Source organism: Ectothiorhodospira marina, assembly GCF_900109495.1.
Classification (GTDB): domain Bacteria; phylum Pseudomonadota; class Gammaproteobacteria; order Ectothiorhodospirales; family Ectothiorhodospiraceae; genus Ectothiorhodospira; species Ectothiorhodospira marina.
In genome coordinates this window covers 1-57,164 of the sequence record NZ_FOAA01000018.1, presented here as the reverse complement: position 1 = coordinate 57,164, position 57,164 = coordinate 1, and the positions used below count along the sequence as shown (strand labels likewise).

Here is a 57,164-nt window from a genome sequence, read left to right as displayed (position 1 = left end):
GTCCAGTTCCCGGATGCAGGTGGGACTGGTGACATTGATCTCGGTGAGGTAATCGCCGATCACGTCCAGTCCCACAAAGGTCAGTCCCTTCTCCCTGAGCCTGGAGCCCACCTGCTGGCAGATCCACTCGTCCCGGTCGTTGAGTGCCAGTCCTTCGCCCCGTCCTCCCACGGCCAGGTTGGCGCGGTTCTCGCCCTTCGCCGGAATGCGGGCCAGGGCGTAGGGTACGGGCTTGCCATCAATGAGCAGGATACGCTTGTCGCCCTGGCGGTATTCGGGCAGGAAACGTTGTGCCATCACCGTGCGGGTGCCCCGTTGGGTGATGGTCTCCAGGATGACCCCCGTATTGCTGTCGCCCGGGGTGAGCCGGAACACGGAAACGCCCCCCATGCCATCCAGGGGTTTGACCACGATATCCCCTTGCCGCGCCATGAATTCACGGATGCGGCCCGGGTCGCGGCTGACCAGGGTGGGGGGGCAGCACTGGGGAAACCATGCGGTGAACAGCTTTTCATTGGCATCCCGCAGGCTGGCGGGGTGATTCACCACATGGCAGCCTTCGGCCATGGCCAGCTCCAGCAGATAGGTGGTGTAGATGTACTCCATGTCGAAGGGCGGATCCTTGCGCATGAGGATCACGTCCAGGTCGGCCAGCGGGTGGGGGCTGGCCTCACCCAGCTCGTACCAGCGTGCCGGGTCGTCCTGCACTGCGAGCGGGCGGGAGCGGGTCAGCACGCGGCCGTCCTCCAGCCACAGGTCGCCCTGTTCCATGTAATGGAGGTGCCAGCCCCGTGACTGGGCTGCCAGTAGCATGGCCAGGGTGGAGTCTTTTTTCACCTGGATGCCCTGAATGGGATCCATGACTACGCCCAATCGGATGTCTGTGCCGTTCATCGGCCCACCCCACACGCTTGAAAGGATAATGGGTGCATCATACAAGACAGCAAAGGCAAAGCCATTGGCCGCTGCCGGGAGTTTTGTTTGATACGGCCCTGGCCATGGAGTAGATTCAGGGGCCTGTCTGGATACAACGGCATGCACGGGGGCGTCGTGAGCGAACACACCGAGGAAGGCGGTAACGAGGGTCAGGAGGATCTCTCAGGACTCAAGGTGATGGTCATCGACGACAGCAAGACGATTCGCCGCACGGCGGAGACGCTGCTGAAAAAGCACGGCTGCGAGGTCGTGACCGCCACCGACGGCTTTGAGGCCCTGGCCAAGATTGCCGAGCATAAACCGGACATCATCTTCGTGGACATCATGATGCCGCGGCTGGACGGCTACCAGACCTGCGCACTCATCAAGCACAACCGACTGTTCAAGCAGACGCCGGTGATCATGCTGTCCAGCAAGGACAGCATCTTCGACAAGGCCCGGGGGCGTATCGTTGGCTCGGAACAGTACCTGACCAAACCCTTCACCCGCGACGATCTGCTGGGTGCCATCAGGTCGCATGTCAGGAAACAATAGGCCAGGCCCTGGGTGGGGCCGCCCATATCCGGCCCGTGGTGCCACCCCGGCGCATGAGGCCCAGAGCATCCATAGGGAGACCATGTCATGACCCGCATCCTGGTGGTCGATGATTCACCCACCGAACTGCATGTGATCAAAACCATGCTGGGCAAGCATGGCTATGAGGTGAGCACTGCTTCCAGTGGTGAGGATGGCATGGCCAAGGCGCGGGAAACCCTGCCGGACCTCATCCTCATGGATGTGGTCATGCCGGGCCTCAACGGTTTTCAGGCCACCCGGCAACTGAGTCAGGACGCCGCAACTGCCAAGATCCCCGTCATCGTGGTCACCACCAAGGACCAGGAAACCGATCGGGTCTGGGCCATGCGTCAGGGTGCGCGGGATTACATCGTCAAACCCGTGAAGGAGAAGGATCTGCTGGAACGGCTGAAGGATATCCTGCCTTGATGGCGTCCCACCAGACCCACATGGCGGCCTCGGACCCCTTTGCCTACCTGGTATCCATTGAGCGCAAGGGCCGTTCGCTGGGTGGGCAGTTGCCCATCCAGGATGAGCTGCGCGGGGCCTGGAAGGGCGTCTTGTTCCGCCTTCATGGTGAGTCGCTGCTGGCCCCCATGGAGCAGGTGGCCGAGATTGTCACGCCGCCTTCGTTTACGCGCATCCCCGGGGTCAGGCCCTGGGCCCTGGGCATGGCCAATATGCGCGGCAATCTGCTGCCCATGATGGATCTGCATGGGTTTGTGTTTGGCGAAAACCTGGAATTCGATCCGCGGCGGCAACGCCTGCTGGTGATGAATCATCAGGGCGTGTATGCCGGGTTGCTGGTGGAGACCGTACTGGGCATGAAGCACTACTGGCGGGAAGAGCGACTGGATCAGATTCCCGAAGTGGATTCGCGCCTGCAACCCTACCTGGCCGGGGCCTGCCGCCGAGGCGATGAACACCTGGCGGTTTTCAGTCCATGGAAACTGGTGGATGACGAACGATTCATGAACATCTCGGCGTAAGCCGGAATCACACACAGGGTGCCATGGCAGCAGACGCCCATGGCGGGTCGAGGGAGACACGATGAAATCGCCTTCAAGTGACGGGGCCGCGAAGATGGGTATCAGCCGGGGCATGGCCGTGCTCACCGGCATTGTGGTGCTGTTGATGCTGCTGACCGTGTCCGCCTTCGTGTACTACACCATGCAGGTGGGCAACAGCCGCGACTACGCAGCCGTGGCGGCAGACCAGCGATTGTGGGTTCAGCGTCTGGAATCCCGGATCCCGATGGCCGCGGCGGGAGAGGATGCCGCCTTCGTCGAATTGCGACGTCACCGGGATCGTCTGGATGCCTCGCTGACCCGTTTGCGGGATGGTGATGCCGACATCACGCCGGTCTCCGGAGCCTTGAGTGGGCCGCTGGGTGATCTGCGCGATGCCTGGGACACTTTCCGCCCACCGCTGAATGAACTGCTGGATGCGCGCGCCACCCGGGCCGACGCCAGCGAGCGCGCCCGGCGTGCTGCCCCGGTGCTGGCCCAGTTGCGTGATTCAGCGCAGACCCTGGCCGGCGATCTGACCGAGGCCGGGGCGCAACCCGAGCGGGTCTACCTGGCTGCCCGTATCGCCATGGGCAGTCGTGACCTGGAGCGGGATTTGCTTCTTGTCGAGATGGGTGAAGGCTTCCCTGGCAGTGCCCAGCGTCTGGAGCAGGGGTTGCAGCGCGTGGAGGCAGACGTCAATCGCCTGCAGGCCTTCGCGTTGCCTGAAGACGAGCCCCTACCGGCCATGGGCGCCCAGGTAAGCCAGGTCCAGGCTCATCTGGACAGCCTGCGCCCGGATCTTCAGGCCCTGGCGGGACTGTCTTCCAGCCTGGCCCGCGTGTCCACGTCTGCCGACCAGGCGAGTGCTGCCGCCAGCGAACTGCTGGCCGCGGTGGGTGGTTTCCAGGAGGCCGTGGAGCGGCAGGCGGCGGGCCTGGGGAAATGGGTGATCGCCGGTTACCTGTTGGCGGCCCTGACGGTGATGACCATCGGCCTGCTGGCCTATCTCTTCTACCAGGACGCGCAGCGCCGACTGGCGGTGACCACCGAGCAGAATCGTCGCAACCAGCGAGCCATCCTGCGCCTGCTGGACGAGATGACCAACCTGGCCGAGGGTGACCTGACCGTGCATGCCACGGTGACCGAGGACATCACCGGCGCCATCGCCGACTCGGTGAACTACGCCATCGATGCCCTGCGCAGCCTGGTGACCACCATCAACCAGACAGCCATGCAGGTCTCCACCGCCGCGGTGAAGACTCAGGCCACCGCCCTGCGCCTGGCCGACGCCTCCAATCACCAGGCCCGGGAGATCGCCTCTGCCTCCTCCGGCGTGACCGATATGGCCGACTCCATCGAACAGGTGTCCCGCTCCGCCGAGTCCTCCGCCGAAGTGGCGCAAAAGTCCGTGCAGATCGCCTCCAAGGGCGCGCTCACCGTGCGCAAGACCATCGACGGCATGGACACCATCCGCGAGCAGATCCAGGAGACCTCCAAGCGCATCAAGCGCCTGGGTGAATCCTCCCAGGAGATCGGCGATATCGTCAGCCTCATCACCGATATTGCCGACCAGACCAACATCCTCGCCCTGAATGCCGCCATCCAGGCTTCGTCTGCCGGTGAGGCCGGACGCGGATTCGCGGTGGTGGCCGACGAGGTGCAGCGCCTGGCCGAGCGCTCGTCCAACGCCAGTAAGCAGATCGAGGCCCTGGTCAAGACCATCCAGGCGGACACCAAGGAGGCGGTCATCTCCATGGAGCAGTCCACCTCCAACGTGGTGGGTGGCGCCAAGCTGGCCTTCGACGCCGGCGATGCCCTGGCCGAGATCGAGGGCGTGTCCCACCAGCTGGCGGACCTGATCGCCAACATCTCCAAGGCGGCGCGTCAGCAATCCGAGGTGGCGCAGAACATCTCCAACACCATGAACGTCATTCAGGAGATCACCATGCAGACCTCCGATGGCACCAACGAGACGGCCGTCTCCATCGGCAATCTGGCCAACCTGGCTTCCGAACTGCGCAAGTCGGTCTCCGGCTTCAAGCTGCCTGAATCCGAGCAGTTGGAGACGGTGATCATCGACCCCGCCGGGGAGCGCCAGGGAGACAAGCCCGGCCAATCCGGTGAGGGTCAGCCCTGATGACGCTTGAGTCTTCAGCGCAATGACCTGCGGGGCACGACGATCGCCGGTTCGCTAACACCATCGGGAACAGGCTGGGTGGGCCATGAGAGAAGACAGCCGAGAATATAGCGCCCTGCACTGGGTGAAGAAGGAGCTGGATGCGCTGCTGGTGGAGGCCCGCGTCGCCCTGGAAGCCTATCTGGAGGACAGCACTCAGACCGATCGGGTGCAGGAAACCCGCACCTGTCTGCGGCAGGTGGAAGGTACCCTGCAGATGGTGGAACTGTATGGCGCCGCCATGCTGGCTCGCGAGATGGAGGCCCTGACCACCGCCCTGGAGGAGGATACGGTTACCAGCCGTGATGAGGCCTTCGAGGTGCTCATGCGGGCCATCCTGCAATTGCCCGACTACCTGGAGCACATCCAGACCGGCCACCGTGACATCCCCATTGTCCTGTTGCCGCTGCTTAACGACCTGCGCACCATCCGCAAGGCCGGTCTGCTCAGCGAGAACGTGCTGTTCTTCCCCCACCTGGTGGAAGGTGATGCCCCGCCGGGGCAATCGGCTGCCGAGCCCCAGGAGGACGTCCGCGAATGGGCACGCACCCACCGTCACCATTATCAGCGGGGTCTGCTGGCGGTGTTGCGGGGCCAGAACGTCAAGGCTGGCCTGCATCGCATGGATCGGGTCATCAGTGGGCTGCGCCGCAATGCCCGCGAGGCGTCAGTGCGCCGGTTGTTTGCCATCGCCGCTGCCGTCACCGAGGCCCTGACCGATGAGGGGCTGGAGCCTGGCGCGGCCGTCAAGCAGTTGCTCGGTACCCTGGATCGTCAGATCCGTTCCCTGGTCGACCAGGGTGAGCAGGCCATGGCGGATCGGATTCCCGAGGAGCTGGTTCGCAACCTGCTTTACTACGTGGCCCGGGCCCGCTCTGAAGGTGAGCAGGTACGGACAATCCAGCAGGCCTACCGACTCAGTGAGTTGGTGCCCGACGAAGCGGATCTGGAAGCCGCCCTGGAGGGGCTGCGCGCGCCCAATCAGGAACTGATGAGTGCGGTTGCCAAGGTGATTCGAGAGGATCTGGCCGACGTCAAGGATAGCCTGGATGTCTTCATGCACAGCGGGGGCCGCCGTGGCGCGGACCTGGACCCTCTGGTGGACAAGCTGCATGGCATCGCCGACACCCTGGCCATGCTGGGCATGACCGAGCCCCGGGAGATTGCCCTGCGCGAAGCGGAGATTCTGGCTGCCATCGCCCGCGGCGAAACCGAGGCGGACGAGCAGGTGCTCATGCAGGCGGCTGCCGAGATGCTCAATGTGGAAGCCGCCATCGGTTCTGCGGTGGCGGGTGACACCGGGTCCGCACCGGAGCCGACGGCCGGACGTCTGCCGCCGAAGCTGGGGGGGCTGTCGCCGACGGATTCCCGTCCGGTGCTGGGGGCCCTCATCCGAGAGACCCTGGCCGACATGAATCGAGCCAAGGAGGCCATCATCATCTTTTCCCAGGACCCCAGCCACGTGCGGGCCCTGGACGAGGTCCCCGGGTATCTGGATGCCATTGCCGGGGCCCTGTCCATTCTCAGCCTGGATGATGGTGTGGCCTTGCTGGCGGGCATCCGGGATTACCTGCGCGATACATGGATGCAGGATGGCCAGGTGGTGGCTACGGAGGAGACCTTGTCCACCCTGGCTGATGCCATCACTGCAGTGGAATGTTATCTGGAGGACCTGGACTCGGGTCTGGGCGATCCCGACGCCATGATCGAGCTGGGGCGTTCCGCCCTGGCTCGTCTGGGGGGCGAGGGCATGACGGATCCGGAAACCCGCCCGAGCGATGCGGGGGATGAAGATCGTACCCTGGTCACGCCGGGTCGTCTCCCCGAGGAGCAGGAAGAAGGCTGGCCACCGTCATTCCTTGCCGAGCCCGATGCAACCCCGGAGGAGGCGCCGCCGACGGAAACGCCGCCCGAGCCTGAAGCAACGCCCGACACCACTGGCGAGGAAGTTTACGGCACCGAATCCCTGGCGGTGTTTTCCGGTGAGCCCGACGATGACATCCTGGAGATCTTCCTGGAGGAGGCGGACGAGGAACTGGAACGCATCCAGACCTGGCTGCCCCGCTGGCACGCCAATCCGCGGGACGAAGAGGCCCTGGCCACACTGAGACGCTCTTACCACACCCTCAAGGGCAGTGGTCGCCTGGTGGGCGCGGAGTTGCTGGGCGAATTCGCCTGGGCCAACGAACATCTGCTCAACCGCATCATTGACCAGGCCATTCCCGTGGACGAGGCGGTGCTGAACCTCACCGAGGCCTCGCTGGAGGCCCTGCCCCAGTTGGTGGGGCAGATCCGCGGCGAGGGGGATCCGGACATCAACGTTCACGCCCTGATGGACCGGGCGCGGCAATTGACATTGGCTCAGGAGGGGGCGCCAACGCCCCTGCCTGCCGCTGAGTCCACGCATCCGGCCCAGGCGGAGCCCACCCTGCCCTCAGACGCCGATACCGATACCCATGCCGATACCGGGGCGGAGAGGGAACCTCGTCTGGATCCCGTGTTATTCGATATCTACCGTACCGAGACCGAGCAGCATCTCCATGCCCTGGAAGAACTGATCGCCCAGGGGCGCCGGGACGCGGAGGGACTGGAGGTGACGGAATCCCTGCAGCGCACCGTGCATACCCTCAATGGCAGCGCCCGCGCGGCGGATGTGCCCGAGGTCTCCAGCGTCTGCAGTGCCTGCGAGCGCTATCTCCGTGCCGTGGGGGAGGGCGAGCACCCACGCCTGCCAGCGGCGTCGCTGGATGAACTGGAACAGATGCTGACCCATGTCCGTGTCGTGCTGGAGGCCCTGCTCCAGCCGGCGGGGGCGTGGGTGCCCGACGGCGCGGCACTGGAGACCCGTTTCCAGGCGTTGCATGACGAGGAACTGGCACGGCAGGAGAAGACTCGCCAGGCCCGCAGTCGGGAGGAAGACGCCACCGACATCGAAAGCCCGGAAGCGAAAAGCGCCGAGGAGCCCGACGATGAGCTCATGGACATCTTCCTGGAGGAGGCCAGCGATATCCTCAATGAGGTGGATAGCACCCTGGAGCGCTGGAGCGAGGACCTGAATGATCAGGCACTGATCAACGCATTCCAGCGCCAGCTCCACACCCTCAAGGGCGGCGCGCGCATGGCGGGAATCACTGCCATCGCCGACCTGAGCCACGCCCTGGAAAGCCTGATGATTGCCATCTCCGAGGGGGAACGCGAGGCACAGTCATCCATGCTGGAGACCGTCCACCAGGGCGTCGATCGCCTCACCAGCATGGTGGAGCGGGCCCAACGGGGTGAACCTGTTCCGGTGGCACCCGAGCTGGTGGCGCAGTTGCACGACATGCGTGCGGGGGAGGTCACTCCCCCCGTGGAATCGATGCCGGACCCGATGCCGGAAGCACCCGTCACGCCCCCGCCTGCACCGGACACCTCGGAGCCTGTCCTGCCGCCTCAGCCGTTCACGCCGGAGCCGGAGCCCGCGCCGGCCGCGCGTGCCGCCGGTGCGGGACAGGAACAGGTGCGGGTGCGCGCCGATGTGTTGGATAACCTGGTCAACTTTGCGGGCGAGGTGAGCATCTACCATGCCCGTATGGAGCAGCAGATCACCGCCTTCGGGTTCAACCTGGGGGAGTTGTCCCAGACCATCGCCCGGTTGCGCGAGCAGCTGCGCAAGCTGGAAATGGAGACCGAGGCCCAGATCCTGTTCCGACACGAACAGGAGCAGGGTGAGGAGGCCAAATGGCAGGAGGACTTTGACCCCCTGGAACTGGATCGTTATTCCAATATCCAGCAGCTTTCCCGAGCCCTGGCCGAGAGTGTCAACGACCTGGTGAGCATCCAGGACCTGCTCTCCGATCAGATACGCGATTCGGAAACCCTGCTGCAACAGCAATCCCGCGTCTCCACGGAGTTGCAGGAAGGGCTGATGCATACCCGTATGGTGCAGTTCGATACCATGGCCCCGCGGCTGCGCCGCATTGTGCGGCAGACGGCCACGGAACTGGGCAAGCGGGTGGAGCTCGATATCGAAGGGGAAGCCAGTGAACTGGATCGCTCGGTACTCGAACGCATGGTCGCGCCCCTGGAACACATGTTACGCAATGCCATCGCCCATGGCGTCGAACCCCCGGAAAAACGCCTCAGCCAGGGGAAGGAGCCCGTGGGGCGCATCCTGCTGCGGGTCAGTCGAGAGGGTTCCGAAGTCGTCCTGCAGGTGAAGGACGATGGCGCCGGCATCCCCCTGGAGATGGTGCGGGAGAAGGTGCAACGCCTGGGACTGGTGCGGGACCTGGCGTCCCTGTCCGATCATGACCTGATGCAGTTCATCCTGGAATCGGGCTTCTCCACTGCCGACCAGGTGAGCCAGATCTCCGGGCGCGGGGTGGGCATGGATGTGGTCAACAGCGAGATCAAGCAATTGGGCGGCGTGCTGGCCATCGACAGCACCCAGGGGGAGGGCACCACCTTCACCGTGCGTCTGCCCTTCACCCTGGCCATCACTCAGTCATTGCTGGTGCAGACCGGTGAGGATGTCTATGCCGTGCCCTTGTCCAGTATCGAGGGTATCGTACGCATGCGTGCCCGGGACCTGGATGCTCTGTATGCGGAGCAGGATCCCCAGTACGAATATGCCGGCAATCAGTATGAGGTGAAGCATCTGGGGGCTCTGCTGGATGTTTCCCAGCCGCAGTTGCACAATCCCGAGGTCATGTTCCCGGTGCTGCTGGTCCGCTCCGGTGATGTGCGCATCGCCCTGCAGGTGGATAATCTGCAGGGTAGCCGGGAGGTGGTGATCAAGTCCGTGGGGCCGCAGGTAGCCAAGGTCAAGGGCATCTCCGGTGCCACCATCCTGGGGGATGGCCGGGTGGTGATGATCCTGGATATCCCCGCCCTGGTACGTGCTGGCGCCGGTGTGCAACTCATTTATCACGGCGATGGCCACGCTGGAGCGGAGGAATCCCGAGCCACGATCATGGTGGTGGACGATTCCATCACCATCCGCAAGGTCACGGCTCGGGCCCTGGAGCGCCACCATTATCAGGTGCTGACCGCCAAGGACGGCCTGGACGCCCTCGCCCTGCTGCAGGACACGGTACCCGACCTGATCCTGCTGGACATCGAGATGCCGCGCATGGATGGTTTTGAACTGGCCACTCATGTGCGCAACGACCTGCGCCTGAGCCATATCCCCATCATCATGATCACCTCCCGCACCGGCGACAAACACCGGCAGCGGGCCCTGGAAATCGGCGTCAATCACTACCTGGGCAAGCCCTATCAGGAGGCCGACCTGCTGAGCCATATCCAGGAACTGATGGAGGCCCAAGGCTCCCGATGAGCGATCAACCGGACAGCGTCAACTGTTTCATCATCTCCCTGCAGGAGCAGAATCTGCTGCTGCCCCAGTCGGTGGCAGTGGAAGTGGTGACCCAGCAGGTGGTGCGCGCCGTGCCCGGTGCCCCTGAGTGGCTGCGCGGGGTGTTTGATTGGCGCCAGGCCCAGGTTCCCATCGTTTCCCTGGACACCCTGCTGCAGGTACCCGAGGAGCGTCAGACCCGCATCAACCGTTTTGTGGTGCTGCACGGGGTGGAGCGCCACGTGGGTCTGGACTATTACGGGCTTCAGGTACGGGGGATTCCCCATCCGGTGAAGCTCAGTCCCACGGATATCGAACTGGAGGCCCGCCGAGAGGAAGACCCTCCGGTGATCGCCGCTCGCGTCCGGGCCAGTGGGGTGCTGTGCATCATCCCTGCCTTCGAGATGATGGAGGACATGCTCCAGGCGGGGCTGCAGGGGCTTTGATCAGCCCATGTCCCCCCACAGGGACTGAATAATGGCCAGGGCTGCCACACCGGCGGTCTCGGTGCGCAGCACCCTGGGGCCCAGTCGCACCGGTGTCAGGCCACAGTGACGGGCCTGGGAGATCTCCCGTTCATCCAGGCCGCCCTCCGGTCCGATCAGTAGCGTGACCGCCTGGGGCCGCGCCTTCGAGGCGGCCAGATCCCCGAGGCTCGACGTGGCCTCCGGGTCAAGGACCAGCGACCATGAGGCGGTGTCCTCATCCGTGCGTCCCGGATGTTGCGTGTCCAGCCAGTGGCTCAGGGGCAGGGGCGGCAGTAACTCGGGAATATCCGTGCGACCGCTTTGCTCACAGGCGCTGACGATCACCCCGCGCCAGTGTTCCTGACGCTTGTTCATGCGTTTGGGGTCTTCATGGGTCACGCTGCGCTTGGCCACCAGCGGCTGGATGCGGCTCACCCCCAGTTCCGTGGCCTTTTGCAGGCTGTAGTCCATCCGGTCTCCCTTGGCGATGCCCTGCAGCAGGGTCACGCCGAGGGCCGGGCGGGTGTCCCTGGAGCGGTGTTCATCGATGCGCACCCGCGAGGCCCTGCGTTCGGCCAGGGTGAGGGTGGCGGCATATTCTCCGCCCTCACCATTGAAAAGCACCAGCGGCGCGCCGACCCGCAGCCGCAGCACCTGCACCACATGACGGTGGGCGCGCTCGTCCAGGGCGATCTCATCACCCGTTTGCAGGGGTTGATCGAGGAAGCAGCGGGGGATGCGCATGGGCAGGGTCCGGTCGCTATCGAGGGAAGGCGGCTCACCTTACCCGTTCTGTGCATCCCGCTCCAGCCCCGGATTATCCGCCCGTGTCCTGCCGCCACCGGTCCATGGCCCGGTAGCTCAGGGCTTCCATCAAATGCGCCTGTTGGATGGTTTCCTGCTCGTCCATGTCCGCCAGGGTACGGGCCACCCGCAGGATGCGGTGATAGCTGCGGGCCGATAGCCGGAACCGATCCATGGCCTGCTCCAGCAGACGCCGGTTGGCCGGGCTCAGTTCGGTCAGTCGCTCCAGTTCGCGCCCACAGAGGGCGGCATTCAGGCAGCCTTGTCGTTGTAGCTGGCCGTCGCGGCAGCGGAGCACCCGGGCCCGCACGGTGGCGCTGGATTCCGGGGCAGGGCTGCTCTCCATGAGCAGGTCCCGGGGCAGGCGCGGCACCTCGATGCACACATCAATGCGATCCAGTAGCGGCGCCGAGATGCGTCCGCGCTGACGCCTGCGTTGCTCCGGTGTGCAGCGACATTGGGGCCCCAGGTCGCAGTCGTATCCCTGGGGGCAGGGATTCATGGCCGCCACCAGTTGAAACCGCGCGGGGAACTCCGCCTGGTGTGCCGCCCGGGAGATGGTGATCTGTCCGGTCTCCAGGGGTTCGCGCAGCACATCCAGCACCCGACGATCGAACTCGGCCATCTCGTCCAGGAACAGGATGCCGTTGTGGGCCAGGGAGATCTCCCCGGGGCGAGGGCGTGAGCCACCGCCCACCAGGGCCACGCCGGAGGCGGTGTGGTGGGGGGCTCTGAAGGGTCGTGTGCGCCACTGACGGGTATCGATCCCATGCTGACTGATGGCGTGCAGGGCCGCGGTTTCCAGGGCCTCGGTCTCGCTCATGGGGGGCAGCAGGCCTGGCAGCCGACTGGCCAGCATGGTCTTGCCGGTGCCCGGTGGGCCAATCATCAGGAGGTGATGGGCGCCGGAAGCCGCCGCCTCCAGGGCACGTCGGGACTGGGGCTGGCCGCGCACGTCCGCCAGGTCGGGCATTCCAGCGGCGTGAGTCTCATCGGTGCCCTCGGGGCGGCGCGGGTGGCTGCCCAGGGGCGCCTCGCCACACAGATGCCCACACACCTCCAGCAAGTGCCCCGCGGCGATCACATCCACGTCCTCCACGAGTACCGCCTCGTCCGCATCCCCGCGGGGCAGAACCAGCGTGCGCCCCGCCTGGTGGGCGGCCATGGCCGCCGGCAGCACGCCGCGGACCGGGCGCAACTCGCCGGTGAGGCCCAGCTCGCCCAGGAATTCGCTGTTCTGGATGGAGGCCATGGGGATCTGCCCCGAGGCGGCCAGGATGCCCAGGGCAATGCCCAGATCAAAGCGACCGCCGTCCTTGGGCAGGTCAGCGGGGGCCAGGTTCACGGTGATGCGCCGGGCGGGGAAGTCGAAGCCGCTGGTCTGCAGCGCGGCCCGCACCCGGTCGCGGCTCTCTTTGACCGCCGCCTCGGGCAGGCCCACCATGGCAAAACTGGGCAGGCCGTTGGCCAGGTGCACCTCGATGTGGACCGGCGGTGCCTGAATGCCCAATTGTGCTCGGCTGGCGATAACAGCAAGATTCATGGATCCTTCCATTGGGTCTCGTCCGTGGAGGCCTCCGACTATAGCCAGCCCTCATGCCTGGAACAACTCCCCGAGGACCTTGCAGTCCCCCTATGTGGATAACGCGCCTATCTCATGCACCCTGTAAAGCTTGTGATTTCTTTCGCTATTTTCGGCACCTTCCTGGTCTTTGTGGAACTGGCCCATGGCTGGTCGCGGGTATTGTCTCCCTGGGTGGAACTCTCCTGGGGGCTGGTCATCGTCGCGATCCTGCTCACCGGGCTGACCTATGGGCTGCGCACCCTGCGTCTGTACGACTATTATCGGCCGGTGATGAGGGGCCGCTTCGGCGCCTGTCTGCGCCTGACCCTCATCCATAATCTGCTCAATAATCTGTTGCCCATGCGCACCGGGGAGTTGAGTTTTCCGCTGCTCATGGCGCGTGATTTCCAGGTGCCACCACTGAACTCGGTGCCAGTGCTGCTGTGGTTTCGGTTGATGGATCTGCACACCCTGGGGTTTTTTGCCCTGTTGGCCCTGGGCAGTCATGTCCTGGGCCCGGTGCCAGCCCTGATGCTGTCCCTGATGTGGCTGGCCACCTTGCCGCTCATCCGCCGGGTGGCACCTTTTCTGATGACTCGAATCGAACCCTGGGAGGATCATTATCTGGCATCCCGGGTGCTCAGGGCACTGGAGGCGCTTCCCGAGTCTCCCAGGGCCTTCTGGCGGGCCTGGGGCTGGACGATGGGCAACTGGGTCGTCAAACTCGCCGTCTTTGTCTGGGTCCTGTCCCTGTTCCTGGAGGCCTCCGCCCCGGCCCTGTGGCTGGCGGTGATCGCGGGTGACCTCACCAGTGTGCTGCCAGTGCACGGCGTGGGCGGGGCCGGCACCTACGAGGCTGGCGTCATGGCAGCACTGCTGCCCTTCGATGTGTCTGCCCAGGATGCCCTGGCGGCCGCCGTCAATCTGCATCTGTTCCTGCTGGGATCAACCCTTGTCGCTGGTGCCCTGGTGCCCTGGCTCCCGGCGACTCGAGGAGAAACTTGATGTCCAATCCGTTTCCTGTCGACCCCTTGGCCGACGCAGCCAGTTCGAGTGAAGGCCTGGGCTATGCGATGTATGTCACCGAAGCGGGGCTGTCACTGTCCCTGGTGGTGCCCATGTACAACGAGGAGGACAATGTGGCCCCCCTCGTGGAGCGCATCCATGAGGCCCTGGCGGGACAGCCCATCCCCTGGGAGGTGGTTCTGGTGGATGATGGCAGCGCCGACGCCACCCCCGACCGCATGCTGACACAGCGCAAGCACCACGGGCCACATGTGCGGGTGGTCTGCCTGCAGCGCAATTTTGGTCAGACTGCCGCCATGCAGGCAGGCATCGATCATGCCCGGGGCAGCATCATCGCCACCCTGGACGGAGACCTTCAGAATGACCCCGGCGACATTCCCGCCATGGTGCGACGCCTGCTGGAAGAGGATCTGGACATGGTGGCGGGCTGGCGCAAGGATCGCCATGACGATTTGTGGAAACGCAAGATCCCCTCACGCATTGCCAACAAGCTGATTCGTTGGACCACCAAGGTGAACCTGCACGACTACGGCTGCAGTCTGAAGGTGTTCCGCGCCGACGTCCTCAAGGGGGTGCGGCTTTACGGGGAAATGCATCGTTTCATTCCCGCCTGGTTCGCCACCCAGACATCACCCCGGCGCATTCGCGAACACGTGGTCACCCACCATGCCCGGGCCCATGGAGACTCCAAGTACGGGATCTCCCGTACCTTTCGGGTGATCCTGGATCTGTTGTCGGTCTATTTCTTCATGCGCTATAGGGCGAGGCCCGGGCACTTCTTCGGTTCCATCGGCCTGGTGTTCGGGGGGCTGGGGTCGGTGATCCTGGGCTATCTCTTCCTGGTAAAGGTGCTGTTGCATGAGAGCATCGGTACACGTCCGTTGTTGTTCGTGGGGATCACGTGTGTGCTGGTGTCGGTACAGTTGCTGACCACAGGCGTGCTCAGTGAGCTCATGGCGCGCACCTATTTCGAGTCCGGCCGCATCCGCTCCTATGTGGTTCGCGCCGGTGGCTATGAGCGGGCCGAGCAGGCCGATTGGTATCGCGCGGGCTGAGAAGGATTGCCGTTGATCTGGGTCATGAACTTCGGGCTCTGCCATGGCGCGCCCGGCTGTGGTAGTTTATTAGTAGATGCTAATTGATAGACCCATCAGCGGTCTCGATGGGCCCCGGCGCGGAACGCGCATTCCGCTGCCCCCGGAGCCTCCCCTTGCGACACCTCCCGAGGAGTCATTCGTGTCAAGACCCCTTGTCCGTGCTTTCCTGGTCGGAACCCTCCTGGCCTTGCTGATGCCGCCCGCGTTGACTCAAACGCTGGACCGGTCGGCAACCACATCCACATCCAGTGCTCCCACGATGTTGCTGGAGAGCACTGCGAATCACCATGAGTTTGAAGAACTCAGCGGCCCGTTCGAGTCCGGCCCGGAGGTCACTCAGGCCTGCCTGGAATGCCACACCGAGGCCGCCCTTCAGGTTCATCGCAGCATCCACTGGACCTGGGAGTACGATCAGCCGGAGACCGGTCAGAAGCTGGGCAAGCGCTTTGCCATGAATAACCTGTGCCTGGGGATTGCGGGCAGCGAGGAGCGCTGCAGCTCCTGCCACACGGGTTACGATTTCGACGGCCCTGACTTTGACTTTACCGCTGAGGAAAAGGTGGACTGCCTGGTTTGTCACGACACCACGGGCACCTATGTGAAGTTTCCTACCGGCGGGGGCCACCCGCCTGCCGAGGATACCGTGTTCCGTGGCACCCTGTTCAAGGCTCCGGATCTGGCTGAAGTGGCCCGGAATGTGGGCAAGACCAGCCGCGAGACCTGCGGCTCCTGTCATTTTGAGGGCGGTGGCGGTGATGCCGTGAAACATGGCGACCTGGACAGCACACTGCTGTCCCCGGCACGTACCGTGGATGTGCATATGTCCCCGGATGGCCTGGATTTCAGTTGTTCCACCTGCCATGAGTTCAGCGGACATATCCAGGAGGGGAGTCGTTACCATATGACCGCCAAGGCTGAGGCGGGTATCGCCGTGCCCGGGCGGGAAAACGAGCGGCCCGCCTGCGAGTCCTGTCATGGCACCGAACCTCACGAAGCGGGCGTCCATGACAAGCTCAACCAGCATGTGGAGAATATTGCCTGTCAGACCTGTCATGTGCCGGAACTGGCCCGGGGTGGCCTGCCGACCAAGACCTCCTGGGACTGGTCCACCGCCGGTGAATTGGATGAAAATGGCCGACCCATCGTGCGCGAGGATGAACAGGGGCGGGTCATCTACGATGGCATGAAGGGGAGTTTCCTCTGGGACGAGAACCATGTTCCCGAGTACCGCTGGTTTGATGGCAACATGCGCTACACCCTGTTGGGCGAGCGAATCGACCCCAGTCAACCGGTGGAGGTGAACTTCCCCGAGGGCACCCCCGATGATCCGCGTGCTCGCATCTGGCCCTTCAAGGTGATGCAGGGTCGCCAGCCCTACGACACGCAGTACGAGATCCTGCTGCTGGCCCAGCTGTTTGGTCGGGACGACAACGCCTTCTGGCGAGGTTATGACTGGGACAAGGCCATCATCTCGGGCATGGCCGAGGCCCGCCGTGCCGGCCAGACTGACGCGACCTACAGTGGCAGTTTTGATTTTGTCGACACCCGCATGTACTGGCCGGTGAATCACATGGTGGCGCCCAAGGAAGACTCCCTGAGTTGTGAGTCATGCCACAGTACGGACGGGCGCCTGGCAGATTTGCCCGGGCCTTATATTCCGGGGCGGGATCGCCATCCCTGGATCGAACCCATCGGCTGGGCAGCCGTGATCCTCACCCTGCTGGGCGTGCTGGCCCACGGGGGAATCCGTTACCTGCTCCATCGCCGCCGCTATCAATGACGAGTGCCTCCCATGAGTTCATTTCGAATCTTCACACTGTATGAACGCTTCTGGCATTGGTCCCAGGCGCTACTGATCTTCGGCCTGGTACTGACCGGCCTTGAGATTCATGGCACCCACGGACTGCTGGGGTATGACGCGGCGTTTTCCACCCACATTGTGCTGGCCTGGGCGCTGATCGTGCTCTGGGCCTTTACCATCTTCTGGCACGTGGTGACCGGCGAGTGGCGTCAGTACGTGCCCAGTCACCGAGGCATGCTCGCCGTGATGATGTATTACGCCTACGGAATCTTCTCGGGGGAGGCCAAGCCCTACACCCAGACCCCTTCATCCAAGCATAACCCCCTCCAGCGCATGGCCTATTTCAGTTTCAAGGCCGCCATCGCCCCGGCGTTGTGGATCTCGGGATTGCTGCTGCTTTTCTATGCCGCCTGGCGGGGCACGGCCCTGGAAGGTGTGATCTCCTTTGCCACCGTGGCCTACGTGCACGTGGCAGCCACCTTCGCGTTGCTGGTTTTTGTTATCGGCCACGTCTATATGGCCGGCACCACGGGTGATCCCTGGTACGCCTATGTGAAGTCCATGTTCACTGGAATAAAAGAGGATCGGTCGGGTCACCACTGACGCCAGGGTCGGGGGGCTGAAACAAAAGAACCCCGCCAAGGCGGGGTTCGCATCACTCAAATCTGTCGTCAGGCTCGTTGGGTACAGCAGACTGCCGCCCCACCGCCGGATCAGACGGCCTTGACGTTCGCCGCAGCCATGCCCTTGGGCGTGGTCTGGGTCTCAAAGGAGACCTTCTGGCCTTCGGCCAGTGTGCGGAAACCACCGCCATCGATGGACGAGAAATGTACAAAGACATCCTTGCCGCCATCATCGGGGGTGATGAATCCAAAGCCCTTGCTTTCGTTAAACCACTTCACGGTACCAGTCAGCACTTCAGTATTACCTCGATCAAAAGAACAATAGAGCAGAGCGAGTGAAGTCCATACCATCAAGCGATTCAGGCCCGTCCAGTCAGGGCTTTCACAATGTCTGCTGCCAGGATCATACGCCTGCCCCTGGTTGGATGCTATAACTGTTTCACATTTTTGCGTTCCTGTGATCTCAGTCTTCCCCACAAGCAGCATGCAGCTTCGGCCCTGACGGCAAAACCATGTTCTCATCCCAGGTTGACCGGCATGACCCGGCGCATCGACTCCCGATTTCCTGCGCCCAGGTTCTGGCCACACCGGCCAATTCCCCGGAACACCGTCGCCTTGTCTGGCTGGCCGGCCCCGCCGGGCCCATGCAAACGCTGGCCCGGGACTGGACCAGGGGGGTGTGCGAAACCACGCGAATCGCCTGGGTGGGGCCCGCACCGGCCTCTTCGGCCTCGTGCCCACTTCTGCCTGCGGCCCAGGCCGATACCCTGCTGGGCCGGACGCTGGATGCCCTGATCCTGGACGCCACCGCTGGCTTGCACCCCGATGCCCTGGGGGCTGCGACGGGGGCGGTGCGCGGGGGCGGTGTGGTTCTGTTGATCCTGCCCCGGGAGCAGGCGCAGGCTTCCCGTTTCGGGCAGCGGTGCCTGCGCGTTCTGGAGGCCTGGGGACTGGTCCCATTGAACCCCTCACACGGGTGCGTGACGACGCCGGATCTGCCGTTGCCCTTGCCTGTATCAGTCGGCATGCCCCGGATACCGGATGAGGACGGTTGCCTCACAACCGATCAGCGGCAGGCGGTGCAGGCCCTGGAACATCTAGCGAGGGGGCGGGCCAGGCGTCCACTGGTGCTCACCGCTGACCGGGGCCGGGGCAAGTCCGCTGCCCTGGGCATGGCCGCCGCCGCGCTCCTGGTGAGCCGTCGTCACCTGGCGGTGCCCGATGCCCCCTATCGCATCCTGGTCACGGCCCCACGTCTTGCTTCGGTGGCGCCGGTGTTCGTTCATGCCCGGGCGGGTCTGGAGAACCGGGGCCTGGCAGTGAGGCAGGAGGGAGGGCACCGGCTGGAGGTGCCGGGTGCCATGATGGAATATGGCCCCCCGGACGAGGCCTGTGACACGTCGGCAGATCTGCTGCTGGTGGATGAGGCGGCCGGGCTCCCCGTGCACTGGCTTATCCGACTGCTGGAAGGGCATCAACGGGTCGCCTTTGCCACCACCCTTCATGGCTATGAGGGGGCCGGGCAGGGATTTGCAACACGCTTCCAGGGGATCCTGCGGCGCCGTGTCCCGCAGACCCGTTTCCTGCACCTGACTCAGCCCATTCGGTGGGCGGTGGATGACCCTGTGGAGGCTCTCATGGATCGCCTGTTGATGCTCAGCCCACGGCCGGTCAACCTGGAGGATGACACCTGTCCGGATCCTGAGGAGGGCGTGGCCGAGGTGTTGTCACCGTCTCTGTGGCTGGAGAATGAGTCACTTCTGGAGCAGGTCTTCGGTCTGCTGGTGCTGGCCCATTACCGCACCCGTCCCTCGGATCTGCAGCGTCTGCTGGATGACCCCCACCTTCAGGTGCTGGCCTGGCGCCATCAGGGGCAGGTGCTGGCGGTGGCCCTGCTGGCCCGGGAAGGGGGGCTGAATGATGACGTGAACCGGGCCGTGGCTCAGGGCCGGCGCCGACCCCAGGGGCACTTCTTGCCGGTGGGAATGATCCTCTATGGCGGGGCCCCGCCGGCTGCGGGCCGCCTTGGCTATGAACGGGTGGTGCGGATCGCCGTGCATCCCCGACTGCAACGACAAGGACTGGGTACTGCCTTGTTGAAGCAGGTGGTGGATCATGCCCGCCAGGATGGTGCGGATCTGGTGGGGGCCGGCTTTGGTGCCACCCAGGGGCTCCTGGATTTCTGGCGTGGTGAGGGGTTTGAGATCACCCGCATCGGCGTCAAACCTGAGGTGAGCAGTGGTGGCTGGGGGGCTACGGTATTGCGCCCGCTCACGCCGGAGGGGCGACAGGCCATGGAACCCGCGCGGAGCCACTTCGTTCGCGGCCTGCCGCGGTTGCTGGCCGGTCCCTTGTGCTGGATGGAGCCGGACCTGGTGGTGGCTCTCGGCGCCGGTTCGGATACTCCGCCCCCCGAGCCCCGGGATATCCCGGCCCTGGAGGCCTTTGCCCGTTGGCAGCGGCCCTTCGAGGCCTGTCTGCCCGAACTGGATGCCCTGATCCGTTGGGGACTGTCCGATCCGGCCCGCCTGACCGGGTTGCCCAGGGAGCAGCGTCATGCCCTGGTGATGTGTCTGCTGCAGCAGCGCTCCTGGGAGGCCACGGCCCGTGCGCTGGGGGTGTCGGGGCGCAAATCGGTGATCCGATGCCTGCGCCAGGGGGTGGAAGGGCTTGCCAAGCAGTTTTGGGGCGCTTAATATGAAAAACCAAGCAAACAACGTAACGATCGAGTTCGTCATTTAATGTTCAACCACATCGTCAGCGTACGGGTACTGGTAGTCGTGGAACCTCCACGGCCCGGGGGCCTGTTGCGCTGACGATCTGACCACACCGATCCGATACCTTCAAAAACCCCCGGGCACCCCCCGGGGGTTTTTGCGTTTTGGCCGCCCCAAAAACAGGATTCAGCAGGAGAGTGACACCATGCCGCCCAGCCAAGCCGCCAATGCCGATGGGGCTCAAGCCCCGGATCATCCCGGCACACCGCCCGCTGCCCAGGACGATGCCGCCAATGGCGCCGATACCGTGATCCAGATCCTGCGGCGCCAGGGAGTGGAGACGGTGTTCGGTTATCCCGGCGGCGCCATCATGCCCCTGTATGATGCCCTGGCCCGGCAACCCGGTGCCCTGAAGCATGTTCTGACCCGTCACGAACAGGCCGCTGGTTTTGCCGCCAATGGCTTTGCCCGATCCTCGGGACAGCTGGGGGTGTGCATCGCCACTTCCGGCCCCGGCGCCACCAACCTCATCACTGCGATTGCGGATGCCTATATGGACTCGGTGCCCCTGCTGGTGATCACCGGCCAGGTGCCCACCGGACTCATGGGCACCGACGCCTTTCAGGAGACCGACGTCCTGGGACTGACGCTCCCCATCACCAAGCACAGCTATCTGGTGCGCCGGGTGGAGGATCTGCCCGCCATCCTGGAGGAGGCCATTCATCTGGCCCAGGAGGGGCGTCCCGGCCCGGTCTGGGTGGATATTCCCAAGGACGTGCAACTGGCCCCTCTGCCCGCGGCGAAGCCCATGGCGCCCGGGGAGGCGGCCATTGCCGATGACGTTCCAGGGCTCGATGACATGGGGTTGGCTCAGGCCCGGGCGCTGCTGGCCGAGGCGGCCCAGCCCATCATCTATGCCGGTGGTGGCGTGGTGCTGGCCGAGGCGGTGGAGGCATTTCGTGGGTTTGTTGAAACCACCGGGGCGCCGGTGGTCACCACCCTCAAGGGTTTGGGCCTGCTGGCCGCGGATCACCCCCTGAACATGGGGATGCTGGGGATGCATGGGGCGCCCTGCGCCAATCGGGCCGTGCAGGCCTGTGATCTGTTGGTGGTGGTGGGGGCGCGCTTCGATGATCGAGCGACCGGGCGGCTGGCAGATTTTGCCCCCCATGCCCGAGTGGTCCACCTGGATGTGGATGCGGCCGAGGTCTCCAAGCTGCGCCCGCCTCAGGTGTCGCTGCTGGGGGATCTGAACCGCCTGTTGCCGGCACTGGCCACGCCCTTGTCCACCGAGGCCTGGCGGGCGCACTGCGCCGAGCTGCGCCGAATGGGGGATTTTCGGCTGCCGCCGGAAAAGGGCGATGCCTTTCCGGCCCTGCGTTTTCTCAGGCGCCTCTCTGAGCAGGCCGATGCCCACACCCATATCGCCTGTGACGTGGGCCAGCATCAGATGTGGGTGGCCCAGTTCTACGGTTTTCCGCATCCGCGTCGGCACCTGACCAGCGGCGGGCTGGGGGCCATGGGTTTCGGTCTGCCGGTGGCCATCGGCGCCCAGATGGCCCACCCCGGCGCGCAGGTGATCAATATCAGTGGCGATGGTTCGTTCATGATGAATGTGCAGGAACTGGCCACGCTGCGTCGTTACAACCTGCCCGTGAAGATGGTGATTTTCGACAATCAGTATCTGGGTATGGTGCGCCAGCAGCAGGAGCTCTTCTATGAGGGTCGCCTGGCGGAGGTGGATCTGTCCGATAACCCGGACTTTGTGCAGGTGGCCCAGGCCTTTGGTATCCCGGCACTGCGCATTGAGGGCGTGGATGCGGTGGATGCCGCCATCGAGGCGTGCCTCGAGACCCAGGGTCCCTTGCTCCTGCATATCCCGGTGGCCCGGGAACAGAATGTCTGGCCCATTGTCGGGCCAGGCATGTCCAATGACCAGATGATCGAGGAGGATGTGGCATGAACCCGCAATTTCAGTTACTGGCCCGACCGGCCGATGGCAGTCTTGAGCGAATTCTGCGCACGGTGCGCTCCCGGGGTTTCGAGGTGCGGGACATGCATGTGCGCCTGGATGACGACGGCCATCGCTATCACGTGCGTCTCAAGGTGGCTGGCAGTCGTGACCCTTCCATGCTGGCCCGGCAGTTGGAGAAGCTGTGCGATGTGGAACACCTGGCAGCCCTGCACACCGCCGGGGCAGCGGATGAACCCGCCAACGCCCCCCGAATGGCCGCCGGCTAGCCCAACGCCCCCGCCCCTGTGTCGGCATGGTTTTTGTGGGAGCGGGCCTGCCCGCCAAGATCGCAGCCTCCATGTTTGCTCTGTGGATAGAGGCAGGGCTGGATGGTCATGAGGCTTCGCCTGTAAAAAACTTCGCGGCCGAGGGCCGCTCCCACGGGAGGGGCAGCCGATCCTATTGCACCTCTTCCAGGCGCCAGGCGCTGGCGACGCCGGCCAGGGTGATCAGAGAGAGCACCAGGATGGCGGCGGCGGTGCCGGCCAGTTGGGCCACCATGCCGAACAGGCCGCCTACCAGCAGCAGGGCGCCGATCAGGGTATTGCTCACGGCGGTGTAGGCGGCGCGGGTCTCGGTGGTGGCCATGTCCACCAGGTAGGTCTTGCGACCCAGGCGGATACCGGCGTGGGCAATGCCCATCAAGAACAGGTAGCCGGCGAAGGCCCAGGGGGTGGCGGCCCAGTCCACGTCTGCAGTCACCAGGGCGAAGACCAGGATCCCCAGAAGCCCGGCCATGGCCCCGGAGAGCATCAGCACCTGGCGGCTGGAGCGATCCGAGAAGCGCCCCCAGAAGGGGGCGCTGAGGGCGCCGGCCAGGCCGGTGGCAATGATCAGGATGCCCAGGCCGGAGATGTCACCAGAGCCTTCCTGCTGGGCCAGCATCACATAGAAGGGGAGCGCCAGAGCGGTGGTCATGAGCAGGGCCCGGGTGATCACGAAATGCCTGAAGGGTCGATCCGTGCGCATCAGGTTCAGTGAGCGCAGGCCTTCGCTGACGGCATTGCCACCGCCTTCGGTGGCCCCTGGCGCTTCCTTGAGGGCGGCAAAGACGAGAGCGGCCAGCAACCACAACCCGCCGGCGATCATGAGCAGGGCCACGAAGAAGCCAATGCCCGCGCCCTCGCTGGCCTGGAAGGTGAGCCACACCCCCACGGCCAGGGTGACGGCGCCGGCCGCGGCGGCGGCATAGCCCATGAGGGTGCCGCGGCGCTGTTTGGCGATGGTCTTGCCCAGTACGTCCTTGGAGGCCACGGAGTTGACCCCCCGGAACAGGGCGAACAGCGTCAGAAGACCGATGATGGCCCAGCCCGCGGCAGCCCCGGTGAGGGTGAGGGCCACCACCGCCATGAGCATGACCGCCACCGCCTGACCCACGCTGCCCCACACCCAGAACCATTTGCGCACCGCCGCGCGGCGGATGTGGGCAGCCACGAACAATTGCGGCAGCAGGGAGCCGGATTCGCGGATGGGCACCAGGAAACCGGCCAGCGCCGCGGGGGCACCCAGGGCGGCCATGAGCCAGGCCAGCACCAGCCGGGCACTGGCCAGTTCATCGCCGATCTTGGAGGCGGTGTTGGAGACCAGGTGGACGAAGAAGTTGGCCGGCTGTACCCGGCAGGCGGCATCGGGGATGTCTTTGCAGACGCGGGCGTCCTCGTCGCCCGTGAGGGTCTCGTAGAGTTCCACCACGGGCCGCGCGGGCTGCTGAAAGGGTGGTTGTGCTGACATGAGCGGGGTCCTTCTTGATGCGCGCTGGTTCAGCCCCGGGTGCGATTCAGGGGATTGCCTGGGTCCACTTCGTCGCGGAAGGGGCGTTTGCGATCAATGTGGGTGTATTGGTAGACGTTGCCGATCCAGTTGTTGATCACCGCCTCGGCGGTATCGTGCCAGGTGTTGTCCAGTTGCTCGGTGATGAGTTGCTCGGGAAAGGCCGGGGGTTCTTCATTGCGAGCCAGGGCCAGGTTCAGTTGTTCCCGATGCTCTTCGAGGATGGCCTGACTCTTGAGGCTGAAATAGTTCTGCACGATGGGTGGGTAATCGGGGCGTTCCCCCGCGGCGTAGCGCCTGACTTCCCGCTTGTACTCCTTGAGCAGACTGATGAGGTCGTATTCCGGGTGCCCCTGAAAGAAGACGATGCGGAACTCGTCCTCGCTCACTGCCAGATGCACGCCGGCCTCCTCGCTTTCCGCCAGCACCTTGAGCCCGGCGGCCTCGAACTGCTCCCGGGACACATGGTTGAAGCGGGAATGGGGCACGTCGAAGCGGGTGTTCACGCCCGCCACGAGGGGGTGGGTACGATCCACCACCCGGTGGGAATACACTCCCCAGCGCTTGAAGCCCAGAGGGCTGCGGGTCTGACCGTAGCGGAACTGCATCACCGCGTGGGTGGCCAGGCAGGAGCACAGGGTGGAGGTCACGTTCTCGTGGGCCCAGTCGATCACCTGGATCAGGGGTTCCCAGAAGGGCTCCAGCGAGAGATCCGGCTGGGTGACATTGGCACCGGTGATGATCAGGGCGTCCAGGCCCTGCTCCTGAATCCGTTCCCAGGGCTCATAGTGCCGCTCCACATGCTCGCGCCCCTTGGGTCCACGTTCCAGGGCGTCCAGGGTGAAGGGATGCAGATAGAACTGGGCGATCTGGTTGCTTTCGCCCACCAGCCGGAAGAACTGGCGCTCGGTGGCTGCCAGGGCGGCGTCGGGCATCATGTTCAGCAGCCCGATATGCATGGCCCGGATGTCCTGACGCAGAGCGTAGGCACCGGCCAGCACCGTCTGGCCTTCCTGCTGGAGTCGGGCAAAGGTGGGCAGTTCAGAGTTGGCAACAAGCGGCATGGTGGTGATCCGGGTCCGGGGTTCAGTAGGCCTGTCTTTCCAGTGCCTGCTCGATCAATTCATTGAACTGGTCTTCGCTCTGTACCTGTGCCAGTTCATCCGTGGTGATGGTGTAGCCGTACTGCTCCGCGAGGGCCTCGTAGCGGGGTAGACGGTCACGGAACAGGCGCGGGAACATCCAGCGCACGAACTGATCCGGGTCGATCTGTGCCACGTAACGCAGATTGTTTTCCGCAAGATAGACATCCAGTTCCCGATCCAGGAAGTCCTCCCGGTAATACAGTGGCTTGGGGCTTTCCTCGGCTCGCTGGATCAGTTCCCGCTCATCCCGATCGGTGGCCTTGATGTAGATGATCAGGGAATGCTCTGCCAGCAATTCCATCACGCCGGGATCGTCCAGCTCGCACACGCTGCCGCCAGCGTCGTTAACCACATGGTCGAAACCATAGATCTCATGGGCCTTGCGGATGAAATCCGGCACATCCCGCATGGCGTTCACTTCGGCATCGTGGTGCAGGCGCTGGCGGCGCTTGAACTCCTTCAGTGACAGCCCCCCCTTCTCCGGGTTGCCCAGCTTGCCCAGGAAGCTGGAAACCGGCTGAAGGTTGTCCACCGACAGGTTGTTGACGATGCTGATGGAGTCCGAGCGCAGCAGATCCCTCAAAAATTCGATGTGCATCACCTGACGCTTGATATTGTCCAGGATGGGCTCGTCCAGATAACGGCTGCCGATGCGGTAGTCGCCGGAGTAATGGAACCAGTGAGCGCGTCTCAGCAGGTGAGACAGACGCGTCTTGCCCACGCCGGACATCCCCAGCAGGGTGATGGATTTGTTGCGCCAGTGCCGGTACTCAGAGGCCAGGAGTTTCAAGGCATGCTCATCGGGTGATGGGTGGATAGCCTCCCATTTTACTGATGTTTGGGCCATGGGTGTCACCTGGCCGCTTGGGTGATCGTCTGAGACCCGCGCCTTCCGGGTACAATGCCGGTACACCCAAACCTTGCCGGAACCTTCATGCCTTTGCTGGTCATGCGCAACATCCAACTCAGTTATGGTCATCACCCATTGCTTGATGGGGTGGACCTGACCATCGAGCCCGGGGAGCGTTTGTGCCTGGTGGGCCGCAATGGAGCGGGCAAGTCCACGCTGATGCGCATGCTCAAGGGCGAGGTACAGGCCGACGATGGCGACATCGTGTGCAGTGATGGCCTCAAGGTGGCCATGCTGGAGCAGGCGGTGCCCCAGGGAGTTGAGGGCAGTGTCTACGATGTGGTGGCCGATGGCCTCGGAAGTCTGGGGCAGACGGTGCGCCGCTATCATGGCTTGATCCGCGCCATGGAAACCGGGGCCGATGAGGCTCAGCTCAAGGCCCTGGAACAGTGCCAGCACGAACTGGAAGCGGCCGATGGCTGGATGCTGGAACAACGGGTGGAGACGGTACTGTCGCGCCTGGGGCTGGAGGCGGACGCCCCGTTCCATGGTCTGTCGGGCGGCCTGAAACGGCGTGTGCTACTGGCCCGGGCCCTGGTCACCGGCCCCGATCTGCTGTTGCTGGACGAGCCCACCAACCACCTGGACGTGGCCGCCATCGAGTGGCTGGAAGAGTTTCTGCTGGGGTTTGAGGGCACGTTGCTGTTCATTACCCACGATCGGGCTTTCCTGCGGCGACTGGCCACCCGGATCATCGAACTGGATCGCGGTCGCCTCACCAGCTGGCCCGGTGACTACGATACCTACCTCACGCGCAAGGCCGAGGCCCTGGAGGCAGAAGAGCGGCAAAATGCCCTGTTCGACAAGAAGCTCGCTCAGGAAGAGACCTGGATCCGTCAGGGCATCAAGGCCCGGCGCACCCGTAACGAGGGGCGGGTGCGGGCGCTCAAGGCCTTGCGGGCGGAGCGAAGCGAGCGGCGTGAACGCCAGGGTACAGCGCGCCTGCAAACCCGCTCGGCGGCACCTTCCGGACGCATTGTGGTGGAGGCCGAGAACGTCAATTTCAGTTTTGACGACAAGCCGGTGATCCAGGACTTTTCCTCTTTGATCATGCGTGGCGACAAGGTCGGCATCCTCGGACCCAACGGCGCGGGCAAGACCACTCTGCTCAAGCTGCTGTTGGGACAGCTGGAGCCCCAGTCCGGTCATATCCGCTTGGGAACCAACCTGGAGGTGGCCTACTTCGATCAGCACCGGGCTGCCCTGGACGAAGAGGCCAGCGTGATGGATAACGTGGGCGAGGGTCGCGACCGACTCACCCTGGGGGACGAAAGTCGTCATGTGCTGTCGTATCTGCAGGATTTTCTCTTCGAGCCCGCCCGCGCCCGTCAGCCGGTGAAGGCCCTCTCCGGTGGCGAGCGCAACCGCCTGCTGCTGGCCAAATTGTTCACGCGTCCCGCCAACGTGCTGGTGCTGGACGAACCCACCAACGACCTGGACGCGGACACCCTGGAAATGCTGGAGGCGCGGGTGGTGGAGTTCCCCGGTACCGTGCTGGTGGTGAGCCACGACCGTGACTTTCTGGATAATGTGGCCACCAGCGTCATCGCCTTCGAGGGAGAGGGTCATTTCCAGGAATACGTGGGGGGCTACTCCGATTGGTTGCGGCAGCGGCCCAGATCCCGGTCCGGGTCTTCTGGCGGCGCATCGGCCAAGGCTCAGCGTGCTGCGGAGTCCGCCAAGGCGAAGCCGGCACCCAAGCCGGCCAAGCTCGGTTACAAGGACCAACGGGAGTTGGAGGCCTTGCCCAAGCGTATCGAGACCCTGGAGGCTGAATTGGCTGACATTCAGCAGACCATGGCAGATCCGGTTTTCTACCAGCAGTCCAAGGACGAGATCGCTGCGGTACAAACCCGGATGGAGTCCCTGGAAGCCGATCTGGCCCAGGCCTATGAGCGCTGGGAAGCCCTGGAATCGGGCAGCTGAGGCGTTCTCATGGTTGAGGTGCGAGGGAACCTCGCGCGGTGGGAGTTGGCCTGCCAGCGAATATCGAAGGCACCCAGAGCCAGGTGCCGCCACCATTCGCGACCAGGGTCGCTCCCACGGGGGTATGCCCGGTTCGGGGGCAGGGGATCAGCCGGTGGCCGGCAATGGTTCTTCCGGGGCAAAGCGCAGGGTTTCGCCGCAGTTGCGGCAATAGTAGATGCGCTCCCCGGCCTGGGCCGTGCGATGCCGCCGGGTGCCCAGGGCGTACACATTGCAACTGCAGCGATAGGGAAACTTGCGGGTACGACGGATGGGCACGCCGGAGAGATCCGATGAATGGGTCACCCGGGGTTCAAAGCCCAGTTTCAACATGACTTCCCGCCATTCCGGCCCATGGGGCCGTCGTCGCTCCGTGCCCAGCCCAAAGCGTCGGTAGATGATGCTGTGGGCCACCTCGTGGGCCACGGTATCGGGGAAGTGGTTGTCCCAGTCCTGTGCGAAGATGTGCGGGTTGAAGCGTAACGATTCCTCACCGTGGACCACGCGCCATTGACCCGCGGCGCGGCCACGCAGGTTCAGTTTCACGGGCGGAGGCGGGGTGGTGATGTCGTACCATTGAGCGGCGCGGGTGAACAGGCGATGGGCCGTCTCCAGGATGGCCTGCTGGCGGGGATCATCAAGGGGCATTGCAGGTCGTCGGGGTCCAGGGAGCACGAGGTGAAACGAGGAGGCAAGGATAGCCCGTTTGCAGGCCTGGCACCAATCCGGGGGGGGCGTTCTACTTTATGAGCAGTTCGGCTGAGGATTCGGGCCTCAACCGTAAATATTATGGTGCAATTTGAGGCTCGGCCAATACCCTGATCCTGAAGGGGAAAATCCCCCGGGCACTCGCTTCGGCCGCCTTGAATACAGTGCTTGGGGTTATACCGGTATGGCGTGCGGGGCGGGAAGCGGATAGACTGGGCTCATGTAGCGGTTTGAGTTGTCCGTTCGACGTCGGCACCGGCCCGCTGCATGGAGCTGTACTCACCTGAAAGAAAAGATTGAGGTTAGGATCAATGTCTACCGGTACTGTGAAGTGGTTTAATGAAACGAAGGGCTTTGGGTTTATCGCCCCCGCAGATGGCGGTGCCGACGTGTTCGTGCATTACTCAGCGATCTCCGCTGATGGCTTCAAGACCTTGGCTGAAGGCCAGAAGGTCAACTACCAGGTTCAGCAAGGCCCCAAGGGTCTGCAGGCCGTTAACGTGACCGTTGAAGGCTAAATAAGCCGGAATTCGATCATGAAAAACCCCGCCGGTGAGTGATCGCCGGCGGGGTTTTTTTTGGCCTTATGAATCTCAGGCCTCTTCAAGCGGCTTGACGATCAGTGATCGTTGGCCCCTTCATCGGTGTGCGCATGACCGTGTTCCACCTCTTCGGCAGAGGCTTCGCGCACTTCACGCACCGTGACATCAAAATTCAAGGTGGTGCCGGCCAGCGGATGGTTGGCATCAATGGTGACATCATCGCCATCGATGGCCACCACCGTGACCACCTGAACCCCGCCGTTCTGGCTGCCGGCGTGAAACTGCATGCCCACTTCCAGTTCATCAACGCCCTGAAACTGACTGCGGCTCAGGGTCTGGATCATTTGTTCGTCCCGCTCTCCGTAGGCCTGTGCCGGCTCTACGCGAACACTGAGTTCGTCACCCTGCTGCTTGCCCTCAAGGGCTGTTTCCAGCCCAGGAATGATATTGCCCGCCCCGTGAAGGTAGGCCAGGGGCCCACGCTCGGAGGAGTGATCGATCACCCGGCCTTCGTCGTCGGTAAGCTTGTAATCGATGCTTACCACCTTGTTGCTGCCGATCTGCATGCGGCCGTTCCTCCAACTTCTTTCATGAATGAGTGTGCAGTCTAACGCGCATGCGGGGGCGACTTCATCTTTCCAGGTTCCCAGCGCGGTCTAACTGCAATGCGTTGCCCTGCACCGATACCTCCAGTTCACCCCGCAGCCAGGCTGCCAGTTCCCGTCCGGCCAGCCGGGCACGCCAGCCCTGCAGGAGCGAGCACTCCGGATCACCCGACACCAGGGCCTCCAGATCACGACGGGTGGCCATGGCGGCCGGGCTGATGTCGTTTTTCAGCGCCAGATGGCGCAGCAGGCCCATGGCCACATCCACCAGGGCTTCCTGATGAGGTTCCAGGCGTATCCGCGGGGGCAGGGTGGGGCAGTCGGCCGAGGGGCATTGGGTCCCCTCGCGAATCAGTTCCAGCAGGGTGTCGCCGTGGCGGCGCGCGGTCTGTTCCGCCAGGCCCCTCACCCGTTCCAGGGTCTTGAGGTCGCGGGGCTTGCGGCGGGCCAGATCCAGGATCACCTCGTCCTGCAGCAGCCAGCGGCGCGGACGATCCAGGTGCATGGCTTCCTGTTCACGCCAGCGGGCCAGGTTGCGGGCCACGGCCAGGGCCTGTTCGCCGCGCAGGGTGTTGATGCCCTTCAGGCGCCGCCAGATGGTCTCCGGGTCGGGCTGGTAGGTGCGCGGATCCTGCATGCGCTGAAAATCGTCCTCCAGCCAGGCCAGACGCCCGTTGTCCTCCAGGGCCTGGCGCATCACCGGGTAGGCCTGGGCCAGGTAATGCACGTCATCGGCGGCATAACTGAGCTGTACGGGCTCCAGTGGGCGCTGGGCCCAGTCGGTGCGCGACTGCCCCTTTTCCAGTTCCACGCCCAGTACCAGCTGGATCAGTTTGCCATAGCCGACCTGATCCCCATGGCCCAACAGGGAGGCAGCCACCTGGGTGTCGAAGATGGGGCCGGGCACGCGGCCTTGTTGATGAAAAAAGATCTCCAGATCCTGGCTCGCCGCGTGCAACACCTTGGTGATGTTCGGGTCGAACAGCAGGTGGATGAGCGGTGAGAGATCCTCCAGATTGAGCGGATCGATGCAGGCGACTTCCTCGGGGGTGGCCACCTGAATCAGACAGAGCTGCGGGTAATAGGTCTTCTCGCGGATGAATTCCGTGTCCAGGGCAAACCATTCCACGCCCTGGAGCCGATCACAAAAGGCCGTGAGCGCCTCGGGCTGGTCGATGAAAGGGACTGTTTCCATGTTCAACGCCCCCTGCCGCGTGGATATGTGGCGGTGGTGACACGGTCACTGAAGGCGAGGAATGCGGGGTCCATCAGGGGCTCCAGGGTGTTTTTTAGTTTAAAGGTTTTGGGCAATACTGGCCGGGACCAGTATAAACCTCCACCCGGGGTCACCGACCAATCCAGTGCAGGAAAGCCACCATGCGATTTCGTTTGCCTCATCTGCTGTCTGCCATGGGCCTGAGCGCCCTCCTGTGTCTCCCGGCGCAGGCCCTGAGCGAAGGCCGTGAATGGCGGGCACCGCACTTGCAGGATCACCCCCTGGTGGGACAGATCTGGGTTCCCAGCGAGCAACGATCCCTGTCCCGGAAGGCGCTGGAAGCAAGGCTTCTGGAGGCGCGGATCCTGTTGCTGGGAGAGGTGCACGGCAATCCGGATCATCATGCCTTGCAACTGGAGTTGATCCAGGCCCTGGCGGCAGCAGACAAGGCACCCGCGTTGGCCATGGAGATCTTTGATCTTGAGAACCAGTCAAGGTTGGACACCCTGCGCGACCAGGGTGAGGGAGACGCCGATGTGCTTGCCCATGCCGCCGGTGTGGAGGCCCGCCACTGGCCCTGGGATGAATATCGTCCGCTGGTGCAGTGGGCGCTGGATCAGGACCAGCCGTTGCTGGCGGCCAACCTCTCCGGCGAGCGGGCGATGCAGGTGGGCCGGGAGGGCCTGAGCAACCATATGGACGAGGTCGAACGCCGACGCCTGGGCCTGGATGAGCCTCTGCCGGGACCGGTGGGACGCCGATTGATCGAGCATATCGTCGATGCCCACTGCGGTTATCTTCCGGCGGCGCGCACCGGCGGCATGGTGGATGCCCAGCGGGCCCGGGATGCCCACATGGCCGATCGCCTGCTGCAGGCCGAAGGCCGCCCGGTGGTGCTCATCGCCGGCAGCGGCCATGTGCGCCGTGACTATGGGGTGCCCCGGTATCTGGAAGCCCGGGGGGCTCAGGGCCCGGTGTTGAGCCTGGCCTTCGTGGAGGTGCGCGAGGGGGACGACTCACCGGAGGATTACGCGATGGCCATGGACGGCGTGTATGACGTGATCCTGTTTACACCGCGCCATCGTATGACCGATCCCTGCGATGATTTCCGGGAGCAGCTGGAGGGGATGCGCGAAAACGCCTCATAACCCGCGTGGATGCCGTCATGAGCCGGTGGCGTCCGGGCTCACCCAGGACCAAAGTCCGCATGCAGCCAGTGGCGGAAGGCATCCATCCCCGCCGGCTGCCCAGGCCTTGGGGGGACCAGGCCGGGCACAAAACCCCGCTCACGAAAGGGTGCCAGCAGCTGGGGATCCCGGCTGATCAGATGCACGGGCACCGCCGGTGAGGGGGTCTCGCCGATGATCAACGGGGCCGCCTGATGGTCCCCCAGCAGGATCAGCAGCGCATCGTCCTCAAGGAACCGCAGGGCCCAATCCAGGGAGACATGCAGCGAATAGTCCACCGAGCGGGCAAAGTGATCGCGCACCCGGTCCATGTCCTGCCAGAGCGTCTCGGGGCTGGGGTCGGTGTCCCCCCAGGGTGCGAAGATCTGCCCATCCGCCACCTGTTCCCAATCGTCGATCAGAGGCAGAATGGGTGTCCAGGGGGCGTGGCTGCTCACCAGGGCCACCTTGGCGAATAGCGGGGCGTCCACACTCGCCCGCAGGGCATTGAAGCGATGCAGGGTGAACTGGTCGGGCATGGTCACCCAATTGAGCGGCGGACCGGCATAGTCCAGGTCGGCAGCGGCGAAGATGTGATCGAAGCCATAGGCGCGACCCTCCGGCCATGGCATGGTGATGGCCGGCATCACCGTCAGGGTCTCGTGACCGGTGGCCTGGAAATCATCCACCAGCGTTGGCTGCCCCAGTTCCAGCAGGAGGCGATACCACAATGGGTTGTCGATCCACACCCCGCTCAGCAGCGAGGCATGCGCCAGCCACGACTGCCCGCCCAGGATGGGCGCATTCAGGCGGCCGGTGACCGCATGCAGTCCCGCCGCCTCCAGACGAGGGGCCATGGCCTCAAGCCGCGGCAGTACAACGCCGGAGAACCGCGGATCGTCCGTCACCGAAGCCCCGTAGGACTCCACGAAGACCAGATAGACATCCCGCCCGGCCAGACCGGGCAGGGGCTGCACTGGTCGCTCCCTGTCGGCCACGGTGCTCTCGAACTGGCGGCGGGCCTGATGGGTCTCGCGGATCTGTCGGGACTGGAACGCCAGTGTATCCACCACCGGGGTTCGGGCCACCGGCACGACACGCTCACCGGCCACCTCCAGCACCGTGAGCACGGCGGCCAGCGCGCCGATACCCAGGGCGAGCCCGGCCACACCACCGCTCAGCGGTATGGGCCGCAGCCCCCGGAAGACCGCGATCAGGACCCCCAGGAGCAATACGGCCCCCAGGGCGAGGATGGCCACTGCCTCGGTCTGGCCCAGGGTGCCCACCAGCAGGTGGTGGACCGAGGCCAGTGCCGGCAGGTCGAAGTACAGGTTGAGCGATCGGCCGAGGAAGTGCTGCGTGGCGGCATCCCCCAAACCCGCCGCCACCGCCAGTATCAGCACGACGGCCACGGTGGCGCGGACGGCATGGGTCGTCCAGTGGGCAGCCAACCAGGCGAACAGCACCGGCAGCCACCAGGCCTCCAGGGCGATCCAGTGTGCCCCGGGTTCACCAAAGCGCAGCCACAGGGGCAGCACCAGCACCAGATTCAGCAGACCTGCAGCCAGCAGCAGCGGCCAGTCGGCGAGGGGGCCTGGGCGGGGGGTGACGGGCATCGGTATGGGGCCGCCATGAGGGGTCGTGGGTTGGCCCTCATTATGCTGATGCTTTGCCTGGCCTGGCCAGCCGCCCAGGCCGATGTGCTGGAGACCCTGGGCGAGAGGGCCCAGCGGCTTGCCGAATCACCGTGGCAGGCACCCGCCACCCTGGAGGCCCCGGCCCTGGCGGCGCTGAACTATGACGCCCATCGGCAGATCCGCTTCCGTCCCGAGCGTGCCCTGTGGCGGGGGGAATCGGACTTCCAGGTGCAGTTCCTGCACGCCGGCTTTCTCTTTGGACAGCCCATTCAGGTCTTCGAGTGGGTGGATGGGCGCCGCAGGCCCATCGCCTTCGACCCGGGTCTGTTCCGCTATGACGACGACGCGGCGCGACTCAGCCCCGAGCAGCGGGCAGCGGGTGGATTCTCCGGGCTGCGTCTGCACTATCCCCTGAACCGGGCCAACGATGGTGACGAGTTCCTGGTGTTCCAGGGGGCCTCCTACTTTCGCCTGGTGGGACGGGGTCAGCGCTACGGCCTGTCGGCCCGCGGGCTGGCGGTGGATACCACACGCCTGGGTTCGGAGGAGTTTCCAGTGTTCACGGAATTCCACCTGCAAAGGCCTGCGCCCGAGGACCGGCACGTGAACCTGTACGCCCTGCTGGAGGGCCCGTCGGTGACCGGGGCCTACGCTTTTAGGGTGCAGACCACCGAGCCGATCACGGTGGACGTGGAGGCCCGCCTGTTCGCCCGTCGCGACCTCACGGGGCTGGGCATTGCCCCGCTCACCAGCATGTACACCCACGGGGACCTTGCCGGACCCATCGAGGCGGATTTCCGCCCCCGGGTGCATGATTCGGAGGGGCTGCTGGTGCGCACCCGGGCCGAGGAATGGATCTGGCGCCCGTTGACCCGCCCCGAGGCACCCCGGGTCTCCGCCTTTCTGGATGCTGCCCCTTCCGCATTCGGCCTGATGCAGCGCACCCGGGGATTTGCCGATTATCTGGACCAGGAGGCCCGTTACGACCTGCGACCCGGCCTCTGGGTGGAACCCGGACAAGGGGACTGGGGTGCCGGTCGGGTGGTGCTGCTGGAACTGCCCACCCCCGACGAGACCCATGACAACATCGTCGCCTTCTGGGCGCCGGACTCGCCCATGGCCGCCGGCGAGTCACGTCGCTTCAGCTATCGGCTCACCCCCCGCTGGGAGCCACCGCCGGGGCATGACCTGGCCCGTGTGGTGCGCACCCGCAGCGGCCCCTCCAAAGTGCCGGGCCAGAGCGCCCCGGCACCCCCCGACCAGCGCCGTTTCGTGGTGGATTTCAAGGGGGGGGCGCTGGATCGGCTGGAGGGATCCCTGCCGGTGCGGGCCCACCTGGAACTGCACCAGGGCCAATGGGTGGAGCCGCCTCAGGTCCGACCCTTGCCCGAAGGCGGCTGGCGGGCCACCTTCGTGGTGGCGGCCAGGGCCGAAGCCCCCGCCGACATGCGTCTGCAACTGCGACTGCACGACCAGGTGCTCACCGAGACCTGGCAGTACCTGTGGCAAGGGCCGGAAGATGCCTGACGCGCCAACCCTGCGCCGTCGTCGTCGCCTGTTTGGTCTGCTGGTGCTGGGCACCGGGGGGCTGGGCACCCTGGCGATGCACGACGTGCTGGTGTCCACCGGGGTGGGTGGGTTGCAGGTGCCTCTGCTGGTGCTGTTCGCCCTTCTGTTCACCTGGATCGCCCTGGCCTTCTGGAATGCGCTCGTCGGGGCCGTGTTGCTGTGGCTGGGCCGCGATCCTCTCACTCTGGGGCCGGTGGCGCCTGTGCCCCCTCTGTGCGCACCCCACCACACCGCCCTGGTGATGCCCATCCGTCACGAGGAGGCCGGGTTCGTGGGCGCCGGGTTGGCCGCCACGCTGGAGGATCTGGTACGCAGCGGCGACCCCGAGGGCTTCGAGGCCTTCGTGCTCAGCGATTCTGTGGATCTCCGCGTGCTCGGCGAAGAGGCGGCCGTGGTGGCGGGCCTGCAGCAGCGGTTCGAGGGCAGCATACCCGTGCATTACCGTTGCGGGCGGGAACCAGGGGGGCGCAAGGCGGGCAATATCGCCGAGTTCTGCCGCCGCTGGGGTGGGCGCTACGAGGCCCTGGTGGTGCTGGATGCGGACAGCCGCATGAGCGGTCACACCCTGCGCCGCCTGGTGGCGGGCCTCCAGGCCGAACCTGAGACCGGCCTCATCCAGACCGTGCCCCAGCCGATGGGCGCCCAGACCTTGGTGGCCCGGCTACAGGCCTTCGCGGCCGTGGTGCATGGGCCGCTGCTGGCCACGGGTCAGGCCTTCTGGCAGGGGGATACCGCCAATTACTGGGGCCATAACGCCATCCTGCGTACCCGGGCCTTCATGGCTTGCTGCGGTCTGCCCCGTCTGCCCGGTGCCGCGCCCTGGGGTGGCGACATCCTCAGTCATGATTTCGTCGAGGCGGCCTTGTTGCGTCGGGGCGGCTGGCGGGTGCGCCTGGACACCACGGCCGGGGGCAGCTTTGAACAGGTACCGGCCAACCTGGCGGATTACCTGCGCCGGGAACGACGCTGGGCCCAGGGCAACCTGCAGCACCTGCGTCTGCTCACCACGCCCGGGCTCCACCCCCTCAGTCGGCTGCATTTCCTGCTGGGTGCCTTTGGATTTGCCTATGCGCCCCTGTGGGCGGCGATGCTGATCCTGGGGTTCTTCAGCCTGACCGGGGCCGCGGGGATGGGGTCAACCGGCCACACCCCCGGCGCGGTCCCGGAGACGGCCCTGTGGTTGCTGGCGGCCACCCTGGCCCTGTTGCTTGGGCCCAAGCTCATCGGACTGATGCTGACCCGTGCCCGGTATCGGGCCTTCGGTGGCGGCGGGCGTTGCCTGGGGAGCGGTGTCCTGGAGATCATCCTGGCCTTGCTGCTGGCGCCGGTGCTGATGGTCTTTCACACCGTGTTCATCCTGCAGATCCTCGCGGGAAGCCCCGTGTCCTGGGAGGCCCCCTGCCGTGCCGACCGCCCCCTGGACTGGCATCGCTGCCTGCGTCTGGGCCTGCCCCCGGCGCTGCTGGGCCTGGGCTGGCTGGTCCTGTGCCTGCTCACCCTCCCCGCGCTGGCCCTGTGGACCGGGCCGGTGTGGCTTGGCCTGATGCTGGCCCCGATCCTGTTCCGGCTCAGCGGCCAATGTGGGCCGCCCGGGCTGTTGCTCACACCGCCGGAAGATGCGGTGACCCGGCCCGGCTGCCGCGAGGGCGGCAACGGCCCCCCGCTGCCGGATCCCCTGCGCCCGCCGCCGCCTGAATCCCCGGGGCCGATGCCGGTTCAGGCCCTCATTGCCACGCCCGGGCGCCTGCGTCGATGGGCGGGCACCCGCGTGCCCGGAATGCGCTCCCATGACGATGCGGGTTAGGCGGTGGCTCGAGCAGGGCGCCGCGGGCCTGGGGCTGGCCCGGTCGCTGGCGATCTACTGGCGACCCGGGCGGCAGCGGGGCCTGCGGCGGCTGTATGGGCCGTTCATCCGCCCCGGGGATCTGGTCTTCGATGTGGGGGCCCATGTGGGCGATCGCACCCTGGCCTTTGCAAGCCTGGGGGCCCGGGTGGTGGCGGTGGAACCGCAACCCCTGCCCCTGGCCTGGTTGCGGTGGCTCACCCGGAATCGGCAGGCCATCCAACTGGAGGCGGTGGCCCTGGATGCCCGTCCCGGGTCGGCCCGGCTGGCCATCAGCCGCCTGCATCCCACGGTGTCGACCCTGGCGGAGGCGTGGCGCCAGGCACTCCCGGAGCGACATCCGGGGTTTCGACGGGTACGCTGGGAGGAGGGAATCACGGTGCCGGTCACCACGCTGGATGCGCTGATTGCCCATCATGGTGTACCAGCCTTCTGCAAGATCGACGTGGAAGGGCACGAGGCGCGGGTCCTGGCCGGTCTGTCACAGCCGCTGCCCGCCCTGTCCGTGGAGTTCATCCAGGGAGCCCTGGCGCAGGCAGCGGCGTGCATCGACCGTCTGGAGAGCCTGGCTCGCTATGAATACAACGTGGTGGCCGGCGAGCAGCGGTGCTTTCTCTGGCCTCAGTGGCGGCCGGCGACAGCACTGCATCACTGGCTGGAAGCCGGCGCCGCCGGCATCGCCTCAGGAGACGTTTATGCACGCAGGACACACCCAGTGGCAGGGCTTGGCCCCACCTGAGCAGGCGTCGTTGATCCGACCGGAGGTCTGACCCATGGAAGAAAATGCAGGGGAGTTGAACAACCTGGAGACGGCCTGGTCCCTGATCCGGCAGGTGCGTGATCACGACTGGAGAAGACAGTCCCGGGGCTGCTGGGTCTATCCAGGCGGTGAGCTGGAGGTGACGCGGGGTGGCGACTGGCATGCCCACGGCCCCATGGAGCGGGAGGCGGGACGGCTGCTGGACTGCCTGCTGCCTCTGGTGGTCGACGACCGGCCATGGGTCATCGGCCAGTTGGGTCAGAGTCTGGATGGACGCATCGCCACCCACACCGGGGCCTCCTACTACATCAGTGGCCTGGAGGCGCGGGTACACCTGCATCGCCTGCGGGCCCTGGCGGATGCCGTGCTCATCGGCGCCGGCACCGCTGCCACCGACCGACCGCAACTCACCGTGCGCCATGCCCCTGGGAACAGCCCCGCCCGGGTGGTCCTGGACCCCCGGGGGCGTGTGCCCCATGAGGGGCCACTCTTTGAGACTGCCCCGGCCGGCTCGGCCACACCGCCCACCCTGCTGCTGGTGGGTCGGGGCGTCAGCCCGGCGGGCGCGCTGCCCGCTCATGTTCAGACCCTGCCGCTGGATACGGACGACGACACCGGCCAGATGTGCCCCCAGCAGGTGGTCACACGGCTGGCCGAGGCGGGCTACCGCCGGGTGCTGGTGGAAGGGGGTGGGGTCACCGTGTCGCGGTTTCTCGAGGCGGGCTTGCTGGACCGTCTGCACCTGCTGGTGGCGCCGATGGTGATCGGTTCCGGGCGCCCGGGGTTGTCCCTGCCCCCCATCGACACCCTGGATCAGGCCCTGCGGCCCCGGGTGCGCCGCTTCACCTGCGGTGAGGACACCCTGTTCGACGTGGATCTCAGGGCCTGATCCGATTCAACCAGGCCATTCAACCCTGGGCCGGGCAAAGGCATCCTGGTGGCCCACCCACAGCCCCAGGCGATGATCCAGCAGCGCCGCGCGTCGGGCCCGGTGCCAGGCAAGGATGCGATCCGCCTCCCCGGGGGCCTGCTCCAGCAGTGCATCCCGCCATCCATCCAGGGTTTCCACGCCCAGGGTGCGGGCCTGCTCGTTGCCTGCCTGCAGACACCAGGGGCTGGGGCGCTGGTGCACCTGGTAGCCATGGGCGTGAAGGATGCGCACGAGACAGGCCGGGGCCGCGGGCCCCAGGGCCGCCCCCAGACCCTTGTCCCGACGCTGATGCCTGTGGAACAGGTCTGCCGCCCAGGCATCCTCAGGGTCAGCCCGCCGCCGGCCCCCGGCCTCCAGAAAGCCGCGCTGGCCGTCCACCGATAGGGTCAGCAGCAAGGCGGCCCCCTGTCGTGCGCAGGCCTCCACCAACTGCTTCAGCCAATCCGCCGACACCAGGTCCAGCAGGGCCGAGGCGGTGACCAGATGCACGCCCGCCAGATCCGCCGCCGTCAGGTCGGCCAGGTCCACCTCCCGCATCTCCCGTGCCACGTGTCCCCCGTTGGCATCCTGGGGGATGGGGGGCGCCATGGCCGCATCCAGCAGGGCCGGATCCCGGTCCCAGAGCGTCCAGTGCTGCGGCCCGGGCAGTGAGGGCGCCAGATGGCGCAGGTTGTTACCGGAGCCGGCCCCCAGGTCCAGGATGCGATAGGGGGCGGTGTCGCGCCGCCGCAGCCAGGCCCCGGCGGCCTGGGCCAGGCGCGGGTGTCGGGCCCGGGCGTCGGCCCCGGCGCGCAGGTCCAGCCAGTTCCGGGCAAACCCCTCATCCCGGGCCTTGGGTGCTGTGTCCAGGGCCTGGGCGACCCGTCGGGCCGTCTCCGACCAGTCCGGCAGATGCCCCCGGGCCGCCCGCGCCCCCTGGATCAGGGCGGCGCGCAGGGCGGGTTGTGTCAGCCAGCGTCGCAGGGCGTCGGCCAGGGCCTGGGGGTCCTCGGGCGGCACCGACAGGCCGGCGCCGGCGGGAAGGGTGTCGCGCAGGGCCCCGCCGGTGGTGGTGATCACCGGCAGCCCCCGGGCCAGGGCCTCCGTCACCACCATGCCAAAGCCCTCGTAGCGGGAGGGCAGGACGAACACCGAGGCCTTATCCAAGGCCGCCGCGACCCGATCCGCAGGCAGCTCGCCATGGAGGGTGACCCGTGCGCTCAGGCCCAGGGTCCGGCACTGCTGTTGCAGCGTCGCGGCCCACTGGAGGTCGCGATCCGTACAACCCACCCAGTGGCAGTGCCAGGACAGATCCAACAGGTGGGCCAGGGCCTCCAGCAGCACATCATGACCCTTGCGGGGGGCCAGGTGGGCCACGCAGAGCAGGCGCGGGATGGCCTTCTCCCCGGGGCCCGGTTCACCCCGGGCCATGGCGCACAACGGCGCGGGCGACACCCCCGGCGGGGCCACATGGATCGCCGCCGGGGCCAGACCCAATGCCTGCAGGCGCCGGGCGGTGAAGTCGCTGGTGACAACGATCCGGGCCACCCGCTGCAGGGCGCGGGTCTCCAGGTGCAGCAGCCGGTCACGCCGTGCAGGGTCCAGGCCGCTTTCATCCCCCAGGGGATGATGCACCAGGGCGGTCAGGTCCAGGCGGTCGGCGTGGGCCTCGATCACCTCGGGCAAGGCCCCCATAGCCAGACCGTCCAGCAGGACGCGCGACCCCGACGCCAGCGCCGACAGGGCCTCATCCAGGGCCCGGTGGGCCGTCTCATCCGGGCCGGGGAAGGCCCCTTTGAGCCCGCCCAGGGTGACCGTCCAGCCCGCCGCCTCCAGTTCTCGGGCCAGGTGCCGGTCGTAGAGATAGCCGCCGGTGGTCTGTTGCGGATCTCCCGGCACCAGCAGGGTGAGCCGCTGATTCAAAGCGGGCCCTCAAAGCCGGCGTGGGCCACATGGGACTCATGCAGGTTCACCGCCAGGGCGGACAGGCCCCGGGCCGATGCCCCCAGGCGCCCCTCCCGGATGGCCTTGGCGAGGCGATCGAAGATCACCCGGGCCATGAACTCGGTGGTGGTGTTCCGTCCCTGGAAGGCCTCCACCTCGTCCAGGTTGCGATAGTTGAACTCGCTCAGGATCTCGTTCAGCACCTCGGTCGCTCGCCCGATGTCCACCACCAGATTTTCCTCATCCAGCGCCTCGCGCTTGAAACAGGCATCCACCACATAGGTGGCGCCGTGCAGACGCTGGGCCGGGCCGAAGGTTTCGCCGCTGAAGCTGTGGGCGATCATCATGTGATTTCTTACGGTCACCGTGTACATGGCGTTTCTCCTGGGGGGGATGGTCAATCGTTGGACATCGCCGCCGGATAGCGGATCCGATGGCAGAGCACCTGACCGGCCCCGTCCGCCAGTGACGGCATGACCCGGGGCAGGGCAAGGAAATCCGACTCGCCGCTGATCAATGGCTCCAGCACCGGATCCTTGAGCAGTTCCAGGGCCAGGGCCAGGCGCCGGCGGTAATCCCAGCGGGGGGTGCGCGAGGGCGGCAGCCGACCCACCTGGCTGGAGCGCAGGGTCAGTCGCCGGGCGTGGAAGGCCCCGCCCAGGGGCAGGGTGACCGGGCGATCCCCGTACCAACTCATCTCCAGCACCAGGCCTTCGTCACCGGCCAGTGTCAGGGCATGGTCCAGCCCGTCGGGCTGACCGCTGACGTGGATCACGTGGTCCTGGTCCTCGGGCGCGGCCTCCGGCCGCGCGAAGCCCGCCCCCAGGGCCTGCGCCAGTGCGGCCCGCCCTTCATTGATATCCACCAGAGTCACCCGGGTGCCCGGGATGCGTGCTGCCAGATAGGCCACCAGCGCACCCACCACCCCGGCACCGATCACGCACACCCGGTCACCGGGACCGATGCCCGCATCCCAGATGCCGTTGATGGCGGTCTCCATGTTGGCCGCCAGCACGGCCCGCCCGGGGGGTAGCCCCTCGGGCAGCGGGGTCACCGCCGTCGCCGGGACCTGGTAATGGTCCTGATGGGGGTGCAGGCAGAAGACCGATCGGCCCATGAGGTCAGCAGGACCGCAGTCCACCCGGCCCACACTGGCATAACCGTATTTCACCGGGCCGGGGAAGTCCCCCGCCTGAAACGGGGCGCGCATGCGCTGATACTCTGTCGGGGGCACATGGCCGTGAAACACCAGCGACTCCGTCCCCCGGCTGATGCCGCTATAGAGTGCGGTGACCTGCACGTGGTCGGCGGGCAGCGGCGGCAGGATCTCCCGGCGCAGTTCTCCCCGGCCCGGGGTGGCGATCCAGAAGGCGGTGGCAGCATCGCGGTCGATGGGCATGGGGGGATCTTTCGGCGCCGACGCCTGTCAGTGGGTTCAGGGGCAGCATAGGCCCGATCGGGGGGATGTGTCTTCCCCTGCAGGGGGCTGGGTACGGGCCTATCAATCGGCATCAAGGAGCGTGAGCGGCGTGGGTAAGACGGTAGAGGCAATGAAGGGCTGGGTGGCTCAGCCGCGGTGGGCACCCCTGCGCCTGCTCCCGGATCTGCTGGCGGGAGTGGGTCTGTTGCTGGCGGGGTTGGCCTGGCTGGTGAGCGTGGGCTTGCTGACCCTGGCGACCGCGGCCGGGTCGGTCCTGGCCTATGGCGTGCTGGCGGTGCTCCTGCTGGGGCGCTGGTCGGCCCCGAGGAGCGGTTTCGGCTGGCCCAATCGGGTCACTCTGCTGCGCGCCCTGCCGGTCTGCGTGCTGGCCGGCGCCCTGGCGCAACCGGAACTTTATCGTGACCATGGCACGCTGCTGGCCGCTCTGGCCGGGGCGGCCCTGCTGCTGGATGGCCTGGATGGCTGGCTGGCCCGGCGGCTGGACGCCGCCACAGCCTTCGGGGCCCGCTTCGACATGGAACTGGACGCCGCCCTGATCCTGGTGCTGTGTCTGGGGCTGGCCCTCTCCGGCAAGGTGGGGGCCTGGGTGCTGGCCATCGGCCTGATGCGCTATGCCTTCGTGGCCGCCGGCTACCGGGCGCCCAGACTGCGGCGGCCCCTGCCCGACAGCACTCGACGCAAGGTGGTGTGCGTCTGGCAGGTGCTGGCGCTGCTGGCCTGTCTGCCCGGGTTCGTCACCGCCGCCACGGCCACCTGGCTGGCGGCTTCGGCGCTGCTGGCATTGACGGTATCGTTCGCTCTGGATGTGCGCTGGCTGTTGCGGTAGCGTGCAGGACGAGGACAACTCAGCCCACGGATAGACACCAACGCCGACGGATGCCGCGCAGGGTGACGAACACCGGAGGCCAGAGCAGCACACTGCTGGCCAGCGGGGCCCAGTACAGCCAGGTGCCCGGGGCCATGCCGGTGATGCCGTATACCCAGAGCACCAGCATGAGATAGAGGGCCAGCAGGGCCCCCACGGTGACTGCCTGCTGCCAGACGGGGAAGAAGCGTACCCGCTGATGCAGGCGCAGACTGATCCAGGCGATCAGGGCCAGGGCCAGGGCGTGTTGCCCCAGCAGGGCGCCCTGGGTGACGTCCAGCAGCAGGCCCAGGAACCATGCGGTGCCCACCCCCACCTGCCGGGGCAGGGCCAGGGTCCAATAGAGCACGGTCATGGCCAGCCACTCCGGACGCCAGGGGGCTAACGCCTCGGGCAGGGGCATGACCGTGAGGATCAGCGCTCCGACAAAGGTCAGCGGGATCACCAGCAGGCGTGCGCGCCACTCACCCATGGATCACCTCGTCGGTATCCGGTTCGCCGGTCTCCTCCGGCGGCGGCTCGGTGTCCTCGGGGGGCGCGAGTTCCGCGGGGGTGTTTGGGTCCTGGTCAGGTTGCGCGGGCCACAGCAGCAAGACCTCCCGGGAGCGATCAAGGCGGGCCAGCGGCCGGGCTTCCACCTGGGCGAAGGACTCGCCGGAGGGCCGCTCCACTCGCGTGACCTGGGCCACCGGATAATCGGCCGGGAAACGCCCCCCCAGCCCCGAGGTGCTGATGATGTCACCACGGCGGATGTCCTCGCTGGGAGGGATAAAGCGCAGGTCCAGGCGCTCCGGGTTGCCGGTACCCATGGCCAGGGTGCGCAATCCGGTGCGGTTGACCTGCACGGGCAGGGCGTGGCTGGGGTCGGAGATGAGCAGGGCCACGCTGTTCAGGGGGTGAACCTCCAGCACCTGGCCCACCACGCCGGCGGCATTGATCAGGGGTTGTCCGGCATAGACCTGATGGCGACTGCCCTTGTCCAGTACCACCTGCTGACGGAAGGGGTCCAGATCCACCGAGAGCAGTTGCGCAATGACCACCTGCTCCCGCAGCCGCTTGGCAGTGTCCAGCAGTTCCCGCAGGCGGGTGTTTTCCGACTCCAGCGCCTCAAAACGCAGCATGCGTGAACGCAGTAGCAGGTTTTCTTCCTGCAGGGCACGATTCTGTGCCACCAGAGACTGATGCGTGGAGAACTGCTCGCCGGTCCAGGCGCTCAGGCGCACGGGCAGATCGGCGACATACTGGATGGGATAGACCGCGGAAGACAGCCAGGAGCGGACTTCCTGAAGATGATGGTGACGATGATCCACGGTCATCAGCACCAGGGACAGAACAACCACCAGGGCCAGCCGGAATGCGGGCGAAGGCCCCAGGATGAAGAGCGGCTGTTTGATGGCGAGCCCTCCGGTGCGGCGCGTTACTCAACGGACAGGAAGTCGGCTCCGTGTTCGTCGAGCATTTCCAGCACCTTGCCACCGCCACGGGCCACGCAGGTGAGGGGGTCATCGGCCACCACCACCGGGATGCCGGTCTCTTCCATCAGTAGGCGATCCAGGTCACGCAGCAACGCCCCACCGCCGGTGAGCACGATGCCCCGCTCGGCCACGTCGGAACCCAGTTCGGGAGGCGTCTGCTCCAGTGCTGTACGCACGGCACTGACAATGCCATGCAAGGGCTCCTGCAGGGACTCGAGGATCTCGTTGCTGTTGAGGGTGAAGGCGCGGGGCACACCCTCGGCCAGGTTGCGACCCTTGACCTCGATCTCGAGCAGCTCCTTACCCGGATAGGCGGAGCCGATCTCATGCTTGATGCGCTCGGCGGTGGCCTCGCCGATGAGGATGCCGTAGTTGCGACGCACATAGGCGACGATGGCATCGTCAAAGGTGTCGCCACCGATGCGCACGGAGGAAGAATAGACGATGCCGTTCAAGGACATGACCGCCACCTCGGAGGTGCCGCCGCCGATGTCCAGCACCATGGAACCGCGGGCCTCGTCCACGGGGATGCCCGAGCCGACGGCTGCCGCCATGGGTTCTTCCATCAGGTACACCCGCCGGGCACCAGCGCCCGCCGCCGATTCACGGATGGCGCGACGTTCCACCTGGGTGGCCCCGCAGGGCACGCACACCAGCACCCGGGGACTGGGGCGGAACATGCGATGGTGATGCACCTTGCGGATGAAATGCTGGAGCATCTTTTCCGTGGTGGTGAAGTCGGCGATCACGCCGTCCTTCATGGGGCGGATCGCCTGGATGTTCTCCGGCGTGCGACCGATCATCTTCTTGGCGGCGGTACCCACGGCCTCCACCGAGCGCGGCCCGCCCGGACCCCGGTCCTGGCGAATGGCCACCACCGAGGGTTCATTGAGCACGATCCCCTTGCCACGCATGTAGATCAGCGTGTTGGCGGTGCCCAAATCAATGGAGATGTCGTTGGAGAGTAGACCGAGTAGACGGCTGAGCATGGGTTTCAAGTGGCGTCGCCTGCGAAAGGCGCTACTCTAGCAACCGCCACAGGCTTTGGGCAAGGCGTCAACTATGCTACTTTACGCCGCTTACCCAAGGCATTCGTGATCCCGGAGCATGTCATGTCGCTGTCACTTGATGAGGTGCGCAAGATCGCCCATCTGGCCCGGCTCAGTGTCCAGGAAGAGGATCTGCAGGGTTATGCCCGCAATCTCTCTGACATTCTGGGCCTGGTGCAACAAATGGATGGGGTCGATACCCGGGGGGTGACGCCCATGGCTCATCCGCTGGACGCCTCACAGCGCCTGCGCGTTGACGAGCCCACCGAGACCGATCAGCGGGATCACTTCCAGGCCAATGCCCCGGCCGTGGAGTCCGGTCTTTACCTGGTGCCCAAGGTGATCGAGTAGGCCTCCGCGCGCCCCTTGACCGTCTTCAACCACGGAACGATCCATGCACGAGAAGTCCATTGCCGAACTCGCCGCCGCCCTGAAGGAGGGTGAGGTCTCCAGTGTTGAGCTGACCGCTCACTACCTGCGCCGCATCGAGACCCTGGACGACGCCCTTAACGCCTATGTCACCGTGACCGGCGAGCAGGCCATGGAAGCGGCCCGTGCCGCCGATGAGGCCCGGGCGCAGGGGCACGCCGGACCGCTCACCGGGGTGCCCATCGCTCACAAGGATATCTTCTGCACCGAGGGCACCCGCACCTCCTGCGGCTCGAAGATGCTGGACAATTTCATCGCCCCCTACGATGCCACGGTGGTGGCACGCTTCAAGGCTGCGGGCTGTCCCATCCTGGGCAAGACCAACATGGATGAGTTCGCCATGGGGTCGTCCAATGAGACCAGCTACTACGGCCCCGTCAAGAACCCCTGGGACACCGAGCGGGTGCCCGGCGGTTCCTCCGGCGGCTCTGCGGCGGTGGTGGCCGGGCGCCTGGCGCCGGGCGCCACGGGTACCGATACCGGCGGCTCCATCCGTCAGCCCGCCGCCCTCAACGGTGTCACCGGCATCAAGCCCACTTACGGGCGGGTGTCCCGCTGGGGCATGATCGCTTTTGCCTCCAGCCTGGATCAGGGCGGCCCCATGGCCCGCACCGCTGAGGACTGTGCGCTGATGCTGAATGTGATGGCCGGCTTCGATCATCGTGATTCCACCAGCATTCAGCGCCCGGATGAAGACTTCACCAGGCACATGAACACACCGGTGAAGGGGCTGCGCATCGGCCTGCCCAAGCAGTTCTTCGGCGAAGGCATGGATGCGGGTGTGGCCCGCGTGGTGGACGAGGCCATCGCCCATTACAAGGGGCTGGGTGCGGAGTTCGTGGAGGTGGATTTGCCCCACTCGGACCTGTCGGTGGCCGCCTACTATGTGGTGGCCCCGGCCGAGTGCTCCTCCAACCTGGCCCGTTTCGATGGTGTGCGCTATGGCTATCGCTGCGAGGATCCGAAGGATCTTCTGGACCTCTACATGCGCTCGCGTGGCGAGGGTTTCGGCCCCGAGGTGAAGCGGCGCATCATGGTGGGCACCTACGCCCTCTCGGCCGGCTATTTCGATGCCTATTACCTCAAGGCGCAGAAGATCCGCCGACTGATCGCCGAGGATTTCGCCAGTGCCTTCAAGGAGGTGGACGTGATCCTCGGGCCCACCGCCCCGAGCACGGCCTTCCGCCTGGGGGAGAAGACCAATGACCCGGTCACCATGTATCTCTCGGATATCTACACCATCGCCGTGAATCTGGCCGGTCTGCCGGCCCTATCGCTGCCCGCCGGCTTCAGTGATGGCCTGCCCGTGGGCCTGCAGCTCATCGGCAATTACTTCGATGAAGCCCGTCTGCTCGGCGTGGCTCACCAGTACCAAGTGGGTACGGAGTGGTGTGGCATGGCCCCGGGTGGATTCGTGTAAGCCACGGCTGCCGCGAAGTATTCCCCATCTTACGTCAAACATCAGGATTACTGTATGGAATGGGAAACGGTCATCGGGCTGGAAATTCATGCCCAGTTGTCCACCCGGTCGAAGATCTTCTCCGGGGCATCCACCGCCTATGGGGCCGAGCCCAACACCCAGGCCTGTGCCGTGGATCTCGGCCTGCCGGGGGTATTGCCGGTGCTCAACGAGAAGGCTGTCGCCATGGCGGTGAAGCTGGGCCTGGCCATCGATGCCCAGATCACACCCCGTTCGGTGTTTGCCCGCAAGAACTACTTCTATCCTGATCTACCCAAGGGTTACCAGATCTCCCAGTACGAACTCCCCGTGGTGGGCCGCGGCCACCTGGACATCGAACTGGACGACGGTGAGACCAGGACCATCGGTGTGACCCGGGCGCATCTGGAGGAAGATGCCGGCAAGAGCCTGCATGAGGACTTCCATGGCATGACCGGGATCGACCTGAACCGGGCAGGCACGCCGCTGCTGGAGATCGTCTCCGAACCGGACATGCGTTCCTCCCGGGAGGCCGTGGCTTACATGAAGAAGATGCACTCGCTGGTGCGGTATCTGGGCATCTGCGATGGCAACATGCAGGAAGGCTCCTTCCGCTGTGACGCCAACGTGTCCGTGCGCCGCAAGGGTACGGAAAAGTTCGGCACCCGCACCGAGATCAAGAACCTCAACTCCTTCCGCTTTCTGGAGAAGGCCATCGAGTTCGAGGTGGAGCGGCAGATCGATGTCCTGGAAGGCGGCGGCGCAGTGGTCCAGGAGACCCGGCTGTTCGATCCGGACAAGGGCGAGACCCGTTCCATGCGCTCCAAGGAAGAGGCCAACGACTACCGCTACTTCCCGGACCCTGATCTGTTGCCGCTGGATATCGACAGCACCTTCATTGAACAGGTACGGGCCAGCCTGCCGGAACTACCGGATGAGAAAAAGCAGCGTTTCATGAACCACTACGGGCTGTCGGCCTACGATGCGTCTACCCTGACCAGCAGTCGGGAGATGGCGGATTATTTCGAAGCGGTGGTGGAGCAGGCCGGCTCAGGCCAGGCCAAGATGGTCGCCAACTGGGTGATGGGTGAACTCTCTGGCGCCCTGAACCGGGAGGGCCGTGAGATCGGCGACAGCCCGGTGTCCGCCCGGGCCCTGGGAGCCCTGCTGGCACGCATCCAGGACAACACCATCTCCGGCAAGATCGCCAAGGAGGTCTTCGAGGCCATGTGGGCCGGGGAGGGGGATGCCGACATGGTGATCGAGGCCAAGGGCCTCAAGCAGATCACGGACACCGGTGCCATTGAGCAGGTGATCGACCAGGTGATCGCCGACAATCCCAAACAGCTGGAACAGTATCGCAGCGGCAAGGACAAGCTCTTTGGCTTCTTTGTGGGCCAGGTGATGAAGCAGACAGGCGGCAAGGCCAACCCGGCGCAGGTGAACGAGTTGCTGAAGAAAAAGCTCTAAAGGGTGTAGCCCCACTGCCGCCGCTTCTCCCCTCATCCCGGGTTCTTCTCCCCTGATGGGATGGCAAACCCTGCCTCTTGTGCGAGTAGCCCCTCTCCCGCTGGCGGGAGAGGGGTTGGGGTGAGGGTGGATTGGGCAGGCAAGGGTGCCCTCCGCTCCCCTCATCCCCGGCCCTTCTCCCCCGAGGGGAGAAGGGAGTCTTGGACCTTTGATCCACATATGGGGCACCCCGGGTCCTTCGGCACCCGGATGCTGCGCCACTCCATGCCCATGGCATCCAGCAGCAGCAACCGCCCCGTCAGCGTCGGCAGGCCCACCAGCCACTTCAGGGCCTCGGTGGCCTGCAGGGTGCCCATCACCCCGGGCAGGCTGGCCAGCACCCCGTTCTCGGAACAGGTCTCGCCGGTCTCCCCGCCCTCACCGTACAGGCACTGATAACAAGGACTATCGGGCCGGCCAGGCTCGAGGACCGTGATCTGACCCTCCATGCGAATCACTGCAGCGGAAACCAGCGGTGTGCCCGTGGCCACGCTGGCCCGGTTGACGGCAAAGCGCGTGGCAAAGTTATCCGAGCAGTCCAGCACCAGATCGGCACCGCGCATGGCATCCTCCAGGGCCAGACCTTCCAGAGCCCGGTCGATGCAGTCGATGCGCACCGTGGGATTGATCCCTTGAAGGGTCTCTCGGGCCGAGTGTACCTTGGGCTGGCCGATGCGCTCGGTGGTGTGGATGATCTGGCGCTGCAGGTTGGACAGGTCCACTGTGTCGGGATCCACCAGGGTGAGATGGCCCACGCCGGCGGCCGCCAGATACATGGCCACCGGGCTGCCCAGGCCACCCACACCAATGATCAGGACATGCGCCGTGGCCAGGCGTTCCTGGCCCTCGATACCCACTTGGGGCAGAAGGATCTGGCGGCTGTAGCGCAGCAGGGCCTGATCATCCACGGTACTCAGTCCTGCTTTTGGGCAAAGGCGGCCGCCTGCTGATCCGCGTGATAGGACGAGCGCACCATGGGGCCACTGGCCACCTGCCGAAAGCCCAGGTCATAGGCCACCTGGGCCAGGTGGTCGAATTCCTCGGGGGTGACGAACCGGCTCACCGGCAGATGATGCCGTGAGGGCTGCAGGTACTGGCCCAGGGTGAGCATCTCGCAGTCATGGTCCCGAAGGTCTTTGAGGGTGGCCTCCACCTCATCCATTTCCTCCCCCAGGCCCAGCATCAGGCCCGACTTGGTGGGGATGTGAGGATGTCGCGCCTTGAAGGCCCGCAAGAGTTCCAGGGACCAGGCATAGTCGGCCCCGGGGCGGGCCTGGCGATACAGCCGGGGCACCGTCTCCAGGTTGTGATTGAACACATCCGGCAGGCCGCCCTCCAGGGTATCCAGTGCCAGGTCCATGCGACCGCGAAAGTCCGGTACCAGCACCTCGATGCGGATGTCCGGGCTCAACGCGCGGGTACGCACCGTGCAGTCCACAAAGTGGCCGGCGCCGCCATCACGCAGGTCGTCCCGGTCCACCGAGGTGATCACCACATAGCGCAGGCCCATGGCCTGGACGGTACGCGCCAGGTTTTCCGGCTCCTCCGGATCCAGGGGGTTGGGGCGGCCGTGGGCCACATCGCAGAACGGGCAGCGACGGGTACAGATGTCGCCCATGATGATGAAGGTGGCCGTGCCATGCCCGAAGCACTCACCCAGGTTAGGGCAGGCGGCCTCCTCGCACACCGTGTGCAGGTGACTGTCGCGTAGCACCCGCTTGAGGCGCTGCACCTCCGGGCTGCCCTGCGCGCGGGCGCGGATCCAGGCAGGCTTGCGCGGCGGGCGCTCGGTGGGGGTGATCTTCACGGGGATGCGGGACACCTTGTCGGCGGCGCGCAGTTTCTCGCCCTGAACGGGGCGCTTGGTGGTGTTGTTCATGAGGGAGTCCTGTGCGGTGCCCGGTTCTTGCGGGGCTTGCGACCGGGTTTGATGCCTCATTCTAACAGCCTGGGCCCAGGGCGCGGCTATACCCTACCAAAGGAGTGGGATGATTCAGGCCGGAGAGGGGCCCTTGAGCATGTCCATGACCTGACGGATCTCCTGTTCCGCCTCCTCGAACAGGTCCAGCTTCATTTCCTCGTTGGGGGGCTTCAGGCCGAGTTTTGTGTAGGCCGGTACCTGGTCATAGCGCGGAACGTCGGTCACGGGCTGACCCCTGCGGTTGTGGGTGAGCGCGTAGAGATGGGCCACCAGTACCACATCGCAATAGTCGGGGGGCGAGTTGCCATTACGCTCGTATTGATTCACCTCCCTCACGACAGTGCTCAGGTCTGGCCCCAGGCCCCAGTCGTTGACCACCAGTTCTCCCATCACCGGGTGCAGGCGCTGGAGGATCGCGTCGATTTCCCGATCCTCCATGTGGGGGTGATGGTGTCCCAGGTAGTCCAGCAACGGCACCATGCCCACCTGGTGCAGCAAACCGGCCAGCAGGGCGTGCTCCGGGTCAAAACGGGTGCCGTGACGCGCCAGCACGTAACTTAGGGCCGACACTCTGACGCTGCGGTCCCACAGTTCCAGCATGCGCCGTTGCAGGCCGCGCACTGAGGTCTTGAAGACCTGCTTCATGGCGATGCTGATGACCAATTGACGGGTGGCCGAAAAACCCAGGCGGACAATGGCATCACGCACGTTGTGCACCGGGGCCGCGCCACCATACAGCGCACTGTTGGCTGCCTTGATCAGCCCCCCGGTAACCGCCATGTCCATCAGCACGATACGGGACAGGCGGGCGGCATCGATCTGGGTGTCGTTGATGGCCGACTGGATCTTGGTGGCCACTTCCGGCAGTGCGGGCAGGGCCAGCTGGCCGGTGACAATGCGTTGATACAGGGTGGAGAAGAGTTCGCTCTCCACATCGCTGAGGGTGGTTTCCTCAATCTCGTAGCCGGCTTCGCTCTGCTGCCGACTCAGGGTATCGAACAGGTTGCGATCGACGCGCAGCACCTGGCACTGCGACAGCGCCACGGCGTATTCCTTGAGACGGCTGGCGCCGAAGATAGGCTGGTGGGCCCTGCGACTGAAGGCTTCGATGACCTGCGGCTGCCCTTCGGAGAAGAGACTGAGTTTGCCTTCCACCAGGTAGAGCATCCAGCGGGACTGGTCGCCTGCCTGCACCTTGGTGCCGGCCTTCATGGGCAGTTTCAGGGTTTTCTTGGCCAGTTGTTCCAGCGCAGCCGGTTCCAACTCGTTCAGGTGGGCCAGCTTCTCGAGGGTGGTGGTATCGACTGCATCAACCATGGAGCACCTGCCGGATCATCTGTAATTCTCCTTCGGCCTCCTTGAGCACCTCCAGGTTCAGGTCCTCGTCCAGGGGGCCGAGTTCCAGTTTGGCAAAGGCGGGGGCCTCGTCAGTGCGGGGCAAGGTCTGGCCTTTTGGGCTGTCACGCAGGGCGAACAGCTGGGAGACAATCACCAGATCACAATAGTCAGCCTTGGGGCCTTCATCCCGCATCCACTGGTCAGCCTGTTCCACTACGGTAATGAGTTCCGTGTCCATGCCCCAGTAATTCATGACCAGCACGCCCGCCAGGGCATTGAGCTTGTTGACGGCCTCTTCCATGGCCTCGGGGCTCAGTTCCAGCTGATTCTTGCCGATGAAGTTGAGGATGGGCACGGCACCAATGCGATGCATCAGGCCGGCCAGCAGGGCACGGTCCGGGTCAAAGCCCCGTAGATGTTTGGCCAGAACATAGGCAATGGCCGAGACATTCACACTGTGCTGCCACACCTGGTGAATGCGCTCTCGCACCAGGCTGGAGTCACTCTGAAAGGTCTGGCGCATGGCCAGATTGAAGGCCAGGGTCTTGGTGGTATTGAAGCCCAGACGGACCACGGCGTCGCGGATGTTGCTGATCTGCTTGGCCGTGCGATACAGGGGGCTGTTGGTGGCATGGAGCAGCGCCCCGGCCACGGCCGGATCCATCTGCACCACCTGGGTGATCTCGTTCACGCCCACGTTGGGGTCGTCGGCCATCTTCTGGATGCGCATGGCCACTTCGGGCATGGGAGGCAATTCCAGCTTCTTTCGGGCGGTGGCCAGATAAAGCTGTTGCAAAATGGCTCCTTCCTCTGCAGTGGCCTCGGTATCCACCACTTCATAGCCAGAAGTGCGTTCCTGGTTAAGCAATTCGGAGAAGGCCTGCTTGTTGACCTTGAGCAGGGTGGAGGGCGTCTCGGCCAGGGCAAACTCCCCCTGAATCCGGTCGCTGAACAGGGGCAGGCGCGCACGGTCGGAGCCGCCCTCCACTCGTGTGGGGTTGCCCCGACAGACCAGGGAGATCAGGCCATCCAGCAGGTAGATGGCGCTCTCACGCTCGTCGCTGGCGTGCAGCTTGCGACCTGCCGGCAGCCTGATGGGCTCCACCTGTTCCAGAAGGCGCTTGAGCCCGGCTTCGGACAACTCCTTGATGGGCGTCAGTGCGCTCAGGTCCTTGACGTCAACGGCGGCAGGCATGGTGGCGGGTCCTGGTCTTCTTCATGGGCATGGGTCTGTCATGCGGAGTGCCCCGAGGGGCGGGCGAGGCAGTCAGCCGGCCGCCGCCAGGGCCCGGTCCAGATCCTCAAGGATATCATCCACGTGCTCCAGTCCAATGGACAGGCGCACCATATCTTCACCCACGCCAGCTCGTTGCAGTTCTTCCGGCGACAGCTGCCGGTGGGTGGTGGTGGCCGGGTGGCAGGCCAGGGTCTTGGCATCGCCGATGTTCACCAGGCGCACGGCCAGTTGCAGGGCATCAATGAACTTCGCTCCAGCCTCCAGCCCTCCCTTGATGCCGAACGACAGGATGCTGGCAGCGCGACCGTTCATGTATTTCTGCGCCAGGTGGTGGTCCGGGTGATCTTCCAGGCCCGCGAAGCGTACCCAGTTGACCTTGGGGTGCTCCTTGAGGAATTGCGCCACTTTCAGGGCATTGTCGCAGTGACGGTCCATGCGCACCGGCAGAGTTTCGATGCCCTGCATGATCAAGAAACTGTTGAAGGGCGACAGGGCGGCGCCCATGTTGCGCAATGGCACCACGCGGGCGCGACCGATATAGGCGGCGGCGCCCAAGGCCTCGGTGTACACCACGCCGTGATAGGAAGGATCCGGTTCGCACAGGCCCGGGAACTTTTCCTTGTGCTCCTCCCAGGGGAATTCCCCCGAGTCGACAATGGCGCCGGCGATGGTGGTGCCGTGGCCGCCCATGTATTTGGTGAGTGCATGCACCACGATATCAGCCCCGAACTCAAACGGCCGGCACAAATAGGGGGTGGGCACGGTGTTATCGGCGATCAGCGGCACGCCATATTCATGGGCCAGGTTGGCCAGGGCTTCGATATCGGCCACATTGCCGGCCGGGTTGCCAATGGTCTCGCAGAACACCGCCCGGGTGTTGTCGTCCATCAGGGCGCGCATGCCGTCGATATCACCGGGGGCCGCGAAGCGCACCTCGATCCCATAGCGGGGCAGGGTGTGGGCAAACAGATTGTAGGTGCCGCCGTAGAGGGTGCTGGTGGTGACGATGTTATGGCCCGCCTGAGCCAGGGTCATGATGGAATACGTGACTGCTGCCATGCCCGAAGCCAGTCCCAGGGCACCCACGCCCCCCTCCAATGCCGCCACGCGCTTCTCCAGCACATCCGTGGTGGGGTTCATGATGCGCGTGTAGATATTGCCCTGCACCTTCAGGTCGAACAGGTCAGCCCCATGCTGGGTGTCGTCAAAGGCGTAGGACGTGGTCTGGTAGATGGGGGTCGCCACGGCCTTGGTGGTCGGGTCGGGGCTGAAGCCGGCGTGAACGGCGAGGGTCTCGAATTTCATCGTGTGTTTCCGTGAAGGCTATGAAGACGGGGCCGGCATGATCAGGAGGCGTTCGTGTCGGCTTCGTCCGGTGTGAAGGTGCGCATGGACAGGGCGTGCAGCGCACCGCTGGTGATCTCTTGTATCACGGTGGCGTTGACCATCTGATGGCGCTTGATGCGCGACTGTCCGGCAAAGGCCTCGCTGATGACCCGGGCCTCAAAATGGCCGTCTCCGCCAGTCACGGAGACACGGGCGCCGGGTAGACCCGTTTCGATGAGTGTCTTGACCTGGTCGGGCGTCATGGGCTGTGTGTCATGGTGTGAATTCAATGGGGGAATCATAGCGGATACCGGTGCCGCGCGTCATGGCGTGCTGCCCTCGCCATCGTTGGGCGGCCAGGTGGGGGAGGGGGTCGACGTGCCCGAGACATAGGCCTGGATGACGGGCATGTGCCGCTCCAGCGTGCGGCGCATGAGGGCCGACATCAGATGTTTGCGGTCCACATCTTCCACCCACCCAAAGAGGGATAGACGCAGCTCTTCCAGGGTGTTCACATTGACATGGATGTCGTGGATCAGGCGCTGATACTCCAGGGGCGTGGGGGCCGTGCCCAGGTCCGCGAAGATCTCCCGCAGGGCCTCCAGCATGGGGCCTGCCTCCGAAGGGAGTCCCAGGGCCTCGGGGGTGATCTCGGGGGCCTCGTCCAGTTCCGGGTCCACCCAGATGCGAAAGCTCATCTGCTGCAGGGTGTGATACAGCGGCTCATCGGAGATGAGAAACACCAGCAGATTGCGGCGATGGGCCTTGAGAGTGACGTCGCCGTAATGCCACAGCCCGTGGCGGATGAATTCCGCCAGACGCAGGTGCTCGGCAAAGGGCGCCTGGTGCAGGCGGTCCAGGATGAGCACGGCGGGTTCGCCCTCGCTCAGGGCGCAGGCCTCGCCCAAGACCCGGTCCACCGGGTCGATGGGCGGCTCACCGGTGGGCTCCTCGTTCCAGTCCGGAATGATGCGCACGGGTTCGGGCGAGGGCGGTGGCAGGTATTCGTGATACAGGATGTGCTCATAACCCAGGGTGTGCCCCAGGGCATAGCCAAAGGCGGTGCGCCGTCGCCCCTGACTGCCCTCGATGTTCAGGCAACGCAGGTGATCCACCCGGGCCGAGAGCAGGCACTGCACCGGGTAGGCGTAATCCTCGTTGGCGACGAAACCATGTTCCGCCAGCCGCTGTCTGAAAGATTCCATCACTGGGCTACCTGCGATCCCCCGGGCTACCTGGCCCTGAAGTCCGCGCAGAGGTACCCGCCATCAGGGTGCCAAGTCTTCCTGGGTTGGTCTCGTTCATCAAAGTTGCTGGCTCGGCCGTGTTGCGGTGTTGGGACATGACAGCGCAGATTTCACGCGGGTGCAATCCCAACCCCATTGAAGCCCCGGATGTTGTAGTGTTCGGACCATGACAACACTGGAACTGTTCATCATGCCGCCCGCCAACGGGCTCATCCTGATCCTGCTGGGGCTGTTGCTGTGGCGACGTCGGTTGGGGCGGGTGGCGATCTGGCTTGGGCTGGGGATACTCTACGTGGCCTCGCTCCCGGTTGTCTCCTATGCGCTGATGCAGGGGCTTGAGGCCCGATCGGGGGCTGTGCCGCTCTCCGAGGTCGTCGCCGGTGATGCCCAGGCCATTGTGATCCTGGCCGGGGGCCGCCGTCCCGATGCCCCCGAATATGGTGGCGTGGATACCGTCAACGAGTATTCCCTAAAGCGGGCCCGCTACGGGGCCTGGGTGCATCGTGAGACCGGACTCCCCATTCTGGTCAGTGGTGGGCGCGTGGAAGGTGACGAGCCTTCGAGCGAGTCCGAGCTGATCGCCGACGTGTTGGAACATGAGTTGGGTGTGCCCGTGCGCTGGGTGGAGGATGAAAGCCGCAACACCTGCGAAAACGCCTTCCACACCGCTGAACGCCTGGCCGGGGAGGGGGTAACCCACGCCCTGCTGGTGACCCAGGCGCTGCACATTCCTCGCGCCCGCTGGTGTTTTTCACAAACCGATCTGCAGATCACCCCCGTGCCTACCTTCGATCGCCAACCCGACCCCGACGACTCCTTCGACTGGCGCGGACTCATCCCCCAGGCCAAGGCCATGGCCCGCACGCGGTTTGCCTTGCATGAGTATCTGGGGTTGGTTTGGTATCGGTACTTCAAGTACCGCCCATAGGGCTTAAGCAGTTCGCTTGAAATCTATTCATAACTTATCGATACTTTCCAATATGAAAAGATTGGCAAGCATCGGTGAGGCCGCCAAGGCGCTGGGCGTGTCCATTACGACCCTGCGCCGCTGGGAAGCATCGGGTAGGTTGG

General features: G+C 65.2%; 50 protein-coding genes (1 of these 50 running past the window's edge). 26 read left to right on the top strand and 24 right to left on the bottom strand.

The window, feature by feature from the left end:
- Window positions 1–894, bottom strand: the 5' portion of a protein-coding gene (gshB, locus tag BMY52_RS13300) for a glutathione synthase (protein ID WP_090255200.1). The gene continues 72 nt to the left of window position 1, outside the view; only the first 894 of its 966 coding nucleotides appear in the window; it begins with the start codon at window positions 892–894; its stop codon lies off the left edge, out of view.
- Window positions 895–1,035: 141 nt separating this feature from the next.
- Here gshB and BMY52_RS13295 point away from each other — a divergent pair, with 141 nt between their 5' ends.
- The 6 genes from BMY52_RS13295 to BMY52_RS13270 all read left to right on the top strand — a co-directional run bounded on the left by BMY52_RS13295 (window position 1,036) and on the right by BMY52_RS13270 (window position 10,461).
- Window positions 1,036–1,470: a response regulator gene (locus BMY52_RS13295; protein ID WP_370642793.1), complete on the top strand. Its 435-nt coding sequence runs from the start codon at window positions 1,036–1,038 to the stop codon at window positions 1,468–1,470.
- 87 nt (window positions 1,471–1,557) lie between these two features.
- A complete protein-coding gene (locus BMY52_RS13290; protein ID WP_090255198.1) occupies window positions 1,558–1,920 on the top strand; it encodes a response regulator in 363 nt (120 codons plus the stop codon).
- Window positions 1,920–2,480: a chemotaxis protein CheW gene (locus BMY52_RS13285; RefSeq protein WP_245740885.1), complete on the top strand. Its 561-nt coding sequence runs from the start codon at window positions 1,920–1,922 to the stop codon at window positions 2,478–2,480. The genes BMY52_RS13290 and BMY52_RS13285 overlap by 1 nt, the downstream gene beginning before the upstream one ends.
- A gap of 61 nt (window positions 2,481–2,541) precedes the next feature.
- Complete coding sequence (locus BMY52_RS13280; RefSeq protein WP_090255196.1) at window positions 2,542–4,638, top strand: methyl-accepting chemotaxis protein; 2,097 nt, start codon at window positions 2,542–2,544, stop codon at window positions 4,636–4,638.
- An 85-nt stretch (window positions 4,639–4,723) separates the two neighbouring features.
- The gene (locus tag BMY52_RS13275) at window positions 4,724–9,997 is read left to right on the top strand and encodes a hybrid sensor histidine kinase/response regulator (RefSeq protein ID WP_090255194.1); all 5,274 of its coding nucleotides are present in this window, start codon (window positions 4,724–4,726) and stop codon (window positions 9,995–9,997) included.
- Window positions 9,994–10,461, top strand: a complete 468-nt coding sequence (locus tag BMY52_RS13270) for a chemotaxis protein CheW (protein WP_090255193.1) — start codon at window positions 9,994–9,996, stop codon at window positions 10,459–10,461. The genes BMY52_RS13275 and BMY52_RS13270 overlap by 4 nt, the downstream gene beginning before the upstream one ends.
- Here BMY52_RS13270 and BMY52_RS13265 read toward each other — a convergent pair whose 3' ends face one another.
- Both BMY52_RS13265 and BMY52_RS13260 read right to left on the bottom strand, forming a co-directional pair.
- On the bottom strand, window positions 10,462–11,226 hold the full coding sequence (locus BMY52_RS13265) for a 16S rRNA (uracil(1498)-N(3))-methyltransferase (protein ID WP_090255190.1): 765 nt from the start codon (window positions 11,224–11,226) through the stop codon (window positions 10,462–10,464). It lies immediately after the preceding gene.
- Window positions 11,227–11,299: 73 nt separating this feature from the next.
- Window positions 11,300–12,829 (bottom strand): YifB family Mg chelatase-like AAA ATPase, encoded by a 1,530-nt coding sequence (locus BMY52_RS13260; RefSeq protein ID WP_090255233.1) that lies wholly within the window; start codon window positions 12,827–12,829, stop codon window positions 11,300–11,302.
- 132 nt (window positions 12,830–12,961) lie between these two features.
- On the opposite strand from BMY52_RS13260, the gene BMY52_RS13255 reads away from it, so the two are divergent.
- The 4 genes from BMY52_RS13255 (at window position 12,962) to BMY52_RS13240 (ending at window position 17,377) form a co-directional block, all read left to right on the top strand.
- The gene (locus BMY52_RS13255; protein ID WP_245740883.1) at window positions 12,962–13,855 is read left to right on the top strand and encodes a lysylphosphatidylglycerol synthase transmembrane domain-containing protein; all 894 of its coding nucleotides are present in this window, start codon (window positions 12,962–12,964) and stop codon (window positions 13,853–13,855) included.
- A gap of 68 nt (window positions 13,856–13,923) precedes the next feature.
- The gene (locus tag BMY52_RS13250) at window positions 13,924–14,931 is read left to right on the top strand and encodes a glycosyltransferase family 2 protein (protein ID WP_090255231.1); all 1,008 of its coding nucleotides are present in this window, start codon (window positions 13,924–13,926) and stop codon (window positions 14,929–14,931) included.
- Window positions 14,932–15,112: 181 nt separating this feature from the next.
- Window positions 15,113–16,753, top strand: a complete 1,641-nt coding sequence (locus tag BMY52_RS13245; protein WP_245740881.1) for a tetrathionate reductase family octaheme c-type cytochrome — start codon at window positions 15,113–15,115, stop codon at window positions 16,751–16,753.
- Between the two features lie 12 nt (window positions 16,754–16,765).
- On the top strand, window positions 16,766–17,377 hold the full coding sequence (locus BMY52_RS13240) for a cytochrome b/b6 domain-containing protein (RefSeq protein WP_090255188.1): 612 nt from the start codon (window positions 16,766–16,768) through the stop codon (window positions 17,375–17,377).
- Window positions 17,378–17,487: 110 nt separating this feature from the next.
- On the opposite strand, the gene BMY52_RS13235 is transcribed toward BMY52_RS13240, so the two are convergent.
- A complete protein-coding gene (locus BMY52_RS13235; protein ID WP_090255187.1) occupies window positions 17,488–17,691 on the bottom strand; it encodes a cold-shock protein in 204 nt (67 codons plus the stop codon).
- Window positions 17,692–17,909: 218 nt separating this feature from the next.
- Here BMY52_RS13235 and BMY52_RS13230 point away from each other — a divergent pair, with 218 nt between their 5' ends.
- The 3 genes from BMY52_RS13230 (at window position 17,910) to BMY52_RS13220 (ending at window position 22,355) form a co-directional block, all read left to right on the top strand.
- The gene (locus BMY52_RS13230; protein WP_090255185.1) at window positions 17,910–20,093 is read left to right on the top strand and encodes a tRNA(Met) cytidine acetyltransferase TmcA; all 2,184 of its coding nucleotides are present in this window, start codon (window positions 17,910–17,912) and stop codon (window positions 20,091–20,093) included.
- A gap of 226 nt (window positions 20,094–20,319) precedes the next feature.
- Window positions 20,320–22,077, top strand: coding sequence for an acetolactate synthase 2 catalytic subunit (ilvG, locus tag BMY52_RS13225; protein ID WP_090255183.1), 1,758 nt, complete (start codon window positions 20,320–20,322; stop codon window positions 22,075–22,077).
- Entirely contained in the window at window positions 22,074–22,355 is a 282-nt protein-coding gene (locus tag BMY52_RS13220; protein WP_090255182.1) for an ACT domain-containing protein, read from the top strand. Before ilvG ends, BMY52_RS13220 begins: the two co-directional genes overlap by 4 nt.
- Before the next feature lie 172 nt (window positions 22,356–22,527).
- Here BMY52_RS13220 and BMY52_RS13215 read toward each other — a convergent pair whose 3' ends face one another.
- The 3 genes from BMY52_RS13215 to BMY52_RS13205 are packed head-to-tail and all read right to left on the bottom strand — an operon-like array spanning window position 22,528 to window position 25,833.
- Window positions 22,528–23,859 carry an MFS transporter gene (locus BMY52_RS13215; protein WP_090255179.1) on the bottom strand — a complete coding sequence of 444 codons (1,332 nt, stop codon included), beginning with the start codon at window positions 23,857–23,859 and terminating at the stop codon, window positions 22,528–22,530.
- A 29-nt stretch (window positions 23,860–23,888) separates the two neighbouring features.
- The gene (metA, locus tag BMY52_RS13210; protein WP_090255177.1) at window positions 23,889–24,962 is read right to left on the bottom strand and encodes a homoserine O-succinyltransferase MetA; all 1,074 of its coding nucleotides are present in this window, start codon (window positions 24,960–24,962) and stop codon (window positions 23,889–23,891) included.
- A 22-nt stretch (window positions 24,963–24,984) separates the two neighbouring features.
- Window positions 24,985–25,833: an ATPase gene (locus tag BMY52_RS13205; RefSeq protein WP_090255175.1), complete on the bottom strand. Its 849-nt coding sequence runs from the start codon at window positions 25,831–25,833 to the stop codon at window positions 24,985–24,987.
- Between the two features lie 144 nt (window positions 25,834–25,977).
- Here BMY52_RS13205 and uup point away from each other — a divergent pair, with 144 nt between their 5' ends.
- Window positions 25,978–27,879 (top strand): ATP-binding cassette ATPase Uup, encoded by a 1,902-nt coding sequence (gene uup, locus BMY52_RS13200; RefSeq protein WP_090255173.1) that lies wholly within the window; start codon window positions 25,978–25,980, stop codon window positions 27,877–27,879.
- A 147-nt stretch (window positions 27,880–28,026) separates the two neighbouring features.
- Here the strand turns inward: uup and BMY52_RS13195 are convergent, their stop codons facing one another.
- Window positions 28,027–28,566 (bottom strand): SprT family zinc-dependent metalloprotease, encoded by a 540-nt coding sequence (locus BMY52_RS13195; protein ID WP_090255171.1) that lies wholly within the window; start codon window positions 28,564–28,566, stop codon window positions 28,027–28,029.
- Between the two features lie 371 nt (window positions 28,567–28,937).
- Here BMY52_RS13195 and cspE point away from each other — a divergent pair, with 371 nt between their 5' ends.
- Window positions 28,938–29,144 (top strand): transcription antiterminator/RNA stability regulator CspE, encoded by a 207-nt coding sequence (cspE, locus tag BMY52_RS13190; protein ID WP_025280460.1) that lies wholly within the window; start codon window positions 28,938–28,940, stop codon window positions 29,142–29,144.
- A 101-nt stretch (window positions 29,145–29,245) separates the two neighbouring features.
- Here cspE and BMY52_RS13185 read toward each other — a convergent pair whose 3' ends face one another.
- Window positions 29,246–29,734, bottom strand: coding sequence for an FKBP-type peptidyl-prolyl cis-trans isomerase (locus BMY52_RS13185; protein WP_090255170.1), 489 nt, complete (start codon window positions 29,732–29,734; stop codon window positions 29,246–29,248).
- 64 nt (window positions 29,735–29,798) lie between these two features.
- Complete coding sequence (gene rnd, locus BMY52_RS13180; RefSeq protein WP_090255168.1) at window positions 29,799–30,968, bottom strand: ribonuclease D; 1,170 nt, start codon at window positions 30,966–30,968, stop codon at window positions 29,799–29,801.
- Window positions 30,969–31,150: 182 nt separating this feature from the next.
- Here rnd and BMY52_RS13175 point away from each other — a divergent pair, with 182 nt between their 5' ends.
- Window positions 31,151–32,137, top strand: a complete 987-nt coding sequence (locus tag BMY52_RS13175; protein ID WP_090255166.1) for a ChaN family lipoprotein — start codon at window positions 31,151–31,153, stop codon at window positions 32,135–32,137.
- A 38-nt stretch (window positions 32,138–32,175) separates the two neighbouring features.
- Here BMY52_RS13175 and BMY52_RS13170 read toward each other — a convergent pair whose 3' ends face one another.
- Window positions 32,176–33,771 (bottom strand): sulfatase-like hydrolase/transferase, encoded by a 1,596-nt coding sequence (locus BMY52_RS13170; RefSeq protein WP_218140438.1) that lies wholly within the window; start codon window positions 33,769–33,771, stop codon window positions 32,176–32,178.
- 30 nt (window positions 33,772–33,801) lie between these two features.
- Here BMY52_RS13170 and BMY52_RS13165 point away from each other — a divergent pair, with 30 nt between their 5' ends.
- From BMY52_RS13165 to BMY52_RS13150, 4 genes are read left to right on the top strand one after another with little or no spacing between them, the layout of a single operon-like run.
- Window positions 33,802–35,319, top strand: coding sequence for an OpgD/OpgG family glucan biosynthesis protein (locus BMY52_RS13165; protein ID WP_218140437.1), 1,518 nt, complete (start codon window positions 33,802–33,804; stop codon window positions 35,317–35,319).
- Entirely contained in the window at window positions 35,312–37,165 is a 1,854-nt protein-coding gene (gene mdoH / locus BMY52_RS13160) for a glucans biosynthesis glucosyltransferase MdoH (protein WP_090255162.1), read from the top strand. Before BMY52_RS13165 ends, mdoH begins: the two co-directional genes overlap by 8 nt.
- Window positions 37,149–37,943: an FkbM family methyltransferase gene (locus BMY52_RS13155; protein ID WP_090255161.1), complete on the top strand. Its 795-nt coding sequence runs from the start codon at window positions 37,149–37,151 to the stop codon at window positions 37,941–37,943. Before mdoH ends, BMY52_RS13155 begins: the two co-directional genes overlap by 17 nt.
- Window positions 37,944–37,977: 34 nt before the next feature.
- Window positions 37,978–38,853 (top strand): RibD family protein, encoded by an 876-nt coding sequence (locus BMY52_RS13150; protein WP_090255159.1) that lies wholly within the window; start codon window positions 37,978–37,980, stop codon window positions 38,851–38,853.
- A 6-nt stretch (window positions 38,854–38,859) separates the two neighbouring features.
- Here BMY52_RS13150 and BMY52_RS15750 read toward each other — a convergent pair whose 3' ends face one another.
- The 3 genes from BMY52_RS15750 to BMY52_RS13135 are packed head-to-tail and all read right to left on the bottom strand — an operon-like array spanning window position 38,860 to window position 42,211.
- Window positions 38,860–40,797, bottom strand: a complete 1,938-nt coding sequence (locus BMY52_RS15750; protein WP_090255156.1) for a glycosyltransferase — start codon at window positions 40,795–40,797, stop codon at window positions 38,860–38,862.
- Window positions 40,794–41,192 carry a 6-pyruvoyl trahydropterin synthase family protein gene (locus tag BMY52_RS13140; RefSeq protein WP_090255154.1) on the bottom strand — a complete coding sequence of 133 codons (399 nt, stop codon included), beginning with the start codon at window positions 41,190–41,192 and terminating at the stop codon, window positions 40,794–40,796. The genes BMY52_RS15750 and BMY52_RS13140 overlap by 4 nt, the downstream gene beginning before the upstream one ends.
- 23 nt (window positions 41,193–41,215) lie before the next feature.
- On the bottom strand, window positions 41,216–42,211 hold the full coding sequence (locus BMY52_RS13135; protein ID WP_425429242.1) for a zinc-dependent alcohol dehydrogenase: 996 nt from the start codon (window positions 42,209–42,211) through the stop codon (window positions 41,216–41,218).
- 136 nt (window positions 42,212–42,347) lie between these two features.
- On the opposite strand from BMY52_RS13135, the gene BMY52_RS13130 reads away from it, so the two are divergent.
- The gene (locus tag BMY52_RS13130) at window positions 42,348–43,085 is read left to right on the top strand and encodes a CDP-alcohol phosphatidyltransferase family protein (RefSeq protein WP_245740879.1); all 738 of its coding nucleotides are present in this window, start codon (window positions 42,348–42,350) and stop codon (window positions 43,083–43,085) included.
- 19 nt (window positions 43,086–43,104) lie between these two features.
- On the opposite strand, the gene mreD is transcribed toward BMY52_RS13130, so the two are convergent.
- From mreD to BMY52_RS13115, 3 genes are all read right to left on the bottom strand, one after another.
- Window positions 43,105–43,596 (bottom strand): rod shape-determining protein MreD, encoded by a 492-nt coding sequence (gene mreD, locus BMY52_RS13125; RefSeq protein ID WP_090255148.1) that lies wholly within the window; start codon window positions 43,594–43,596, stop codon window positions 43,105–43,107.
- Window positions 43,589–44,464, bottom strand: coding sequence for a rod shape-determining protein MreC (mreC, locus tag BMY52_RS13120; RefSeq protein ID WP_238626517.1), 876 nt, complete (start codon window positions 44,462–44,464; stop codon window positions 43,589–43,591). Before mreC ends, mreD begins: the two co-directional genes overlap by 8 nt.
- A gap of 77 nt (window positions 44,465–44,541) precedes the next feature.
- Window positions 44,542–45,588: a rod shape-determining protein gene (locus BMY52_RS13115; RefSeq protein WP_090255145.1), complete on the bottom strand. Its 1,047-nt coding sequence runs from the start codon at window positions 45,586–45,588 to the stop codon at window positions 44,542–44,544.
- Between the two features lie 123 nt (window positions 45,589–45,711).
- On the opposite strand from BMY52_RS13115, the gene gatC reads away from it, so the two are divergent.
- Genes gatC through gatB form a run of 3 tightly spaced genes read left to right on the top strand, consistent with a single transcriptional unit; the run spans window position 45,712 to window position 48,985 of the window.
- Complete coding sequence (gene gatC / locus BMY52_RS13110) at window positions 45,712–45,999, top strand: Asp-tRNA(Asn)/Glu-tRNA(Gln) amidotransferase subunit GatC (RefSeq protein WP_090255143.1); 288 nt, start codon at window positions 45,712–45,714, stop codon at window positions 45,997–45,999.
- A gap of 43 nt (window positions 46,000–46,042) precedes the next feature.
- A complete protein-coding gene (gatA, locus tag BMY52_RS13105) occupies window positions 46,043–47,497 on the top strand; it encodes an Asp-tRNA(Asn)/Glu-tRNA(Gln) amidotransferase subunit GatA (RefSeq protein WP_090255141.1) in 1,455 nt (484 codons plus the stop codon).
- Window positions 47,498–47,551: 54 nt separating this feature from the next.
- On the top strand, window positions 47,552–48,985 hold the full coding sequence (gene gatB, locus BMY52_RS13100; RefSeq protein WP_090255139.1) for an Asp-tRNA(Asn)/Glu-tRNA(Gln) amidotransferase subunit GatB: 1,434 nt from the start codon (window positions 47,552–47,554) through the stop codon (window positions 48,983–48,985).
- A 161-nt stretch (window positions 48,986–49,146) separates the two neighbouring features.
- Here the strand turns inward: gatB and BMY52_RS13095 are convergent, their stop codons facing one another.
- From BMY52_RS13095 to BMY52_RS13065, 7 genes are all read right to left on the bottom strand, one after another.
- Window positions 49,147–49,932: a HesA/MoeB/ThiF family protein gene (locus BMY52_RS13095; RefSeq protein WP_090255137.1), complete on the bottom strand. Its 786-nt coding sequence runs from the start codon at window positions 49,930–49,932 to the stop codon at window positions 49,147–49,149.
- A gap of 5 nt (window positions 49,933–49,937) precedes the next feature.
- Window positions 49,938–50,903 (bottom strand): lipoyl synthase, encoded by a 966-nt coding sequence (gene lipA, locus BMY52_RS13090; protein WP_090255135.1) that lies wholly within the window; start codon window positions 50,901–50,903, stop codon window positions 49,938–49,940.
- A gap of 114 nt (window positions 50,904–51,017) precedes the next feature.
- Entirely contained in the window at window positions 51,018–52,262 is a 1,245-nt protein-coding gene (locus BMY52_RS13085) for an HDOD domain-containing protein (protein ID WP_090255133.1), read from the bottom strand.
- Window positions 52,255–53,478, bottom strand: coding sequence for an HDOD domain-containing protein (locus BMY52_RS13080; protein ID WP_090255132.1), 1,224 nt, complete (start codon window positions 53,476–53,478; stop codon window positions 52,255–52,257). Before BMY52_RS13080 ends, BMY52_RS13085 begins: the two co-directional genes overlap by 8 nt.
- A 72-nt stretch (window positions 53,479–53,550) precedes the next feature.
- Entirely contained in the window at window positions 53,551–54,825 is a 1,275-nt protein-coding gene (locus BMY52_RS13075) for an O-acetylhomoserine aminocarboxypropyltransferase/cysteine synthase family protein (RefSeq protein WP_090255130.1), read from the bottom strand.
- A gap of 41 nt (window positions 54,826–54,866) precedes the next feature.
- Complete coding sequence (locus BMY52_RS13070) at window positions 54,867–55,109, bottom strand: BolA family protein (protein WP_090255128.1); 243 nt, start codon at window positions 55,107–55,109, stop codon at window positions 54,867–54,869.
- 60 nt (window positions 55,110–55,169) lie between these two features.
- Complete coding sequence (locus BMY52_RS13065; protein ID WP_177169971.1) at window positions 55,170–56,051, bottom strand: hypothetical protein; 882 nt, start codon at window positions 56,049–56,051, stop codon at window positions 55,170–55,172.
- 208 nt (window positions 56,052–56,259) lie between these two features.
- On the opposite strand from BMY52_RS13065, the gene BMY52_RS13060 reads away from it, so the two are divergent.
- Both BMY52_RS13060 and BMY52_RS13055 read left to right on the top strand, forming a co-directional pair.
- Window positions 56,260–57,021, top strand: a complete 762-nt coding sequence (locus BMY52_RS13060) for a YdcF family protein (RefSeq protein ID WP_090255127.1) — start codon at window positions 56,260–56,262, stop codon at window positions 57,019–57,021.
- A 52-nt stretch (window positions 57,022–57,073) separates the two neighbouring features.
- The coding region (locus tag BMY52_RS13055; protein WP_143050486.1) for a MerR family DNA-binding transcriptional regulator at window positions 57,074–57,164 on the top strand (91 nt) is incomplete at its 3' end.

Bases quoted from the DNA above. Each gene is read 5' to 3' on its own strand.
- BMY52_RS13295 (WP_370642793.1), top strand. From the start codon at position 1,036: ATGCACGGGGGCGTCGTGAGCGAACACACCGAGGAAGGCGGTAACGAG.
- BMY52_RS13290 (WP_090255198.1), top strand. From the start codon at position 1,558: ATGACCCGCATCCTGGTGGTCGATGATTCACCCACCGAACTGCATGTG.
- BMY52_RS13285 (WP_245740885.1), top strand. From the start codon at position 1,920: ATGGCGTCCCACCAGACCCACATGGCGGCCTCGGACCCCTTTGCCTAC.
- BMY52_RS13280 (WP_090255196.1), top strand. From the start codon at position 2,542: ATGAAATCGCCTTCAAGTGACGGGGCCGCGAAGATGGGTATCAGCCGG.
- BMY52_RS13275 (WP_090255194.1), top strand. From the start codon at position 4,724: ATGAGAGAAGACAGCCGAGAATATAGCGCCCTGCACTGGGTGAAGAAG.
- BMY52_RS13270 (WP_090255193.1), top strand. From the start codon at position 9,994: ATGAGCGATCAACCGGACAGCGTCAACTGTTTCATCATCTCCCTGCAG.
- BMY52_RS13265 (WP_090255190.1), bottom strand. From the start codon at position 11,226: ATGCGCATCCCCCGCTGCTTCCTCGATCAACCCCTGCAAACGGGTGAT.
- BMY52_RS13260 (WP_090255233.1), bottom strand. From the start codon at position 12,829: ATGAATCTTGCTGTTATCGCCAGCCGAGCACAATTGGGCATTCAGGCA.
- BMY52_RS13250 (WP_090255231.1), top strand. From the start codon at position 13,924: ATGTATGTCACCGAAGCGGGGCTGTCACTGTCCCTGGTGGTGCCCATG.
- BMY52_RS13240 (WP_090255188.1), top strand. From the start codon at position 16,766: ATGAGTTCATTTCGAATCTTCACACTGTATGAACGCTTCTGGCATTGG.
- BMY52_RS13230 (WP_090255185.1), top strand. From the start codon at position 17,910: ATGTTCTCATCCCAGGTTGACCGGCATGACCCGGCGCATCGACTCCCG.
- ilvG (WP_090255183.1), top strand. From the start codon at position 20,320: ATGCCGCCCAGCCAAGCCGCCAATGCCGATGGGGCTCAAGCCCCGGAT.
- BMY52_RS13220 (WP_090255182.1), top strand. From the start codon at position 22,074: ATGAACCCGCAATTTCAGTTACTGGCCCGACCGGCCGATGGCAGTCTT.
- BMY52_RS13215 (WP_090255179.1), bottom strand. From the start codon at position 23,859: ATGTCAGCACAACCACCCTTTCAGCAGCCCGCGCGGCCCGTGGTGGAA.
- metA (WP_090255177.1), bottom strand. From the start codon at position 24,962: ATGCCGCTTGTTGCCAACTCTGAACTGCCCACCTTTGCCCGACTCCAG.
- uup (WP_090255173.1), top strand. From the start codon at position 25,978: ATGCCTTTGCTGGTCATGCGCAACATCCAACTCAGTTATGGTCATCAC.
- BMY52_RS13195 (WP_090255171.1), bottom strand. From the start codon at position 28,566: ATGCCCCTTGATGATCCCCGCCAGCAGGCCATCCTGGAGACGGCCCAT.
- cspE (WP_025280460.1), top strand. From the start codon at position 28,938: ATGTCTACCGGTACTGTGAAGTGGTTTAATGAAACGAAGGGCTTTGGG.
- BMY52_RS13185 (WP_090255170.1), bottom strand. From the start codon at position 29,734: ATGCAGATCGGCAGCAACAAGGTGGTAAGCATCGATTACAAGCTTACC.
- rnd (WP_090255168.1), bottom strand. From the start codon at position 30,968: ATGGAAACAGTCCCTTTCATCGACCAGCCCGAGGCGCTCACGGCCTTT.
- BMY52_RS13175 (WP_090255166.1), top strand. From the start codon at position 31,151: ATGCGATTTCGTTTGCCTCATCTGCTGTCTGCCATGGGCCTGAGCGCC.
- BMY52_RS13170 (WP_218140438.1), bottom strand. From the start codon at position 33,771: ATGCCCGTCACCCCCCGCCCAGGCCCCCTCGCCGACTGGCCGCTGCTG.
- mdoH (WP_090255162.1), top strand. From the start codon at position 35,312: ATGCCTGACGCGCCAACCCTGCGCCGTCGTCGTCGCCTGTTTGGTCTG.
- BMY52_RS13155 (WP_090255161.1), top strand. From the start codon at position 37,149: ATGACGATGCGGGTTAGGCGGTGGCTCGAGCAGGGCGCCGCGGGCCTG.
- BMY52_RS13150 (WP_090255159.1), top strand. From the start codon at position 37,978: ATGGAAGAAAATGCAGGGGAGTTGAACAACCTGGAGACGGCCTGGTCC.
- BMY52_RS13140 (WP_090255154.1), bottom strand. From the start codon at position 41,192: ATGTACACGGTGACCGTAAGAAATCACATGATGATCGCCCACAGCTTC.
- mreD (WP_090255148.1), bottom strand. From the start codon at position 43,596: ATGGGTGAGTGGCGCGCACGCCTGCTGGTGATCCCGCTGACCTTTGTC.
- BMY52_RS13115 (WP_090255145.1), bottom strand. From the start codon at position 45,588: ATGCTCAGCCGTCTACTCGGTCTACTCTCCAACGACATCTCCATTGAT.
- gatC (WP_090255143.1), top strand. From the start codon at position 45,712: ATGTCGCTGTCACTTGATGAGGTGCGCAAGATCGCCCATCTGGCCCGG.
- gatA (WP_090255141.1), top strand. From the start codon at position 46,043: ATGCACGAGAAGTCCATTGCCGAACTCGCCGCCGCCCTGAAGGAGGGT.
- gatB (WP_090255139.1), top strand. From the start codon at position 47,552: ATGGAATGGGAAACGGTCATCGGGCTGGAAATTCATGCCCAGTTGTCC.
- lipA (WP_090255135.1), bottom strand. From the start codon at position 50,903: ATGAACAACACCACCAAGCGCCCCGTTCAGGGCGAGAAACTGCGCGCC.
- BMY52_RS13085 (WP_090255133.1), bottom strand. From the start codon at position 52,262: ATGGTTGATGCAGTCGATACCACCACCCTCGAGAAGCTGGCCCACCTG.
- BMY52_RS13080 (WP_090255132.1), bottom strand. From the start codon at position 53,478: ATGCCTGCCGCCGTTGACGTCAAGGACCTGAGCGCACTGACGCCCATC.
- BMY52_RS13075 (WP_090255130.1), bottom strand. From the start codon at position 54,825: ATGAAATTCGAGACCCTCGCCGTTCACGCCGGCTTCAGCCCCGACCCG.
- BMY52_RS13070 (WP_090255128.1), bottom strand. From the start codon at position 55,109: ATGACGCCCGACCAGGTCAAGACACTCATCGAAACGGGTCTACCCGGC.
- BMY52_RS13065 (WP_177169971.1), bottom strand. From the start codon at position 56,051: ATGGAATCTTTCAGACAGCGGCTGGCGGAACATGGTTTCGTCGCCAAC.
- BMY52_RS13060 (WP_090255127.1), top strand. From the start codon at position 56,260: ATGACAACACTGGAACTGTTCATCATGCCGCCCGCCAACGGGCTCATC.